This window comes from Neobacillus mesonae (genome assembly GCF_023715155.1).
GTDB classification, from domain to species: Bacteria; Bacillota; Bacilli; order Bacillales; family Cytobacillaceae; genus Neobacillus; species Neobacillus mesonae_A.
On record NZ_JAMBNQ010000017.1, the window covers coordinates 1 to 57,671 of the forward strand.

Below are 57,671 nucleotides of genomic sequence, written 5' to 3' on the forward strand. Positions count from 1 at the left end.
ATTCGCCAAAATCAAGGATCATTTTCATATATTTTATGGCCTCTTCATTTTTATCCTTCGACATGCCAGTAACTTTTCCTAATTGAACAAAGAAGCTATGAATCCATTTAATTCCCCTATAGTAACGGTTAAGATAAAACCGCAATAATTGACGGCTGCCTTTAGCCTTTTTCTGATCATGTATTTGTTTTAGTCTCTTAATAACAGTATGGATAGTATGCTGAAAATATGGGATGAGAAAATCCGGAAGGATAGATATATTTACTTCACAATTTAAACATTTTAGGCGACAAATAGGGATTCGTAAGGTGACCTCGTCAGTAATTCCATAACGCCAGTAATAACCATTTCTATGAAGGTTTCCATGTGCCGGTCGTTTGCAGCCTGGACAAACATCGAAGGAAGGAAAATCATTCATTTTTCCCCTCTGTTCATATTCCTCCAGTCCAATTCCAAAATCATGAAATTTGATCATAAAAAAACTCCCCCTTTTAATATGCAAAAAATTTAGCATATTGTTCCAGAGAAGTATATAGACAATTCCGAAGGAATTTGAAAATATTAGAGATATTCTTGAGGATATAAAGTGGCTGTTTACACCCATTCAGTCGCCAATCACTCTTATTGCATACCCTCTCTGCTTTCTTTTCACCCGTTCAGTCGCCAATCGCTCTTATTGGGTACCCACTCTGCTTTCTTTTCACCCACTCGGTCGCCTATCACTCTTATTGCATACCCACACTCTTCTCTTTTCACCCGTTCGGTCGCCTATCGCTCTTTTTGGATACCCACTCTGCTTTCTTTTCACCCGTTCAGTCGCCTATCGCTCTTATTGGTTACCCACTCTCTTCTCTTTTCACTCACTCGGTCGCCAATCGCTCTTATTGGATACCCACTCTCTTATCTTTTCACCCGCTCGGTCGCCAATCGTTCTTATTGGATACCCTCACTCCTAGCTTTTCACCCAATCGCTCTTATTGGATACCCTCACTGCCTTCTTTTCACCAGTTCAGTCGCCTATCGCTCTTATTGGTTACCCACTCTCTTCTCTTTTCACTCACTCGGTCGCCTATCGCTCTTATTGGTTACCCACTCTCTTCTCTTTTCACTCACTCGGTCGCCAATCGCTCTTATTGGATACCCACTCTCTTCTCTTTTCACCCGTTCAGTCGCCTATCACTCTTATTGAATACCCACACTCTTATCTTTTCACTCACTCGGTCGCCAATCACTCTTATTGGATACCCACTCTGCTTTCTTTTCACTCGTTCAGTCGCCTATCGTACTTGTCTGCTGCCCACATTTTTACGAACAGGAAATAACGTAAAACATTGAATATCTTTAAAAAAGGTCCCGAGCGGTTTCATTTATTGTAAAACAAGCAATCTTATGTTCCACTCTCTTACCAGAATATAAAATTGCTTATTTTATAGGTTAGACTTTACAAAGAACATTAACACAAAATCCATTCTAACTCCTCTGCTCTATTCGACATCCTTTTTGATGAATCTCAAAAAATAGTTAATTCGTCGGATTTTTCATTTTTTTGAAGGAATCCGAGAGGTTTTGTCGTATTATTAGAAAATTGAATAAAATCGAGAAATTGGGGGAAAATTCACATGTTTAAAAAATGGAAAAAAGTACTACTAGCCGGGATCATCAGCTTATCCTTGGTAGGTACAGGTTATGTCGGCCACGATCTGCTCTCCACAACAAGTGCTGCAGCAGAATCTGCAACGGCCGATGCACCAGGACATCAGAAGAAGGCAGCGGCTTCCCAGTTGGATGATATTATCAAGAGAGGATATATTCGGGTAGGTACGACTGGGGACTACAAGCCTTTTACATATCTGAACCCTAAAACGAATGAATATGAAGGTTATGATGTGGATGCTGCAAAAGAACTTGCCAAAGACCTTGGCGTTGAAGTCCGTTTTGTTTCAACTACATGGCCTGACATGATGAAAGACCTGCAAGCAGACAAGTTTGATATCGCTGTCGGCGGCGTAACCCGTAATACTGCCAGACAAAAAACAGCTTATGTATCACAAGGCTATATCACATTCGGCAAGGTGCCTTTAATACGTGCAGAAGACAAAGACAAATACCTCACCATTGAAGACATCAACAAACCAAGCGTCCGCGTTGGCGTCAATCCAGGCGGAACAAACGAAACATTTGTCCGTCAATATCTGAAGAATGCCAACGTAACCGTTGTTGAAAACAACCTCGATATTCCACATCTGGTTGCAGACGGAACATATGACGTTATGATAACAGACACTGTGGAAGCAATGGAGTATGCCAAAGCCGACCCAAGGCTTTATGCGGCACTGACCGACAAACCTTTCACCAAAAATGAAAAAGGTTATATGATTCCGCGCGGTGACTTCATCTATTCCAGCTATCTAGAAATGTGGATGGATGAAATGAAGCTTCAGGGGAAATTTGACGCACTCTACAAAAAGTGGATTGAATAAAACATTTCAGAGTCTACGGAAAATACGGGTGGCACCCATACAAAACAGCAACTTTACAGATCCAGCCTTCCCCATGCCCTAAATGACATGGAGAAGGCTGATGATGAAAATAGTTATGAATCGTTTCTATCCTGAAAGGGTACTCTTTATTTATTCCCTATGACAAAATTCTGCAGAATTTTCGTTCACCCCTACTAAACAAACGTTTCGTTAAAAACACCCAAAATGCACATTTTCCAAGGATTCCACCCGCTTTAGAGTTAAAAATTTTGTCATTCAAACAAACGTTTATTTGATATTGGTTTTCATCCATCCAAATCAACGTTTCTTCCCTAAATCAGCATAGAATTTTGACGAACATTGTTGTTCAAGGACTTTCTCCCACACAGCTTTTGACACCCCTCTACAAGATCCTCCATCTCAAAACAAAACAAACGTTTATTTAGTTTTGATGAAATGACCGTTAATAAAGGCTTTTACTCAAATTTCAGCCAAGAATTTTGTCATTCAAACAAACGTTTATTTGGAAACAGCTCACCCCCCCATTAACACTGACTTCCTATGTTCCAAGCCCATAGAAAAAGGTCGACACTTGTCCCCCATTAAATCAAAAAAGCTGACCAAACATGATCAGCTTTACCTTTTATTTTTTCCCTATTCCAGCAGCTTTCGGTCCTCTTAATATCTTTTGTGCTTCTTCCAATGGTATATTTTTAAAAAGACCTTTTCTAGTATGGGTATCGAAAACTTTCCATTCAGTATCATTCCATATTTGAAGATCTATGTAGTAATGATGGTGATTTTCCCCTGCCGGCCTGATTTTCAATGCGTCCGTTCTCCCCGGTATATTTCTTAGAAAAAGCATACTAAAGTCCGACCAATATTCATAGGATTTATCAGTATAGTTTGTCGTGAGCAGCTCACCATCAAATTTATCACTAAATTCTTTTGGAATTTCCATACTTCTAGCGGCTTCTTCTTTATAGTTCATTTCTAGATGAACATCCTTAATGGTATCTCCATCAACAACTGAAATGATTAACGTGTAAAAATCCATTCCTTCGTGTAATGTATTGGCAGGAATATAATAAAAATGATTATTGCCCCCTTCAATCACACCCGTTTTATCCGGCTCGCCTAACAGACCTTTTACATAGTCAAAAGAATATCCAACACATATGCCTAGTAAAGAGAATTCTCCGGTAGGTTTAATTTTTAATAGAGGTTCTTTTTTGATCGCATCGATTCTTTTGTTCACTGTTTCTTTTGCTATTTTAATAGGCTCAAATGTTCCAGGACCATCAATGGTTACGTAATCATCTTCTTGATTCCCGCTTTTCGCTAGTTTTTTCTCTTCTTTTAATTTCCAATCTAATTTATAACCATCCTGGATTTCAGCATTATTAACGTAAAACTCGGCATAATCACCTACTGTTTGGACGGAGCTGGGTATTTGCGTATTTGTATCATTAATCAATGATAAGATCCAATTAGCTAAATCATCTGTATAACCCAAATTATTTACTAACGGAACCATGTATTCCTTTTGCTCTTTTTCGTTTAATTGTCTAAATTCCTCAAAACTATATTTTTGGGAATCTACCTTTTTTACGCTCATCTTTTCTGGCACATTTTCCACGCTCTTTTTATTTTCATTAGCTGATACTTTTTTACCTTCACCATTTTGTTCAACTTTCGCAGTTTCACTTGAACAGGCTGCCAATGCAAACAATAGCATGAGTGTAACAATGATGTTTCCCTTCTTCACTTTCTAACCCCCGAGTTTTTGAAAAATTACAGCCGCTTCTTTTCATAAGGCTGTGTTAAGCTTGGCTGTTGATTTGCGTCTCAGGCACTCCGTTCCAACCAACATAGTAAAAAAAACATCAATAACCTTAACACAGCCTTTATTGAAAACAGACGCTGAAGTCTTTCAACATTTCTTCATTTATTTATTCAGCATTGCTTTTTTGTGCTTTAAAGTCCTCATAAGACATATCTGTTTTGGTTAATTCCGGATCACCCATGATTGATAATTTAGTTTTATCATCTGAAAGTCGAAAAGCTGCTCCTGAACCTAGATATAAATCATCGTCTACGTTTGCAAATTTTTCAGGAAGTATTTTCGTTACTTTTCCAAATATAAAATGATCTAATACATCTGTAACTTCTACTGAAACTTCCAGTTGTTCCTGTTCTTCTTGAAAACTAAATGTAACAACATCATTGTCCTTTGTGATCGTAAAATAGTCTTTATCATCCATCCAGCTGCCGACTAAATCTAATGGATCCACTGTTTTTGATCCTTCTATTCTAGTCAATTCGGTTGTGTCCCCATTTGCTTCTAAAGTAAAGGTATTATCATCCTTTATTTTTAATGTGGCTTTGTCCCCCGGCTTAAGATAATTTTCTATTCCATTTAATACAGTTGCCTCTATTTCTTTATTATTAATGTTTGGTATATCTAATTGAATCGTTTTTTGAACTAGTAATGATGTTAAAGAGTATGTATCATCATCTTTGGTGAGAGAATAATAATCACCTTCTGAAGAACCTTTCCAATAACCGGTTAAATCGAATGAAGCTTTGTTTGCCTTTTCTTTTGTTTCAGAGGCTTGTTCTTTATTTTTCTCATCTGAACTTTTGTTGGCTGCTGTATCATTACTACAGGCAGCTAAAGATAATAATAAAATGGCGGCTAAAAAGAACCGTATAGTAAACTTCAACTTCTAAATCCCCCTATTGCTTTATTTTTCCAAAAGGTATTATAACATTAATTTGAGTTTACAATAGGAAAATAGTAGAAACTTTTAATAGGACTTTTGGCAGCTAACTGTTTTCATTGTTCGCAAACTCAAATAAAAAAACGGAAGCAATCTGCCTCCGTCTTCATCATGCCTTACCGCTTTAACTAAGTGGGGCCTCATGCTTTACCGCTTTAACTTAGCGGGGGTCTGACCCCTAATCTTGGACCCCTAATCTGACCCCTATACCATCGGAAGGTTAATTTCGACCAATGTCCCTTCATTCAGCTTACTTTTATAGGTAATGGTTCCTTTGTGCTGTTTTATGATTTTATGACAGATCATGAGTCCAAGCCCTGTCCCCTTTTCTTTTAGACTATAAAAAGGTTCACCTAAACGCGGAAGCATTTCCTCTGGAATTCCCCGTCCATGATCCTGTATGAACACGGTGCCTATGTCATCCGCTGTTTTCCGCAGCTGTATTTCGATCATTCCGCCTTTGGGCATTGCCTCCATCGCATTTTTAAACAAATTCAGAAATACCTGCTTTAATTGGTTTTTTCCACATGTAATAGTAATCGGTGAATCATCATACTCCAACGTAAATTGGATATTATTCATATGAGCCTGGGGTGCTAGAAAATCGATTGTGTTTTCCAGCAACTCTCTTAAATCGGCTTGAACCAACTGTACAGCTTGCGGTTTTCCAAGAGAAAGCATCTCACTTGTGATCCGTTCAATCCGTTCAAGTTCTTCCAGCAGCAAATCACTGTATGCTAAAGAACTATTTTCTGCTTTGTAAAGTTGAACAAATCCTTTAATGGTGGTAAGTGGATTTCGGATTTCATGGGCAACTCCTGCTGCCAGTTCTCCGACAATCGAGAGCTTCTCAGATTGGAGCAGCATCTCTTCAGATTTTTTCCGTTCTGTGATGTCCCTGCTAATCATGACAATCTGTTCAAACGTATGGCCATCACCCTTCACAGGCATGCACCGCGATTCAAATTCAATCCAGCCGCCAAGTTTATGCTGAAGCCTAAATTCCATCGATTGGGATTTTCCATGTTGGAACATTTCACCAATGTTTTTTCTGAACATGTCTGTATCATCTGGATGTATCATGCTGCATACTTGCATGTTGAACAAGTCGCAGCTATCATACCCTAAGAGCTGCTCATAAGACGGGGAAAAGTAACTGCCAGATAGTTCCTTATTAATAACCAGTATTAAATCTGAGGTATTTTCAGCAATTAGACGATATTTCGCTTCACTTTCCTCCACCATTTTAACCATCTGGCTTAAACGATTGTTTAACCGATAAAGCTTTAAATAAGATTCAATCAGTAATACGCCCATGATCAAACCAACTAAGACAAATACGATGTACTGAAAATGAAAAAGCGGTTTATCCCTGAAAACATGAAATACAATGGGCACGGTTAGGATATAGATTACTACATATGCAGCAAAGAAAAGGAAACTCTTTCGAATAGAAGACCACTTAGAATAGAGCAAGTGAAGCCCCCATAGACCAAGCATGATCACCAACCAGCCTGTAATGGCGGGCATCCATTGAGCACTAGTAAACAGCCTGGTTATTAATGCCATACTGCCGGTAATAATTCCTGCCGCTGGGCCAAAATAAGCAAAAGATAATATTATTGCAGCATAACGAATATCGTAAGAATAGCCTTCCGATTGAAAAGATAAGTTGACAAGAATAATAGAAACGATTCCCCCATATAATCCTCCCAAAAGCCGGCCATGTTTGATCGGCTTAAAATTGGCAAAGGATGCAATCACCAGGGGTATTCCAATTAATAAGGAAAAAATGGAGGTATTAATGATGTAGTCTAGTAAAAGCAAGCGAATTCCACCTCATCTAGTATATTTCTATATCATAAACCAGATTCTGAATTTTGGGAATACCTTCATTATTCACTATACAAAATATATTAATTTGGAAAAATAATCCTGTTAAAAGAGGTTACTTTCTTGAGTTTTTCCTTAAGGAAAAATAGATGCCCGGCAGCATGATGTCCCTGTTTTATAGTTCTCACAGTTTGCGGGTCAGATAGAATTTTATCATCATATGGAGATGTGGCTGCTGGGCTATAATAAGGATTTTTTAAAAGGGGAATTGATTGGGTTAAAGCGGCGGGTCCGGTTTGCGGCAAAAATCCCAGGCATGTGCATTTTCAAAAAGGCAGTTTACCGCCATAACAGCGAAATCGCAAACAGAAAGAGGTTTGCGGTTTCGCTAATGGCAAATTGTATCCAGCTAAGGCCGATTCTTTTTCTCGTTTTCTGGAAAAAGAAAATAGGAGATGACTCCTGAAAATAGTGCTGCTCCTATTGCAATGATGATCCTAATCCCTAATTGGACTTCTGTATGCTCTTGATTGAGCATCGAAATGGCAACAACCATCACGACAATCATAATTGGAATGACATATGTAAGTCTTTTCTTGCTCAAATTTTAACTCCCCCTTCTTTTTTACTTTACAAAAAAATACTATGAATTTGTTTCATTAAAATGGAATCAATTAGAAATTATATGGAAGAAGCATAAAAATGCGGCGGCATTACAATGAAGAATAGAGCATTTCTCCTCATAATTCAATGAGAAAATTTATAATATGAAGAGTGTTTATGCAGATTACCTTTAATCATTCTAAATGAATAATTCTCCTTTAAACTATTGATAAACATCCCCTCCTCCATTCCCTACCTATTAAACGGACAAGCCATCCATCTTCGGCAAAATCTGCGTGGTGACACAAGTAAAAAAACAAGACGTTTATCCGGGATAAACGTCTCGTTCATTTTTCTTGATTATTTTAGTTTTTCAACCTGAATATTGACGTGATGAATGGCGTTTGCTACTTCTTCTGCTTCTTTTGATTGGGTTTCAATACCAACATATAATTCTTCCGTTTGCTTAAGCACATTACTTACTTCGTTAGCAATTTGTTGGCCATAGTTTGCTTGTTCACTTGTTGCTGCCGTCATTTCCAGGATCATTTCTTTCATATGGGTAATATTTTGAACAATTTCATCAGCAGTGAGCGCCTGCTCTTTCGTTGCATTTTTTATGGAACTCGATTGGTTTGTTAGATTTTCCACAGCCTCTACAATAGCTGCACCGCCTATTGCCTGTTGACCGGTGGCAATAGAAATTTGTCCCACTTGTTCCTTTATATTAAAGATGCCTTTGACGATTTCTTCTGCCGTGATTTTTTCCTCTTTTGTAGAAGACGTCATTTCCATCGCTTGTTTTTTAGCATTTTCTACTGACTGGGTGATAAATTCACTTTTATCAGTTTGTTCCTCCGTTGCTTTCGCAATCTGATTCATTTCTACTGTTACTTTGGCAATGCCCTCTGTAATCTTCTTAATAGCCTGCTCGGTTTTCTCAGCCAATTGATTACCTTCTTTTACTTTCACAGATCCTTCTTGGATAGATGTAATGGCCGCAGCCGTTTCATTTTGAATTCCGATGATTAGGCCTGAGATTTCTTTTGTTGCTTGAGCCGATTGTTCTGCTAATTTCCGTACTTCTTCTGCAACCACCGCAAATCCTTTTCCATGCTCCCCAGCCCGAGCAGCCTCAATGGCTGCATTTAAGGCTAATAGATTGGTTTGTTCCGCAATATGATCGATCACTTCGATAATATTCCCAATTTCCCTTGAACTCTTTCCCAGTGTTTCCATTACATCGCTTGTTTGGTTAATGACCTGGGAGATTTCTTTCATTCCATTTAATGTTGCGTTAAGCGAACTGGTTCCTTCCGCCGCATCATGTTTCACAGAATGGCTTAGCTGGTTAACCGTTTGTGCGCTGGCTGCCACATTTTTTATAGAAACCACCATTTCTTCTACTGTTTCAGATGTTTGCGTTGCAGCTTCTGCTAAATGGATGGAATGGTTATTTACACCTGTAATGGAATTGCTCATTTCCTCAATTGCAGCCGAGATTTCATCTACACTTGCTCCTGCGTTACCAACATTAACAGCGACTTGTTCAATGGATGCAGACATTTCTTGAATAGCTGAAGAGGTTTCTTCCGCAGCTGCTGCTAAACTATCACCGTTTCCCGCTACTAAATTAATAGAAGCACTCATTTGTTCGATAGCGGCAGAGATTTCTTCAATTCCCGAAGCCGTTACACTTGTATTACCCGCAACTTGCTGAATAGAAGCGACGATTTCACTAACGGAATGATTGGCATTATTCATAGAACTTTCTAACTCATGTGCATTTTCAGCTGTATGATCAATCGACTTTTTAATTTCCTCCACAGAGCTTGTCGTGATCTCCACATTTTGTATGACACCTTTAACAGAACGACGAATCAGCTTGGTGATGTGTAATACAATTAAGATACTTAGTAGTAAAGCAATACTTGATAGAATAACCGTGATCATGATGGATTGGGCTGTATTGTCTTCAGCATTTTTAATATAAGCACCCGTTGTTTCATTGGCGGTTTTTGTGAATTCATCAAGAGATTGAATGGCCGCCTCACCCTTTGTTCCCAGCTGGTCAATTAATACATACTTTTCATTATCCTTATGATTTCTCGACTTTTCTAAAAAGGATGGAAGAATGCCAACATAGTCTTCAAAATCACGGCTAAATTTAGCTAATAATTGTTTATTTTTTGGGGGTAAGTATAGTTTATTAATTTCTTTTATGTTATCTCTTACAGCTTTCACATTTTCGTTAATCTTTTTCTCAGCATTTTCCTTATCGCTGACACTTTGACCATCTGAATGCTTTGACGCGTTGAGTCTTACTCTCGTAAATCCTTCTCTCACCTGCCCTATTAATTGAGCCTTTTTCACCTGTGTATTCCCAAGAAAATCGATATTGTCCGCTAATTTATTCATAACCATATAAGAATTAAAAGATATATATGCTAAAAATAGAAGAATAATAGCAAAACTTCCTGCTAATTTAACGTTCATTGATACGTTTCTAAACATTTTTTGATTCCTCTCCAATAAAAATTCCAACCATCACTTTATTGATAGCAAGTTATTCTTTTTCCAATGTCCATTCAATACAACACCTAAAAATCATTTCCCTTTTCCAATTGGCAATATGACATCAACCATTGTTCCCTTGTTTACTTTACTTTTTATTTCCATTTTCCCATTATGAGTCTGGATAATCTTTTGGCAAATCATGAAACCTAATCCGGTTCCCTTTTCCTTTGTGCTATAAAAGAGTTCGCCAATTTTTTTCAATCGCTCTTCAGACATGCCATAGCCATTATCAATGAATCTTATTTTAATATGATGTCCATCCTGTCCAAGCAGCTGGACTTTCACTATTCCTCCATTGGGCAGTGCTTCTAAAGCATTTTGCAAAATATGACTAAACACTTGTTTTATTTGACTTTCATTACAATAAATAGCAGGAATTTCAAAGTCATTTCTCATTATCATTTTTATATTGTTTAGCAAGGCCTTCGCATGAAATTTTTCCAAAACTTGATGGATTAAAACTGTCACATCCACTTCTTTGAATGGATCGTTTTGTGGTTCTGCAAGCAGTAAAAAGTCTGACACAATTCCTTCTAATCTTTTCACCTCGTTCAATACGGTCTCAATATAGAAAGGCGTTTCGGATCCCTTTTTCATCAACTGAACAAAACCCTTTATAGTAGTAAGTGGATTCCTTATTTCATGTGCCACACTCAATGCCATTTGGTGGATTGCCGTTAGCCTTTCTGATTTCTGTTTTAACTCTTCATCCTTCTTTCGTTTGGTAATATTTCTACCTACCACAATTAAATATTCCAGCTCTCCCTTTTCATCAAAGACTGGAGATATTTGAGCTTCAACCGTAATCCACTCACCACGGACGTGCCGATAACGGTATTCAATCTGACATGATGCTTTGGATTCAATGATAGAGTAATATACAGTCCGAAGATTCGCGATATCCTCCGGGTGAACCAGATCACTTCCCAAATATCCCTCATATATTTTAGGCGAATACCCTAATACTTTCTCATGAGAAGGAGAGATATAAAGAATCTTACCTTCCGCATCCAGGGTCACGACCAATTCCAGCATATTCTCGGTAATAATTCGATATTTCGATTCACTTAATGTTAAAGCCTCGTTTACTTTTTTCAGTTCTGTTACATCTACACATGAGCCGATAATTCCTTCCACTTGATTACCGTTTCGAATTGGGGATAGTGAAGTAATATAATAGACACCATTGAATTCCCCGACATAGGTGACATTCTCTTCTCCTTCCCATGCCCTATGGAAATACTTCGTCTTTTCCTCTACACCTTCAAGAGGCATAAAATCCTTCAATTCTTTCCCTATCACTTGGTCGGAAGTGAGCCCCATTCGCTGCATGAGGCGGCCGTCACATAATGTATAAATAAACCTTTCTTTTTCTTTTATAACCTTAAAAGTCATCCCTTGCTGCTGTTTCATGATGGTATGTAACTCTTGCCGGGTACTCTCTAATGCTTGCTGCATTAACATTTCATTATAGGTCTTTGGAGAAATTCCCTCTTGAGGGACAATTTGCTCAATCTGAACGAAATAAGGAATTAACTCCTCTGCCGGTAATGGCATACTAAAAAAGTACCCTTGACCCAGCTGGCATGAATGGTTCTGAAGAAAAATCAAATTGTCTTTTGTTTCAATGCCTTCAGCTACCACGATCATTTTTAAACCGCGGGCCATTGTAATAATAGACTTGACGATGGCTGCATTTTCAGGGTTCGCTGTACATTTTCGAATAAAAGATTGATCGATTTTAATTTTATCGATTGGGAATTCATGCAAATAATGAAGGGAGCTATAACCTGTTCCGAAGTCATCTAAACTAATTTGCACCCCTAACCTCTTTAAGCCTTTCAAAATATCAAGTGTATGTTCTTGATCCATCATCATACTTTCAGTGATCTCAAGCTCAAGATACTTTGGATCAAGCTCTGATTCTTTTAAAATTTGATTCACCCGTTCGACCAGATTGGGCTGATAAAGCTGACGGACCGATAGATTCACGGACATTACCATTGGAGATAAACCAGCTTTCAGCCATTTCTTAGTTTGCGAACAAGCCGTGCGTAACACCCATTCCCCCATCGGAATGATTAATCCAGTTTCCTCTGCAAATGAAATAAATTCTATAGGAGGGACTAACCCTTTATCCGGATGCTCCCATCGAATTAAAGCCTCCATCCCCTCTATCTTTCCAGTTCCCAAATTAACCTTTGGCTGGTAATAAAGACGAAATTCCTCTTGTTCTAGTGCCCTCTTCAGTTCCAATTCTAGCTGCATAGTTTCATATGTAAGTTCCAAGCCTCTTCTACCACCCTTTCTTTTGAAGAAAATCCCCAACACATGACCTTCAGCATATACAAAGATGTAAATATTTTATAAATTCAGGACTTACCTCCTATTCAAATCTACCTTATTTGACAATATTCTACAATATTTTTATTAATTATCCATCAGGGTATAATATTGGAATTGAGGATTCACCAAGATTTCTAATACCTATTTGTCTCACAAAATTGTGAAAGCACCTCTCTTTGGGATACAGGCAGATTAAACTTCAGAGGTGACAAATTTCTGCATACTTTTTGTCTATTCTGATAAACAAACGTTTAGTTAAAAACACCAAAAATGCATACTCTATAAGGATTACATCCACTTTTATGTTGAAAATTTTGTCATGTAAACAAACGTTTAGTTGATTTACGGCTTATCCGTATGAATTCAACGTTTCCCCTCGAAATGAGCATAGAATATTGACGGAACCTGCTGATCAAGAATATTTCCCCATGCAGCTTTTGACATTCCCCTACAAAATTCCGCAAATCAAAATGAAATAACGTTTAGTTAAATTTGCTGTCATTGCCGTTAATTAAAGCTTTTGTCCCAATTTCACCCAAGAATTTTGTCACTCAAACAAACGTTTATTTGAAACCAGTCTCCCTCCCCGCTAACACTGACTTTTTACCATCAGAACCAAGAGAAAAGTGTCGATACATGGCGGTTATGAAATCCTGCTAAAAAACACTCCAAATGGCAAAAATTAGCTTCAAAAATACAATTTGAAGGCCAAAAACGCGATTTGACCCCCAAAATGGGCTCCAAATCTGCTGAGGAGAAGTTCGATAGAAAAAGCCAAACCCGCTATCTTAAAGGAAAAATAGTGTTCCGAAAGGGTGGCTTACGATGAAAAATTTGAAATCCGGCAATATTGATAGGTTTGAACAGTTCTCACAGTTTGCGAGCCTGACAGAATTTAATCATCATATGGAGATGTGGATGCTGGACCATAAGAGAGATTTTTCGAAAGGAGAATTGATCGGGTTAAGGCGTCTGATCCGGTTTGCGGCAAAAATCCCCGGTGTGTGCAATGCCAAAATTGGAACGGTGCTGAAGGCGATTCACGAGGAGTACCATAACAATGGCATCTCCCGCTCTACTTTCAAACGCATGATTGTGAAAGCCAGGAAAATTGGAATCTTTACTGTCTATGAAACCGAACGAAAAAATGGATCACAATCCAGCAATTTGTATGTATTTAATCGTTTTCCAACAAGTGAACCACCTCAGCAGGAAGGAATGAACCAGCCATTAGAAACCAGTATTCTTTTAAAAACTGAAAAAGCTCAAAAGAATACTAAACGTAAAGAAGAACCGTCTCCATTGGACCATACATTTGTGAGTCATCGTGTTCCACAGCCATTTGTCCAGCTGGTGAACTATTATTTTCCAGAAGCGAAGACAATTGAAGAGTATTGGCATATGACAACAATAGCAGCCTACCGCCATAACAGCGAAAACCAAACAGAAACAGTACTGGAGGTTGCTATCGATTCCTTTAAACAGCTAATCCGTAAACTGAAGTTCACCCGTGCTGTCAAAAAGCCGATTGCTTATTTTTACGGTATTTTAAACAATCAATTCTTCAAGCGATATTATCAGGAAATGTATGAAGAACACGGGGTTTCTCAAGAAAATGACGGCGATTACGACAGCCTTCTGTACTCTTCCTTACAGCATGTTTTGTAGGTTTACAATTACTCCAAAAATAAGATTGGGCAAATTCCCTCGAATTTTGTCGCTTTTGTTTACTTTAGTCCGTGGTTATTTGACGATAGCTGTTATTTAATGGATATGGGGATAAAAGTCTAAAACTTTAGAGTTTTACAAAAAATACCCGTGAAGGAAGTGATGTCTAGAGAGACAACCAATGGGCATGTGTAAAAAAAATTAGGGGGATACAAAGGGGAGGATTTTAGGATGTTGATTCACAAAAGCTACTCTATTGAAAATACGATGATTATGTTAATGAAGGAATATGATCAAAATGGAAAGCGTTGTTCACGTGTAGTCGAAGGAAGGACAGCCTTTCTGGTCGACCTGTCGCCTATACAGCTGTTAGATGCGAATTTAAGGGCGATTGGCTATGATTTAAAAGGGGCTGTCAACGGCTCCAAATTCATTCTGGGGCAGACCATGATGTGCCCTATTATCGTCAATCCCTATTTAAAAATTTGCCTGTTTCCAACCAAATCGCCAAAAAGCGAGGATTGCATTTGGTTTAATCCTGACCATATTGTCAAGCCGACAGCCATTGGCAGCAAAACCCAAGTAGAACTAAGCAATGGATATTGCCTGACAGTCAACTTAAGGCTGCCCAGCTTTAAAGCCAAAATGCATACAGCCGAAAAATTAATGCGGCTTTCGGAGGAAAGAGGCACTCATCCAGGCACAACCTATTTCTACCTCAAACCGCCAAAAGACCACCAGCTCATCAAGGAGAAGTCAGGAAAATATAATTTTAAGGCCTTAGAAAAAGAAGAAAAATAACGCTGTACATAATCGGACGGGGGTTGTTGTCAATGGATATGGAACGAGCACCACATATTGGTAAGGTACTAAAACAATTAAGAAAATCCCATAAACTAACACAAGAAAAGCTAGCACAACGCAGCTCACTCGATCGCTCCTACATCGGTCAATTAGAATGTGAACGAAAGAAACCCAGCTTCCAAACCATTGTGGCTTTGGCCAAAGGGTTTGAGATGCAGGCCTCCGAGCTGGTCAAAGCAATTGAAGAACTGCCGGAAAATGAATGGCTGTGGAATAGTATTTATACCTCGGGGTTAGATAAGTAAACTGTTAAAATATTAGGGGACGGTCTTTTTGCTTTATATTCATAATGGCAGCAAAAGAACCGCCTCCCATTTTCCCTTTAATACGTTAAACCTTTAGCTGAGCGGGGGTCAGACCCCTCTGATGGATTCAGCTGATAGATAGTCGATATGCTTTCACAATAATTCCGTCGTCAGCAGGTTGAAAGTCAAATTCCGTCATCCGTATAAAGCCCATACGTTCATACAGCCGTATAGCAGCTTCCATAAAATCTGCTGTATGTAAACCAATATACTTTGTACCGCTTACTTTTGCTCGCAGAATACATTCTTTTATTAATGCCTCAGCAATACCCTTGCGCCGTGCCTGTGGTGCGACGGCCAGCATTCTTATTTCAGGATAATCTACCATATCGGAAAGACCTTTATAGGCATCTGACTTGGAAGGAAACAAAGCAACACTGCCTACCACTTCCCCCTCCAATTCAGCAACTAGAAGTTCAACCCCCATTTGTTCATCAGCATCTGACAAAATCGATTTCCTAAGCGCCTCCCAATGCCCTTCAGGAACTTTTTGTGCATGCTCTTCATATGCCATCACTCGTTGTTCTCGAATCATTTCTATTTCATTACCTGAAGCCTTTCGAATTTTTACCATTTAATCAACGCTCCCACTTATTTCTTTGTATTTTTCATAGTAACTCTGTAGAATAATTGAAACACAATTAACAACTATTTCTATATTTCTTTAACATTACCTTATAAAGGATAAAAACAGAAGCAGGCCGCCTCCGTCTTAATTCATTACCGCGGTAAACTTTAACTGAGTGGGGGTCTGACCCCCTGAATTTTCATTGCCAATTAGAGGAAGTTAACCAAGTCTAGTTCTTTTATCATGTTATTCTGGTAAAATTAGACTGACATCATATGAAAATACTTTAAGGGGAGTTATAAATTGAAAGTAGTTCTAGACTTTTTAAAAAATAGATGGAAGTATGTGATTACAGCATTGATTGCTCTTGCTATTGGAGCTTCATTTGGTCCTTCACAGGGGCAGGTTGATAGTGCGAATGCGAAGATAGATGATTTTAAGAAACAACTGTCTGCTAAAACAGAAACTGCCGCAAGCCTTGAAACAAAAAATAGAGAGTTACAAGCGAAGGTAAATGAGGCAGCACCGTGGTTTAAAATGCAAGAAGAGCAGAAACAAAAGGAAGCTAAAGCTAAGGCCGCTGAAGAGAAACGGTTAGCGGAAGAAAAGGCAAAACAAGAAGAAGAGGCAGCGGCTAAAGCTAAAGCGGACGCAGAAGCCAAACAATCAAACCAGCAAATGACAGTTGATAAAGTGAAAGAAATTATTAGGGATTATTCACTTGGTGAAAATGACGAATTGAATAACGTTTCCTTTGAAAATGGCGAAATAAAAGCAACTATTCAATTAGCACCAATGGAGCAATTTTCCCCTGAGGATTTGGCCGTTAATGGTTACAGTCAATTATCAGATGAATTATTAAACTATGAAGGCTGGAAAATACTAACAGTTACCTATCCTGGTGCAGGAACTATTAGTATGAATCGGAATGAAAAGGAAACAAATAATTTTGGTGACTATTTCCCGACACTAAAAATTGAAGAAAGATTAAAATGATAACTAAGCGGCTTAAGGTGCTTGACGGAAAAATTGAAGCAGCAATCAAAAATGGCTGATACAGATACGTAAACCACAAATAATCCCCACCTGGATTCTAGGTGGGGATTATTTTACGCCTGGCCTGTTCCATTCATCCCTTATGAGTAGTAAAACGTACCTTTTCCATTTTTTATGTTGTACTTTAATGCGTTAAGCCTTTAGCTTAATGGGGGTCTGACCCCAAATTAAGTAGTAGAACGTACCTTTTCCTCTGTCCAGAAATGTGAGGTATTTTTGATCCAGTTCATATAATCGTGAAACGCCTCTTTTAGTCCATATTTTGGAGTGTAGCCTCCGTCTTGCTGCAGACGCTCAATTACTAATCTGCTGGCATCCTTTGGAGCGAAGTAGTCGATAGTGGCTTCGTCTGGATGGTCCACTAAACGATAGCGGAAACCCGGAATCTCCTTTTCCAGCAGTTTGCACCAATCCTCCACGCTCCACGACTGACCCGGGCCGATATTATATAAGTCGAAGTGTAAATCGTCATTTTGCATCAAATGCAAAATGGCATTTGCCACATCACGGCTGTAGACCCAATCTCTCATACCAGGCCATGGCAGGAGTGCCTCTTGGTTCAATACCGCAAGTCTCGTTGCCTGAAACGGGCCTGAAAGTGTGTGCCGAATACCCGTATACCGCTCCCACGGTCCAAAGACTTGACCGAGTCGTACGACTAATACAGGTAAACCAAATAATTCTTTATACCTTAGGACGGTTCTCTCCGCAGCATACTTCGTAATCTCATACAAAGACCTTGGCAAAGGAATGGAGTCAGATTCAGACAGTCTGTGATCTGTATAAGCAGTGTCACCATACACAGATACGGAACTTAAATAGACAAATTTTTCAATCCCGTGTCTGAGGGCCGCTTCCAGTACTTCAACTGTCCCCATATAATTGACATTCGTGACATCCTTACTCGATTGCTGTTCCCTTTTAAAATCAGGCGTCATCACGGCAGCGTGAATGATGGTCTTAATATGATATTTTTTGATGACGGCATCTAATCGTTCACGGTCCAGTACATTTCCTTCCACATATTCATAATTTCCGCGCCGGCCCTCTAAAGACGGGATTGCTTCATCCGGCACAGGAAGAGTTGCATAATTGACTACATCTATATTCTCATCTAGGAGCCGTTCCGTAATATTGATCCCCACAAAACCGGAACCTCCTGTTAGTAAAACCGTCATTTCAACCATCCTTTCCATTTCAAAAAATTTAGTCTAGTAAATTAGGAACGTAGGATACTGCCTATCTTCCTTCTTCCACTAAGTTAAGCAGTGCGGTTAAATCAGCCGAAGCCGCTTCGATTAATCGTTCCGGGCAATGTTGATAGGCTGGCGGCGTAGAGATGAGATATCCTCCTGCTTCAGCTTCATGTAAAGCATTCATAATCCCCGGCCAGTCTGCATCACCGCTAAGAGGAGCGGCAAAATCACCTGATTCATATCGATAATCTTTTACATGGACGGCTGCAATTTGATTCCCTATAGCCTCGATAAAATGCTCCGGATGGCCTGTTACCATTGCATTTCCAGTATCAAAATAGGCTTTCACTGCGGGATGATTGATTTCGTTAAGAAAACGCGCAAATTCCAATGGACTAGGCAGGAATTTATTACATACATTTTCGACTGCAATGGTCACACCAGCGGCAGATGCTTCTGAGGCCAGTAAACTAAGGGATTCCTGTGACCTTTCATAGGCCCGTTCATAGGAAGTATCACGACTGACGGTACCCGGAACAATCTGAATGACTGAGGCTCCTAATTCAGCAGCGAATTCAATCATCTGAAAAGCAATTTCTTCCCCGCGTTTCCGCAAATCCGAATTTTCTGATGTCAGGGCATAATGATTATGCAAGCCTGTTGACAATGTGGGCACTTCTAAACCGACACCTTTTACTTCTTCCGCTATCGCTCTCACTTCAACAAGCGATGAATGGACAGTAAGATAGCCTTCCTTCTCCTGCAGATTCAGTTCTATACCTTCCAGTCCAGCAATAGCAGCTCTCTCCAGGAATTGACTGATCGACCATTTCGTAAGAAAAGGTACATCATGTATCCCTTTTTTCATCATTCACTCCCACCACCCTAAAAATTTAGAAAAACATCTGGATTCATAAACCATTTTTTTGCCTATTCTGGATAGCAATCGATTTATTGGCCGTATATTCAAGATGCTCATACATTGCATGATAAGCTGCGTCAGGATCCTGATCACGAATCGCATGATAGATTTTGATATGGTAATTTGCTGAGATTTCATTTTCTCCCTGCTCCGTAAAGAGAATTTTTCTTGTCTTCCGAATCCCATGTTTCATCAATTCTTGTACGAGAGTGATAAAGCTGGTAAGAGCAGGATTTTTGGCAGCCTTTAACACACTGTCATGAAAATGAATATCCGCTTGAATGACTTTTTCTAAATCACTGGTTTCCCTTATTTCACGGGCATACCTGCCAATGGCCTCCAAGTCCTCTTCTGTTCTCCTTAGAGCAGCCAGCCTGGCAATTCCAGATTCCAGCAATGTTCTTGTTTCAAAAAGATTACTGTGACTATCCGTATCTTCCTGTAAAAACATCAGCAAAGGGGGCAATGATTCCATTCATAGTCGGCTTTTTAAGAAAGGTGCCTTCCCCCGGCTTAACGAACACCACATCAAGGGCTTCTAAAATACGTAAGGCTTCACGAACCGAGGTCCTGCTTACATTTAGCTGTTCGGCCAGCTTGCGCTCAGGCAAAATTAAGTCCCCTGGTTTGATTTTCTCTTCGGCAATTAACAAATGCAGCTGTTCAATGACAAGTTCATAGTTTCGTTTACCCTTTTCAACTGGCTTATACAATCGGATCCCCCTACATCGTGAAATTAGTCTGATATTTTCAGATTGTTTGGCTGATTACTTTCTTTCCTGCCTTTTAATTCTCCAATAATGATGAGGACTGGCAAAACAAAGACGAATAACAAACAACCCCCAACAGCGTATACTAAAAATAGATATAAAAATTCAACTGGAATCACTAAGGAGCTGCCCTCAGATGCTTTTGCCAAGAAAAAGATCACGATATAGATGATGACAGATATCATGGAGCCAATAACTACTTTAGGCAACACCATCACCCCCCTTTGAGACATTCCTAGTCGATAAAGAGAGTAAATCCGTCTCTTTATTCGTTAATAGGAAACTACCAATAACTAAAATAAGAATAGAAGTAACGATTCCAGCAAAGTTTGTATAAATAGATTGATGGAAACCAAAGTAAAGAACGATTACGGAAGTGATGCCTATAATCATTGACCAAAATGCCGCAGTAGGATGGGTCCTTTTCCAATATAATCCTAGAACAATGGTAAAGATGAAAGGAATATTGACGGTTCCGTTTAAAACTAACAAGGCGAGCACTCCATCCCCAAAGTTAAGGGCGCCAATGATGCCAATCACGCCCAAAGAAATTTGGGTCGTCATACTTAAAATAGAGGCTTTTTTAGGAGTCATCTCTTTCTTGCTATGCTTTTGGTAGACATCAAAGATCACGATGGAAGCTAAATTATTAATGGCTCCATCTGCGGTAGAAAAAACCAATGCTAAAGCTCCAAGAAAGAATAAAACAGCGGCCCATTCCGGAAATAAATTGGCAACCAATGTCATCGCTGCTTCCTGACCAGTGATCCCAGGGTATAACAAGAAGGCAACCATTCCCATAATAGCCGTACCAACAGCAAACGGAGCCCATGCAAGCGGGAACAATCGAAACGCACGAGTCACGACTTTATCATTTTTACCAGAAAAAGCAATTTGGTAGAGAATAGGAGAGCCAAAAACAAAACCAACACTTGCGATACAGAAGTCAAGCATTTCAGTTGGTCCCCATTTAATGCTATTTAACATTTCACCACGATTGGCAGATACTTGATGGATTAACTCAGGCAGGGAAAATGCGTTAACAGACAAGATAATTGCCACTGCAACCGCACCTCCGGCTAAAGCCAGCTGAAAGATACGTCCATATATTAAAGCATCGAAACCACTTAAAGCTGTATAGACGATCATAACCCCGCCGCCAATAATAATGGCCGTTGATAAGTCAATATTCAACAATGATTTAAGAACAATTCCCGTCGCTAAAACGATCGATATGATAAACAAGATATTCGAAATAAATAAGATAGCCAGCGCTGCCAGTCTTGACTTTTCATCATACCTTTTTCCTATAATTTCAATAAATGTAAGACCTTTAGGATGCAGTTCGCGTATTCGCTTCGGTATATTTAACGGCCAGGAAAAAAGGAATAATGGAATAACAATCCCCATACCGTACCAGATGACACCCGATATACCACTAGTAAATCCCGATTCTGCCGCTGCGATTAAGGTATAATTGGAACCCCAAATGGCTACTAATGATGCCAATAATGGACCTGTCGTATAGGAGCGGTCCCCAATAAATTGTTCCTCAAGCGAGTTCTGCCCTGACTTCTGCTTTTTTATAAAATTATAAAAGCCCCATCCAATCAGCAGCATAAAGTATATGGTTACCAAAATGGCTGTTGTACTCAACCTATTTCCCCCTTTTTCAATGAAGCTTGTATACCATCAAAATCTGCCTTTCCCATAATAGAATGTTATTGAATCGTTTCTCTGGTTTGGCCGTTCTTTTGGGCGTGAAGGCTGCTGTCTCGATTTTGCCTTTTGCGGTGCAGATATTTTCCACGGCCTGGATCGCCCGTAAAATGACCATCCTTCACAATCACTTCTCCACGAGATAGAACATTTGTAATGATTCCCTGCACTTCTAATCCTTCATAAACATTGTAATCAACATTTTGGTATTGGCTTTCCGAGGTAATGACCCTTGATCCATTAGGGTCCAAAATAACGAGATCGGCATCATACCCAATCGAGATATCTCCTTTTTTAGGAATCCCAAATATCTTGGCAGGATTGGTACTGATAATTTCAACAAATTGGTTTAATGAAATCCGCCCTTCGTGAACACCAAAATGATAGAGGATGGAGAAAATGTCCTCCAAGCCAGGTAACCCATTTGGGATTTTTGAAAAATTGTTTCTGCCCATTGCTTTTTGATCTTTAAATCGGAAAGGACAATGGTCAGAACCTGCAACAGAGATCATGCCCGTTTGCAGCCCCCTCCATAAAACATCCTGGTTCCACTTTTCTCTAAGCGGCGGGGAACATACATATTTACCGCCTTCAAAATTGGGCTGGTCCAAATAGCTGATATCAAGAACCAAATACTGTGGACAGGTTTCGGCAAAAGCCTGCACACCACGCTTTTTCGCTTCCACTACTTTTTCCAATGCTTCCGAACAGCTGACATGGACAATATAGATGGGGGCATTTGCCGCTTCCGCAATAGCCAAAGCTCTCCCCGTCGCCTCTGCCTCCAAAAGGGTTGGCCGGGTATATCCATGGTAGATGGGGTCTGTTTTTCCTTCCGCTAATGCCTGCGCAATCATTTCGTCAATAATATCGCCATTCTCCGCATGGACATTGGTGATAACCCCCAGCTCCCCTGCCTTTTTCATGATCTTGTACATTTCGAGATCATTGACCATCATTTCCCCTTTATAGGCCATAAAAAGCTTGATTGAACCAACGCCATAGGTTTCTGCTAAAATAGGCAATTCCTCTAGTACTCTATCACTGTATTCATTAATAATGGCATGGAGACCATAGTCGATAACTGACTTTTTCCCCTTCTCAATCCATTCCTCCTGAGTGGCAATCAGGGATGCCCCTTTTTTGGGTTTTGTGAAATTGATAATACTAGTAATACCACCGACTGCTGCTGCTCTAGTTCCGCTGACAAAATCATCCGCAGTTTCTGTATCCATAAGCGGCCATTCCAGATGGGTATGAACATCAATTCCACCCGGCAAAACATATTGCCCCTCCGCATCAATGAGTTTGTCTCCAGATCTTGTTGCAATATCGTTTGAAATGGATGTAATGGATTCCCCTTCAATCAAAATATCTGCTTTAAAGGTACTCCCTGAAGTGACGACCATCCCATTCTTAATAATTGTTCTCATCCAAGCCCTTCTTTCCTTTGTGATATCGCGGTATAGAGGTATAGCGGTCTAACCAATAATAATCTTATGAATATTCTGTAATTTAAATACATCTTTTTATAAAAAAAGGGACATTCTTCCGAACATCTATGTGGAAAAGCAATCTATTACCGCCTTTTCAGAGCCAGATAATATGGTGAAACCTCTATGGATTAAGCAGAACTGGCAGGAAAACATTGATGGTCTATTGGGATGGATGTGGGAAAATAATGATGATGGACGATGGTGCCAAACATTTGAACTTTAACTTGGGACGGGGTGCACATATTTATTTAAAACTTTATTTTAAACGAAAAAAAAACGGAAGCATGCCGCCTCCGTCTTAATTCATTACACGCTAAACTTTAGCTGAATGGTGGTCCTTTTTAATTCATTACCGCATTAAACTTTAGCCGAGTGGGGGTCTGATCCCTTAATGAGTCAGCCACTCGGCAATCATTCCAGCTTCATCTTCTGATACTAGATTACCAGGCATGTTTCCACGGCCATTTAGAATAATCTCTTTTATTTCATCTTGTGAATACTTTGAGCCAATATTAGTCAAGGCAGGTCCTATCCCGCCCTCAAGATTTCCACCATGGCAGCTGATACAAACCTGTTGAACAATATCCTCGGCAGTCAATCCAACTGAAGGTGTGGTTTCATTTTCGGGAGCAGCGGTGGTATCTGTGGTTGTACCTGTGTCTGTATTTGCAGTTGTATCCGGCGCTCCTTCATCATCCAGATAGTGGATATCCTCCGCTACACTGTTAAAAATCTTCCACTTTCCATCTTGCCGCTTTAACGTATGGACCATGACAGATTGATTATCGCGGAATCCCTCTCCTTCAACCAGGGTAGTCGTTTGGGTAACGCGAACCTTCACCTCTGTCGGTGTGACCGATAGAAATTCAATATCACGGATACTATAATCCAGATCATAATGGTCAAATAAAGTTCCTAACATTTCTTTTGTTTGGTCGTATTGATCTGTACCATCAACAATCATGGACATATACTCATCTAGATTTTCGTCTTCAAGGGCTTGGACATTTCTTTGAAGAAGGTCTTTAACATCTTTCTCAATATCACCTTTCGAATTCGTCTTTTCAACAGACGTCTGCACAGTATTAGCTGGCTCTGCGGCCTTATTTATGGCCGGAACATAGGTGAAAATAAGAATCGATAATGCCGTATACCCGGCTATAATCCCGATTGATTTTAAAACTCCTAACCAGCTTGTCCCCCCTCGCAACCTTACTTCGTTCTTCACCGACTCCATATCACTGTAAGAGCCTTTAACATTTTTGATCACCTTTTCAGCATGCCGGCGGTAAAGATGATTTCCCCAAAAGCCGAACGACATTCCCATAGCAATGCCAATAGCGTTATTAAGCTTCGTACTATCTATACCCAATAAGGCGATGACAAGATCCAGCAGTATATAGGCGCCCATCACCCAAAGGATGGGTTTGTAAATTTTCCGATATCCCAGCCAAAAGTAGGACAAGAAAAAAGCAGCCCAGTTCCAGGAGCGGTCTCCTTTAGCCCACTTTTTTAGATAGTAATTTTCTTTTTTCTCCCCCACAAACCATCTTAATGCCTGTTCATCCCCAGCAGGCTCGGATGGGATATTTCCCTCTGCCAAATGTGTTGTCTCCTGTTTTATCTCTTCAAAGACATCACCATTTGTCAGCACTTTTTGCCCGCACTGATGGCAAAACTTTGCTTCATTTTCTAATTTAGAACCACAATGACTGCAGAACACTCCACTTCCCCCTAGAAAAATAAACATTTTTTTCCTTTATAATACCACTTTATTCCTATTATTAGAAGTTCGTATAGTAAAAATCGACTAGTATCTAGGGTGAAAGAATTAAAAGATTAATATTATCATTATGTAATTGCCCAACCTTTTATTAAAGGGGTTATTGGAGGAAGAATCAAAAATCCATCATTTACATAGTTAGGAGGAGCAGGAGATTCGTGTGGGAAAACAGGGTCTCCTACTGTAGTGGATTTTGCCGGTACAAACGCCATCAAAACAATTAAATCCTCTCTTGTTGCTTTTACTTTTGAGATTGAAGCCAAAGAACCGCGCCATGCTTCATTATTTACTTGCAAATAATTGATCTTAAAATACATACCAAGGGACATTCAATTTCCGACAAAACCCTCCATGATCAAAACCAAACAAACGTTTAGTTAAAATCAGCCGCAAACCTCTTCCAACAATGTTTCTTCACATTTACTGCTGAATTTTTTGTCAGTCAAACAAACGTTTATTTGGTTTGGGGATTATCCCTTTGTAATCAAGGTTTCTCATCTCCAGGTGCCTGGAATATTGACGAATAATGGCAGGCGGGGAATTGGTTTACGTTTCTTCTCAAATGCCAACTCCAGATTCAAAAATCCCCGCCCCATATCCAAACAAACGTTTAATTAAATCTGCTAAAACCTGCAATTCAACCACAACAGTCATATTAAAATTATGACCAATAAACCTCCAACGCAATTACCTTTTCCTCTTCACCATCTTTTTCAATCTTACATGATTCAATAAATGGATAATAATACGGAAGTTCCTGAGTGGGAGAAACTTGACGAAAGTCCCTGCACATTCTCCCGTAAAATGTTACCTTTCCTCCCGCCACCAGATATTCAGATTTAAAGTCAAATTCATCTGTTATTCCGTTCGACATACCTAATTCTTCAGCTTCTGCCTGATAGTCGGCTTCAATACCATAAATGACATTGTATCCATCTACCTCGATGCCTTCTTTTTTTAACTTCTGTTCGATTATTTTTGCTGGAATATTTGCCATAGTTAAGACCTCCTCATGAATGTAAGTCAACTATGCCATCTCCAAAAGAAGTAAGTCCAAGAAAAATACAAATTACTATTTTACTGATTAAATTCCCTGAGTATATCCCATTTGTCTTTCTCCATGGCCTTCTCTATAAAGTCCATGATTTCGCGGGATTCTTTCATTGACACATAGGGGGTCACTAAATAAATTTTAAGTAAATGAATCAGGCTGTTATAAATCAGTCCTTCAAATGGATCCTCCATATTTAGGATTTGTTTCGCTTTTTCCTCGATCAACTTGAACCGCTCCGATGAGGTTATGTTTTCATCTATATCTTTTAGTTCACTTTCAATAACATCTTTATTCGTTAAATCATATAACAAGTCGGTTAAATAAATGGCCGGATAGCCAATGATAGATTCCTCGTCCGCTTCTTCCACACTCTCTTTCCCGTGAACCTTATCTGCTAAACACATCATGATATAATCCTCTAACGAATCGGATTGAATCTTTTCTTTTAAAAGCTTAGCATTTTCATCGTGTTCATCTGCAGCTATTTTTGCGCCGAACATCAACTTTCCAGTAAATATCCTGGTATCCGTTTCGGTTATCCACTTCCGAGTCTCACTGATATTTTCAATGACATATTTCATCATTCGATACCGCACCGTGGAATCAGCATGGTATAGCTCCCGGAATAATAAAGCCAATTCACTCGACAATCTTTCCGTCAATTTACCTTCAAGTTCAGCATTGGTGTAGGAGGGATGATCCATGATTTCACGCTTATCCTCATCATTCAAATAGACCTTCACATTATCAACCAAAGAGGAATACAGCTCTCCCCTTGTGCTTAGTCTGCGTTTGTTTTTCCTTCCATCAAAATAATTGCTGTCAAGCAGCGTTAGAAGGAGTCCGTGAAACCTTGGGTCAATCTTATAGACCCCATTCCATTGAAAGTCCTCTTTTGTCAAAAGACCGTTACTGTCTTCCACTATTTTAGCTATGTGATTTTCTATTGTCCGCTTGGTAATACTCTTTTTCTTGGGTCTTGTATGATAGGTACCATAATGTTCAAGATATATGGCTATCTCTTCCGTTGATATGGGTTCTCTATTTATTTTTTGTTTGACCTCTTCTGGGTCGATATCCTGATAGCTTTTGCCTAAATAATCTGATTGCCTCACCATGTTTGAATTCTCCATCCATGCAAAATTTTTAAAGCCTTCCTACTAATTTACGTGAACGATAAATAGCCCCATCCTCAAGAAGGGAATGGAATACCACTCTCTTACATTACAGTACTATCCATTTTCCCACCACTAGGACAGCCGCAACCAATATGTAATGCCCTATCTTTTCCCCATCACTATTTTCCAACAATGGTTTCTATAGTTAAAAAACTTAGAAAATACCACCTGCTCTGTTTCGATACTGCTCATGACTTTACCTGTCATTTCAAAATCATGCCTTAAAGTTTTCTTGACTTCTGACTCTTTTGAACACGTTAATTTTGTTATTCATTTACCAACCCCCTCGAACTTACGGCTATCATCCTTCAGTTATTTCCTTTTTTACATCATGACATTTTAAGTGCCTTTACCGAAAAAATTGACCTTACTAACTGAGCAAATGAACAAGAAAAAACATGCGATGAGCCAATTTTTCAAAAAAAATATCCAAAATAACCATTTTGCGGATTATAGTCCGTGGAGCAATCTTCTCAGTAATTATCTAATGGTCTTAAAAAGGAGAATTTCCCTTGGCAAATGATAAGAATATTTTCGTAGGAGAAGGCTTAAGGAGATTGCGTAAATCAATAGGAAAGACGCAAGACAAACTTGCGCATGATAGTAAATTGGATCGGTCATATGTAGGCAGACTCGAAAATGATAAGGCCGATCCATCCCTTTTTACCATCTTTAAACTTTCAAAAGGATTAGAGATGGAGCCACATGAAGTGGTAAAGGAGATCCAAAAAGACATTGACTTTGATAGCATTTTTGAAGCCGAGCCAGACCGGGAACCATAAAGATAATAAGGAACCTTGATCCTCAAAGAGTGAATCAAGGAAGCAGATATAGCCGTCCTCTATATCAAAGAAAGGACACAATCATTTGTTTGTTTTTTGCGAATTACATAGTTGGAGCGCTCTTCTTTAGGAAGGGAGCGATTAACTCAACTAAGGAGACCCTATGAAAAATGGAGTCTCCTTTATTTAAGTCTATTGTAAATATTTAAATTCTTCCCACTAGATTATCCACCCATGATCACTCATTAAAATTGGTGCTGATAGATCCGCTCAAGCGGGGTGCAAAGTACCAGGATTTTGTTATTCAATCTTCAGCGTACTGGAATACCGTCCACATAATCCGATAATCAGTATCGCAGTTCCAATCCCAATACTGTCAATCCCTACATCAAATAGTCTTCCATCTCTCATGAAAAACAACTGCAATAACTCTGTTACCCACGTATACAGAAATGATAATATCCCATAGAAATAAAAAGAAGGAAATGCTGTATATAGCGCAATAGTAAATATAAAAAAAGCCAACGCATGACCCATCTTTTGATGCATAAAATCTTCTGTTATTACATCTGGCAGCGGATTGAAAAATTGGGAAAAGTCAGGTTCACTCATCCATATAAAACTAGGGTTCATGGTATCTATAAAGTTTTCTATACTTGAAGTACAGGTTAAAATGAAAATGATGACAGCCGGGCAAAGTATAAACATTAATTTCAGCATAACAAGGGAACACTCCTATTAAAAATGGGGTTAGGTACAGGTTATCCAAAAAGTTACCTGCTCAACCAAGTAATGGAGCCCTCTCATTGATTCATTTTTTGGGGGGATTTTTCCTGTTTCCCTTTGGAAACCAATTTTTCGGGTGAATAAGCCTATATGATAATTTAATAGATTATTGGAACGGCTGTTTGCTTACTATCATACTGCAGACCATGCAAAAAAATATCCCTTTGAAAAGATTGTCTTTGAGTTCAGAAACCGCACTTCAGAAAATTGGACGCTTGCAGGTGGTGCCAGACACCAAATTTTACGATTACCATCCTTTGATTGCTGGGGCGCCTCGCTCAAATGCAGCTAGTCATCAGGACCTTAATAGGTGATAAATTACAGAAATGCGTCTGCCGTAGGATTACATACTAACATTTATGGGGGGAATTCAGGTGACTGCTGCCACTCGCAAAAGAATAATTTATACCTTTATGATAATAGTCACTATTATATTGGGCCTAAGTTCAAGGAAATATGATGATGCACTTCCATTATTTGTGGCGGAAAACGCTGGGGATATGCTGTGGGCCATGATGGTTTATTTTGGCTTCCGTTTTTTGCTCGTTAGGAGTGACCTCCGCACCGCCATTATTCTGAGTCTGTTATTTAGTTTCGGAATTGAATTCAGCCAGCTCTACCAGGCCGATTGGATTAATCAATTGCGCGGAACCGTACTTGGGGCGCTGATTCTCGGTCACGGATTTTTAGCTGCCGATTTAATACGATATTGTTTTGGTGTAATGGCAGCTGCTGTCTTGGATCATATGATAATTATATTGAAACGATAGAGATAGAATCTTGAAATGCTGGCGCTCTTGTTTACTGACTTCCATACAGTCATAGGAAATAGGGGAAGGGTTATGGTCCTTCTAAAAGGTACATTAGAAGCATAACCCCCCCAGTGATAACCATTCCTTGAATATGAGGCAAGGCCTGCCATTTTTCAGTTATTATCCGTGAATACTTTCGTATGAAAGGCTGCTCCCGGATCATTTTTTTGAAAAAGAAAGAGCAGAAACATACTGTCTCCACTCATACTTCCATGTGTTTTAGGCAATAGCTTTATTTTTTCTATGAGGGTGTTTAGCTTCCAAAACCCGGTGTACAAATGGCATTGCATATCGGTCTAAACCGAATTTGCCTGCATTAGCACCGGCAACTAGGACGAAGAAAGCTAATAGAATCATTTGCCCATTCGTGCTGACGGTACCGCTGAATAGGAAAGAGAAGTTCATCACCAATCCCATTAATGTTGCAAAGTTAGTAAATAGGCCCAGGATTAACGCGATTCCAACTAATACTTCGCCCCATTGCACTAAGAAAGAAAATAGCTCAGCATTTGGCAAGGCAATATGTTCTAGAAATGCTGCCCACCAGCCTTGGACCGCTGGGTGCTCACCGGCAGCCCCAGCAATTGCTCCTTTCAAGAATCCACTTGCATCAAATCCCCCGCCTGTTAATTTTTCAAAGCCAGCATGTAAAAATTGATAACCGATATAAATCCGAATGATCGCTAATACTCCTGCAGCCATTTGATTTTTTCTTAAAAATTGTAACATCATAATCTAACTCCTTTTGGATGATAGTATAAAATGAGTTTGTTCACTATTTCACATAATGATTTACAAGATCTTGTTTGTTTCTTACTACACTTATATACTATCACCATTCCACTATTTTAAAAGGTATTTGTGAATCTATTCACAAATCAGTAACAATCCTTTGAACTAATTGTGAACTCGTGACACGATCGGCTTTCTCAGATGCTTGTTTCATTACTTTGTCTTTAAGCGTCGTCTGGGGGCGAGCTCAAGACGATGCTGCACGTAAAAAAATAGCAGAGAAAGTTGCAGAGACATGTTTTGACTTAGGATTAGTTGTTTATCCAGGGTCAGGAAATGTTAATGGAAAAAATGGGGATACCCTTTTAATTGCTCCACCATTTATTATTACAGAAGATGAAATCCAAGAGTTAACTGAGAAGTTTAAACAAGCAATAGAAATGGTTGAGTCTTCTATTAACAAATACAGGTAAAATAAAAAACAAAGAGAACCTTCTAATCATGTCGACGGTTCTTTTATCTCTATATTTAAAAAGTACAAAACAGAAGACTCAATACCAACTTCCGTTTTGTACTTTAATTTTTTCACCATAAAACCATAAAGACCATTCCCAGTAAATCTACTTATAATAAAATTCAGGTCTCCGATTTTCAATACATGGCAGTTTTGCCCGGACCCGTTTAATGCGTTCTAGATCCACCTCGGCAATAATTAAAATCTCTTCTTCTCCCGCGCTGGCAATTTCTACTCCCATTGGGTCAATAGTTGTGCTGCTGCCAGAATATATGTTGCCAATTTGGTTTGCCCCCACGACAAAGACTGTATTTTCAATTGCCCTTGCCTTTAATAAGGTCTTCCAATGGAATTCCTTCATATCCCCTGTAACCCAGGCAGTTGGGATAATTAATATGTCAGCCCCTTGTAACACAAGACTTCTTGCTATTTCAGGGAATCGTAATTCATAACAGATCATTAATCCAATGGTGCCAAAATCAGTTTCTACTACACCAAAGGATGCATCTCCTGGTATCACTCTATTGGACTCTTTTGTTGTAAAGGCATCATACAAATGTGTTTTTTGATAACTTTTCACCAAGTTTCCGGACCGGTCTAGAAAGACAATTGTATTGTATGCGCGTTCCTTTTCTCCAGGCTTTGTTTCATACATTCCAAAGATAATGTTGATCTGATGTTTGCGTGCTGCCTCTTTCATTCGGGTTACAAAATTTCCATCGAGCGGCTCCGCAACATCGGCAAGATACGTAGTAGCTCTTGCTGGTACAAACGCCATAAAGATCTCAGGAAACACAATGAGGTCTGCTCCTGATTCCTTTGCTTTTGCAATATATTTTACAGCCTTAGCCAAATTAACGTCTTTGTTCCTGTCAGCTGTTAATTGCGCCGTTGCAATTTTCACTTTCTCCACCCGCCTATAAGAAAATTTTCATGCTGTCGGTAATCCTATTTCTCTTTTCTTAGCGCCTGAATTTCCTCATATACTCCGTCCCCAAACGCTTCAGGGGCAATATCCTTCCATACGTCTTTCGTAGCCTCCTTGAATGCTTGAATATCCGGTTTAATAAACTTCATTCCATGCTCTTTTAATGTTTGAATATATTTTGCCTCTTCCTCTTTATATTTCTTTTCAATGGCTTTAGAGGCTGTTGCCCAATCCTTTTCTATCGTATCTTTTTCCTCTTTTGAAAGAGAATCGTAAGTTTTTTTGTTCATAATTAAATAACGGACAGGCATGGCGTGATACGTTTCTATCACGGTATCTTGGACTTCATAAAGGCTGCTGCTTGCAATTAGTTCATAAGGATTTTCCTGCCCATCAATTACCCCCTGCTGTAAGCCTGAAAAAACTTCAGTAAAAGCCATTGGAGTAGGTGAAGCTCCTAGTGCTTTCCATGTCGCTATAGAAATTTGGTTGTTTGGCACTCTGATTTTTAAACCTTTTAAATCCTCCGGAGTCTTAATATTCTTACCCTTCACCGTTAGAACACGGGGAGCAAAATATACATATCCTATGACTTTAACCCCTGCTTTTTCCTCGATTCGCTTTCCTAGTTTTTTCCCAATTTCCCCATCCAACACCCGATGCATATGATCACTGTCTTCGAATAAATAAGGAAGACTCATGGCTTGAGTTGCCGGGACATCAGGGATACTACCAGTTAAAGCGAAACCAAGGGTACCTAATTTTACTCCTTCAATAATTTCTGCCTCATTCCCAAGCTGTCCGGCAGGAAAATGCTTTACATCAATTTTTCCGTTTGTATCTTTCTTTAGATTGGAAAAAAACTCATCCATGCCAGTTGAATAAGGACTTTTAGCTGAAACAACGTCTGCTGATTTCATTTTCAATACTTTTGATTTTTCTTTCGATCCGCCATTTGCTGAATTACTCCCACAAGCTGTCAAAAGCAGTAACATAACACTAGCAATAAAGATACTTATCGTTTTAAAACTTTTCATCTTCATATTACTCACCCTTTTATTTAATTTAATAGATTAGGTATAAATAATGTTAATGAAGGAACTAAGGTTATTAAGATAATAACGCCTAATATTAACAGCCAGAATGGGATTGCCGCCCTGGCAACTGACATAATGGGAACATCAGCAATGGCAGATGTGATAAATAGATGTAAGCCTATTGGAGGTGTCAACAGACCTATCATCAGTGAAACCACCATAATCGTTCCAAATTGAATAGGATCGACCCCTAGACTTAAAACTATTGGAAATAAAATAGGTGTAACTAATAATATGATAGGTGTTACTTCCAGCACACATCCAAGGAGCAGAAGCATAAAAATAATGATAAACATAACAATAGTTGGATTGGTGCTTATATTCAGAATGAAATCACCAAATAGGTCCCCAATATTATTAAAGGTTGCTGTCCAGCCGAAGAGTCTTCCTGCTGCGATCATAAGCATAATCATTCCGCTGGCAAGTCCAGCCTGTAAAAAAATATCATATAAAACTTTAAAGGTTAGCGTTCGATAAATAAGCCCGCAAACGATTAAAGCATACAATACTCCCAAAACCGCTGATTCAGTAGGACTGGCCAATCCTGTTATGATGCTGCCTAAAATTAATACAGGCATTCCAAGCGGCAGAATTGCATTTTTTGTGGCACTCATTTTTTCCTTAAATGAAGATTTCGGCATCCTCGATAAGCCATTTGATTTAGCATAAAAATACAGATAAACCATCATCGAAGCAGCCATCAGTACACCAGGGATTACACCCGCCAAAAACAATTTGCCAACAGATATTTCTGCCAGCCCGCCTAGTACTATAAAAGGGATACTTGGCGGAATAATGGGGCCAATGGTAGAAGCACTCGCAATAATGGCTGCACTTTTTTCCGCAGAATAGCCTTGACTTTTCATAGCCGGAATGAGTACAGACCCTGTTGCTGAACAATCCGCTACCGCTGATCCGGATATACCCGCCATCACCGTATTGAGCGCTACGCTAGATTGAGCAAGACCACCATGCCAGTGGCCGACAATTTTATTTGAAAACTCTACTAACCTACCGGTAATTCCCCCTCTATTCATAATTTCCCCAGCTAAAATAAATAATGGAATAGCAGTAAAAGCAAACGAATCAACCCCGCCAAACATATATTGCGGCACCACTTCTATTGGAATCATAGCATCTTGAAAGAAATTAGCAGAACCAATGACAAATACACAGCTTAAAACTAAGACCAACATTAGATCCATTCCTAAGAAGATTAAGATGAACATGGAAATAAACAATATTGATAGCATACGAACTACCTCTCTTTATGGATTCCCATTGAATAGATTCTCCACTTTTTTTCTAAGGCCACAACAGATTAATTCGGCTGATTAAGACTTTTGAAATCTTTTAAAAGGCGTATGATAATTAGGAAATAACCAACCGGCATAGAGATTAAGAGAATACCTTTTGACAAATGCATGAGAGGTGTGACACTATCCCATAATTGGTTAATCAGTAAGAAGCTGGTATACACCACAAAGGTGAGCAGGCAAATACTTGCTATTAATACTACTCTATCAAGCACTTTTCTAACTTTTTGTGGAAATTTATCTGTTACCAACGTAATTTTAAATCCTTTGCCCTTATAATAGGCAAGTGCACCTCCCAGGAATGATGCGTAAATCAAAATAGCCCTTGAAAGCTCCTCTGTCCAGGTAAATGGACTTCCCAACATCCTAGAGAATATCTGAATACTTACCACAATGGTTAAGAGTAAAAGGATAGCAGCAACAAGGACTTCAAACAGTTTTTCAATCCACTTCATATATCCCCCAACTTTCTTTTAAGAAATGAAGAATACGGTCAACGGAGCGTTCTACTAATACTTTCCCTTTCTCCACTGTTCCTAAAGTGGCATCGCCAATGGTGCCGGAATTTGTTTTATGGGAAAATGCAATATACTTTATAATATCTGGAAAAGCATCGCCGATTTTTGGAGGTTCATTAATTACCTTTTCAAGATCACAAAGTCCCGGATAGAGATACATCATGACCGATGTTCCTGCTTCACTCGCATGGGCATGAGCCAATTCTCCCGATTCGATGACTCCATCACAGTGGTTTTTAATAAAACGCCAGTAATCAATCTGAGCACATTGAATATCATTACTTTCCTGTAAATCCCTTGCTATTTGAGTGATGATGGGAACATTACCTTGGTGAGTATTTACAAAAAGGAACTTTTTGAAGCCCCACTTTTCTAAGCTTTTGACGGAATCCCATAAATATTGTTTAAAATGCTCAGGTTTTATTATTATAGTTCCTGGAAATTCCCCTAATGCAGTAGAATCTCCGACCTCTAATGTTGGACCGATAATAGCATTTACGCGTTCAGCAAGAAGTTCGGAAATTTTCACGGAAACTAATGTATCCGTTCCTAATGGCAAATGCGGGCCGTATACTTCAAAAGCACCAGTTGAAAGAATAACAAAATCCGTCTTCTTCTTTCTTTCCTCGAACTCCATCCAGCTCATTTCTTTAAGGAAATTTGTTCTTTTTGGTGACATTCCAATACCTCCATACTTATTTTGGTTTGAAAATTCAGATAATTATATTTAAAAAAATAACTTAAAATATTAAATTCCTTTTCCCGCCATTCAAATGATTAGTCAATAAATCTATGGCGGACTCGATATCTTTCTTTTTCATATATGTTATTATTTTTTCATGCTCGGTAATCAATTTAAGCATTTCATCAGGCCCAATCACCCTTGATCCAGCTGTATATTGTAGTTCTTTTACATCCGAAAACATTTTGATAAAATAATGATTCCCGGTAACTGTCAATAAATAATAGTGAAAAGCAGCATCGTTTTCTCTAAATGTGATAAGGTCTTTTTCCTCATAAGAGCTCTTTTGCCTGTCAATGATTTCTTTGATATTTTTATAATCTTTATCTTTCATAAGTAAAATAGCTTGTTTTAATGAAAAGGTCTCAATAGCAACGCGCATATCTATTAAATCGTACAGCCGATTGACGGACATTTTGGAAACCAAAACCCCTTGATTTGAAATAATTTTTACAAACCCCTCATACTGCAGCCTCTGCAGTGCCTCCCTAATTGGTGTTCTACTCATTTGCAGCTCTTCAACTAAGCTATTTTCAGAGAGATGCTCCACATCACTGTTAATAATTTTTTGTTTAATCTTCTCATAAGCAATATCTTTTAATAAAAGTCTTTTAGTGGACAATAAATTTCACCTGCAGTACCCATTTATTTTTATAAACCCCCTTATTTATTTAAGAAAATACAATTTCACGTACAGGGTTGTATACAACCTATATTTAAAACATATACGGGGAATTTGAAATATATTCTGGAAAGTTGAAAATATTTTTAGGGGGAATTACCTAGGAACAATTATTTGATGCTTAACTGTTTACGGCAATAGTGGATAATGGAGAATACGACTTTATAGAAGATTTAAATCAAATGAGGATAATCAAGAGGATATTGCTTTTGGATTAGGTAGAAAAACAACGGTCGATATGGAATCGGATAGAGTCTGCAAATCTTTCGGGGCGTGACTAGGCACCCATATGAATGGCCCATTTCCTGCCATGGCAGGACCTTGTAGATTATGTAGAAGTTTCCTTTTCAAGCGCCATCAGTTACCTTCTATTTTTCCAACGGATGTTGTAAGCACACTCATAACAACATCCGTTGGAGTGATTAAATGTTAATACTATTTACATAGATTGAATGAAAGCACAGGGAAAGCTTGCCCCATTTTACGCAGCAAAGGGATTGCTCACAAGCTTTCCCTCTGCTTCAAAGTATTGTTCATTTTAATTTATCCAAAGTTTGCTGTGCAAGAATTAGTGCCCCCACAACCCCAGAATTGTCCCCTAACCCTGGACCTACAATATAAGAAGGAAGATCAGGCAATATAATGTAGTTGTTCATTAACTCCGGCAAATGTTTATAAATGGATGCAAATACCTGCTTTTGTTTCATGACTCCTCCTCCAAGAATGATCTTTTTGGGGGATAGAATCAAAATGTATTGCATAAGGGCTTGAGCAAGATAGTATCCCTCTAAATCCCAAACTTCCGAGTGTTCCACTAGGTTAATGCCTTGATCACCCCATCGTTTTTCGATTGCAGGACCTGACGAAAGCCCCTCAAGGCAATCTTGGTGGTAGGGGCATTTCCCTTCAAACTTGTCATCTGGGTGGCGTCTCACTAGAATATGACCCATCTCTGGATGAGAAAGCCCTTGTAAAATTTGTCCATTTACAATAGCTCCTGAACCGATTCCTGTCCCAACAGTAATATATAAACAACTATCCAGTCCCTTTGCACCGCCAAGAGTAATCTCCCCTAATGTAGCTGTATTTACATCTGTAGTAAAACCAATCGGAACATCAAAAGCTTCTTTTAATGTTTGGACAAACGGATAGTTTCTCCAACCTTCCTTTGGTGTGGTAGTAATATAACCAAATGTAAGGCTTTCCATATTTACATCAATCGGTCCAAATGAACCTATCCCTATGGCATCCAGTGAAAACCGATTAAAGAACTCATTAACCTGTTTCATCGTAGTACCAGGTAAGGTTGTCGGTATTTGAATTCGCTCCACTATATTTCCTAACTCATCCCCAACTGCACAAACAAACTTCGTTCCCCCTGCTTCAATTCCACCTAACATCGCCGATCCCCCTTTCATAATTCTTATAGGCAACACATCGAAGCAATTAACCTTCTAGCACAAAAAGACCCTAGGACCTAGGGCCTTTACAATTTTTATTCATGGGATACTATAAGCTCCGCTTGTCCTTCCAGCTTATACTCACGAACACCATAAGGAAGAATAAAATGACTGCCCTTTCTTAACTCAAAAGACTGTCCATTAATTGTAAGAGCAGCTTGTCCGTCAATTACGCTTGCTTGTAAATAGTCTACGGTCATTTCACAAGCAGCCTGGCCGTTTAATTGCCAATGATATACAGTAAAATACTGTTCCTCTACTAATTTCTTTTCCACTAAATCGCCGTTCACTAATTCTGTCTGATCAACTTTAGCGTCCTGATGTGGAACAGTTGTTACCTGTTTGGCGCGTTCCAAATGCAATTGGCGTTTGTTTCCTGCTGCATCTGTCCGGTCATAGTCATAGACACGGTAGGTGATATCAGAGCTTTGCTGTGTTTCAAGGATGACAATACCTTTTCCGATAGCATGAATGGTACCACTTGGAACATAAACAAAGTCCCCGGCCTTCACCTTCACATGTCGTAAAAGTTTGTCCCATTCACCTTGATCGACCATTTGTTCCAATTCTTCTTTCGTGTTGGCAAGATGGCCTAACACTAATTCCGACCCTTCTTCAGCACTTAACACGTACCAGCATTCCGTTTTGCCATAAGGAACGCCCTCTAATTCACGGGCAAATTGGTCATTTGGATGCACTTGAACAGATAAATCATCAGCCGCATCCAGGATTTTCACAAGCAATGGATACTCCCCCTGCTCGTCTGGTTTCTTATGAAAGAGCTCCTTATTCTCATTCCATGCATCGGCCAAAGTTTTTCCGGCAAGCGGGCCATTGGTAATAATACTAGGGCCATGAGGATGAGCTGAAATCACCCAAGCTTCCCCTGTCTTATCATTTGGAATCTCATAATTGAATTCTGTTCTTAACTTTTGCCCGCCCCAAATTCTCTCTTGGAAAACTGGCTTTAAAAAAATCGGTTCATTATTATACATGATTAACCTCCATTAGATGTCCAGGACGGGTCTTCTGCTTCTATCAACAGAAGGAAGCAAGAGAACCGTCCCCTTGCTTGGCTGCTTTTTTATTGAATACTCTCTAGTAGTTTATAGGCTTCTTCTTTAGAAGACACCTTTAATAATTGCTCTCGGAAACTGTCATCCATGAGTTTACGTGACAGCATTTGGAATATTTTCAAATGGGCATCCCCTGCTGCTTTTTCCGGTACGGCAATCACAAAAATCAACTTTGCAGGTGTACCAACTAAGCTGTTCCAGTCAACACCGTCACGCTTAATTCCGAAGGCCACAGCAGGACGGTTTACCTCATTTGACTTACCGTGTGGTATAGCAATGTTCATGCCAAGCCCTGTTGAACTTTCCGTTTCACGGTTTAAAATGGCTTGTTTAAACTCCTGCTTAGAATTTACTATACCATTTTTATCAAATTTGGCAATAATTTCATCGATCACGTCATCGCGAGTAATTCCTGTTCGGCTTGAGAATAAAGCTTGCACTGGGATACTCACTTAGATAATACTCCAACCGGTCCAAATCATTCCTTACGGTCTTCTCCGAATAAGCAAGTCGTGCCGCCAAATCCTTACTATTTAATGTCCTTTCATTCTGAACGAGCAATATTCTCAATAGTTCCTTCTGTCTGTTATTCATCGGATGACCTGTTCAAAATCAGATATATCAAAATTTAACTTTAATTGGAATCTGAATCAAATGGAGAAAATTAAAGTCCTTACTTACTGGGGAGAATATTAATTGGTAGTAGAGTTGTAAGTAAGTGAAAATATATTAAACTAGAGGATTCGGGGAGAAATCAAAATCCTAAGAATAAGTACCCCTCCTCACTCGACAAATCCCTCCAAATTCCAACAGATTGATATTGAAACCTGTATCCAAAAATAGTAAAATTAGTCCATAATTTTAATACTATAAAATTAGCAAAAGGAATTTTGCAACGGAGGATACGATGAAAAAGAAAAAGATTAGTAAGTGGAAGATAATTGGTCTGTCCATTTTAGGTGTTCTTATTTTAGGCATTGCTGGTTTCGCATATGAATACTACCAGTTACAGCCTAAAAATCACTTTAAAACTGTTCCGGTTGTCAGCAATGGAAAAAACGATAGTAAAGACCTACCAGAGACAGCAAATGTTAATGATCCTGTATTCAACGTCTTATTGATCGGTTCCGATGAAAGAAAGGGCCAAAATATTGGCCATTCCGATTCCATGATGCTTGTTCACGTTGATTTAAAACAACAAAAATACAATGCGATTAGTATCCCTCGTGATACCCGTGTCCATTTAGATGGTTACGGATATACCAAACTAACGAGTGTTCAATATATTATTCAAGCTACACAGGGGCCTAAAAAAGGTGTTGAGGCAGCTGTTACAGCCGTTAGCGAATTAACCGGTGTCCCTATCAATTACTATGTAGAAACCAATTATGGCGGATTTCAATCAATGGTTGAAGCCGTTGGCGGTATTGATATGAATGTACCATTTGAAGTGAAATTAACACATCCATGGTATGGTGAAAATAAAAATAAAGTGATAAGCCCTGGTGTACATTCTTTCGATGGAAAAATGGTGACAGAAATTGTCCATGAACGCTATTCATTAAAAAATGGAGAATTTGGCCGCCAAAAGCTGCAAGAAGAGGCATTGAAAGGCGTTGCAAAAAAGGCACTCAGCCCAAGTAATATTACTAATTTACCTTCATTAGTCAAATCAATTGATGATTTTGTTATTGCAACGAATATGTCAACATCTGATATGTTAAGCCTAGGCTTATCGGCAAAAAATTTCAATCCAGATAAACAACTTACCTATTATCAGATTCCTGGCGAAGGAAAAAGAATGTATGATGATATTTTAAAAAATACAAACTACCAATTAGTTGTTGATCAACAAAAAATTGATGAAATTGTTTCGACGAACTTTCAATAAAAATTGCTAGTCCTATAAAAAATGCTATCCCTAACTTATATCAGTTTTTGGGGTAGCATTTTTTAAATTCCACTGTACTATGGCTATGTCGAAAACTTTTTCCTCTTCACTGCCAAGCTTCTCTTTTTTCCGCAACACTAGTTTGATATATTAAAGCAAATAAAAAGTAATTCCTTTCCTTATTTACAAGTAATACTCCTCAATCAACCCATAAGTTGAAAACGCTCCCATATAAGGATAAATTAATTGCCAATTGGAAATCCTTAAGCTACATAACTAGTTAGGAGTGAGTTCTTTGGAAGAACAGGAAAATTTCTTGGTCGGTCTTTTATGGGGGACATCTCTTAGTGTTCCATTATGGCTTGCGTTTTTCGGCTGGGTTAAAATTATGGCCCATTTTCTTCTATAAACCTTACCTTCAACAAAATAGTAAAAGGCAGAGGATCCCCTCCGCCTTTTAATTAGAATTCAATCCAATATGTTCAGCAGCTTCTTCATATTCTCAACAACATCATTTACTGTAAAATGAATCCATTCAACTAAATCATTTGCATGACCCGATGCGCCGTATTTATCAACACTCATCACCATACCGTCGGATCCTACATATTGTTCCCATCCATACTTTGAACCCATTTCTACAGATAACCGCTTAGTAAGCCTTTTTGGCAGGACTTCCTCCTTATACTCGGAATCCTGCTTCTCAAACAATTCCCAGCTTGGCATACTAACGACGTTAATCTCGATTCCATCCTCATGTAAAATAGCTTGAGCCTTTAATGCTAGTTCAACTTCAGAACCAGTCGCTATAATAATTCCTTCAGCTTCTCCTATAGCAGGTGAAATCATATAGGCACCTTTTTGAACACCTTCTAAAGAGGCATTCTCCAAAACAGGTACATCATGACGCCCCAACGCAATTACGACAGGTGTTTTCTTGGATTCAATGGCAACTTTCCAAGCTCCAATGGTTTCAATTGCATCAGCCGGTCGAATGACAGTTAAATTAGGCATTGCACGCAGCGATATTAAATGCTCAATCGGCTGATGGGTCGGCCCATCAGGACCAAGCAAAAAGCTATCATGGGTAAAAACATATGTCACCGGAATCTCCATTAATGCAGAATGCCGTATGGCAGATCTCATATAATCGGAAAACACAAGGAAGGTGCCGCAATAACCTTTTACCCCGCCATGAAGTGTTAAACCACTGGTGATGGATGCCATTGCAAATTCACGTACACCAAAATGAATATTGGGCCCAGAATAGTCTCCCTTTTTCATAAAACGCTGATTATTAATCGTTGTTTTATTGGAAGAAGCAAGGTCAGCAGACCCTCCTACAAGTGTCGGAAAATCATTGTACAAACGATTTAAGACTTCACCAGAAGCAGAACGGGTTGCCATTTTCTTCGTATTGAATTTCCTTAAGGTTTCTTCACCAAGAGTAAATCCATCATTAATTGTCTTTTCCAGCTCTGCCGCCAACTCGGGATATAACTTTTTATAATTCTTGAACAGCAGGTTCCATTTTTCCTCTTCCTGTTTCCCTTTTTCCTCTATTTCTAAAAATGATTCTTTTACTTCCTTCGGGATATAGAATGGTTCTTTATATTCCCAGCCGTAAGCCTGCTTGATTAATTTGGATTCCTGCTCCCCTACCGGATTACTATGAATCTTTGCTGTTCCTTGAAGATTAGGCGAGCCAAATCCAATTACATTTTTCACTTCAATAAGTGTCGGCTTGTCATGACAAGATTTAGCCTCATCAATGGCATCAGAAATCGATTCTAAGTCATTTCCATTCTGCACTTGTAATACCTGCCAGCCCATTGCTTGGAATTTCCCTTGAACATCCTCTACATTTGAAATATCAACTGGTCCATCTGAAGTAACATCATTTGAATCATACAATACAATTAACCGGCCAAGACCAAGCTGCCCTGCAAGTGAGGCTGCTTCCTGAGCAACCCCCTCCATCAAGTCTCCGTCACCGCAAATAGTAAATGTATAATGATCAATAACATTAAAATCCTCTCGATTAAACTTTGCAGCCAGGTGGGCTTCTGCGAGTGCCATCCCGACAGTAAGCGCCAGTCCCTGCCCAAGAGGTCCCGTTGTGGCTTCAACTCCAGGTGTTACATGTACTTCAGGATGTCCGGGAGTCCGGCTATTTAACTTTCTAAAACCCTTTAAGTCCTCTATAGTCATATCATATCCTGATAAATGTAATAGGGTATACAGCAGAATGGAACCGTGCCCGGAGGTAAGAACAAATCGGTCTCGGTTAAACCAATCTGGATTTTTTGGATTGTGCTTCATTTTATTCTTCCAAAGTACGTAAGCCATTGGTGCAGATCCCAGCGGCATTCCCAAATGTCCGTTTTTTGCATTTTCCACACTATCTAAACACAACGTTCTAATTGTATTCACCGATAATTCGGCAATACTACTCCTTGTTGAATCGGCAGTGTTCTTCAAATTTGAAACCCCCAATTAACTTTTCGTCCATAGGCATTATTCTCATCAGTATTCTGCAAATAAGGAACTACCAAACTAGAAAATGAATTGGATTAACTTACCAATATAATAAACTAGTAAACCAACGATATTAAAGTCCGTTTCTGGAAAGGCTGTCCCTTTCAAACCAATGTTCTCCATAATCGGATAAATGGTAGAAGGCCCAATAGCTATTAAAACGCCAACAACAAATGAACCTGCAACTGCTCCTTTCCAGCCTCCAGTAGCGTTACCAAATACACCGGCAGTAGCACCAATAAAGAAGTATGGAACTGCTACAGGAATAATAACAGCCATATTTAACACTCCGAAGGCAAACATACACAGCAGGCCGCCGACATAGGAACTTAGGAAACCAATAACCGTTGCTGTCGGGGCAAACGGGAATACAATTGGACAGTCTAGAGCTGGCTTAGCATTAGGGATTAAACGTTCAGAAATACCTACAAACGCATTCACAATTTCCCCTAAGAGCATACGGACCCCTGTAATAATGACATAAAGCGATGCCGCAAAGCCAAGTCCCTGGAACAAAGGATATACTAACCAATTCACACCTTTAGACAATGTCTCAACTTCCGTTTTACCGGCAGCAAAAGCTGCAATATAAAAGAAAACAATGATAGTAATACTTACTCCAACGACGTAATCCTTAAAGATGGATAACCAGCCTGGAAGTTTCAAGTTTTCTGTGCTGTCTTCCGGCTTTCCAACTTTTGACCCAATCCAGCCCGATAAGGCATACCCTACTGTCACATAATGGCCAAGTGCCAATTCATCGTCACCGGTAACCTTCCGCATATATGGCTGGCAGATCGCCGGAAACAATGCAGCACATATCCCTAAGAGAATACCGCCAACCACTACAATGGTTGTATTACTAACACCCAAAGCTTTCATCATAACGGTTAGCAGGGCAGCTAAATAAAGATTATGTTGTCCTGTTAAAAAGATATATTTTAACGGTGTAAATCTTGCTACAACTAGATTCATAGCAAAACCCAGCACCATTACTAACGATACCGTAGTACCAAATTTTTGTTGTGCTAGAGCGGTGACCGCCTCAGCTAGAGGCAGGACTCCTTTAAGTCCAAAACCTGCCGCAAATAAATCTTGGAAACTTGATAAAGCTACAACCGCGGCCCCGGAGCCAACACCAAATACTAGGAATCCAACAATGGTTTTTAAAGTTCCAGAAATAACATTATCAATGGATTGCTTTTGTAAAATTAACCCTATAAAAGCCATAAGGCCAACTAAAATGGCAGCAGAGCTTAGTAAATCAAACACAATCACCTTAATCAGTTCCATTTGGATATTCTCCCCTCAGTGCCAATTATTTGTATAAAACTAGACTCAAAACTGCTGTATGTGAAAGATTATTAGGAAACCTGGCTTGTTTCCTCTAGAAACTTCTCAAGTTTTTCTTTAATTTCTTTTTTATCCATTAGATTTTGAATCCCAATAATGTATTTTACTTTTCCTTTTAAATCTGGAACCAAATCTGCCATTGTAATCAGTAGATCTCCCCTAAATTGGCTAACGGCATCAATTGAATTATGTTCTGCTTTAATCGGAAATTTATTTTCTCTGATTACTTGATCCACTTTAATCTTTAACATCATACTTGAACCCATTCCTGTCCTACATGCTATTAAGGCTGTTTTCATATTTTTTTCTCTCCTTTTTCATATGCTAAAATAAATTCATAAACTTCATGAGATTCTTTTGCACTATCAAGTTTTTGAAAAAACTCAGGACGTTCTAATAGTTCCACTAATTCTGCCATTGCCGTTAAGTGTGTTTCATTGTCAATCGCACTTAAACAGAAAATATATTGAACCGGATCATTGTCTTCGTTTCCAAAATGAATAGGATCTTTTAATCTATTTATACTGATGGCAATCTCTTTTGATCCGCACTCGGGTCTTGCATGGGGCAGAGCAACATGTTCCGCAATGACAATGTACGGGCCAGACTCACTTGCTGAATCGATCATGGCTTGAATATATTCAGATGAAACTTTCGCCTCATCCACAAGGGGCTGCCCTGCCTTTCGGATTGCATCCTGCCAATCATCTGCTTCCACATTTAATTGAATTAAATTTTCACTGATAATATCACTTAGCATGGGCTCCTTCACTTCCTGTGGACCTTTTTTATTATTGGTAAACAGCTCATATAAACTAGTTTCTAATCCTGCTCTATCCTTTATTTCTGCATAGTTATCTATGATTTTCATCATATGCTGAATAGAAGGCTGATTGAAAACTGGCTTTCCTATGAGTGTATATACATTTTGGATAAACTTGAATTTTTCCAAGCTGCTCATAATTGGATTCACGATAATAAGCGGGATTCTTGATGTGGTTAATTTTGCAGAAGGTACTGTGGAAAACATGATGTCGGCTTTTACTTTAATGGAATCCAATTGTTCAATCTCCAGCGGGGGATGAAATTCAAATTCTGGAAACATTTCTCGAAGTTCTTTATACAAAATAGCAGATGTTCCTACCCCGCTCGGACACACGATCAGTGCATTCTTTTTCCCTGTAAATTCTTCATTCATGTTGGTGATAATAGAAGCAAAATGAATAATGAGATACGCAACTTCCTCATCCGGAATGTCATTTTTAAAAATGGCGCTAAAGGGTCTCAAAGTCTCCCTTACTAATTTATAGAGTTCCTTATATTCTTGTTGAATTTTCAATAATAAAGGATTTACAATGGGCAGCCTGAATAAAAGACGATAGTACGCTGGCCGAAAGTGCATAAACAGTTGGGTAACGACCTTTTCATATTCAAAGAAACGTACACCCGATAAACTTTCAAAACGATTGACGATTCCTTTGACCAGTTCTAATATAACAGTTCGATCCCTGGTGTATTTAGTTATATCACCAACCGATAAGCCTAATATCCATGCACCCAAATATTCCTCTTCTTCTTGGGATTGAACGTGAAAACTCTTTAATAAACTCTTGGCAAAGTGAAACTCATTCGTATTTTTAAGAATCGATTTGTTTCTTCCTTTAGAAGGAATTTGGCCGCTGTTCTTTATCCTGGATAGAATAAAGATAAAGCTATAAATAAATTCCAGCATCCTATTTTCAACAAAATTAATAGACCAACTTTCGGAGTTTTTTTGTACAATGGGCTGAACATCTTGTAATAGCATCAATTGATTCTTATTCGTATACCAATCTAACAGTTTTGAACCATTCGGATAGGATAAGATGTTAATGACAAACCCCATCATGCAGTAGCGAAGATTCCTTTCATCTCCTTTTAAGGAATATCCCCTTATACGATCATAAATTATCTGTACATGATAGTCTTTAAGATGGTTGTTTAAATGTTTCATATCCTTTAAAGCGGTTGTTTTACCAATATCAAATAAGGAGATCAAATGATTTATAGAAAGATAATCTTGATGATTAAAAAGAAAAAGATAAATGAATGCCATTCTCTCTTTATCTCCAAACATGTATGCAGCTGCTGCTTTCTCAACTCCTTTCTCAGATAATTGCTTTATAACATATTGCTTTGTTTCAGGTGGTACAATAATCCCTTTTCTCTTTAATTTTTCTACTTTAGGATACTTACACTCCGATAACCAATCATTAATCTTTAACAGGTCATAATCAATCTGTCGTCTTGTTAACCCCGTCCTTTTCTGGATTTCTTCAAAACTGATTAAATCGTACCTTATTAACAAATCTAATAATTGAAGACTTCTTTGTTCAAGCACCATTGGTTACCTCCTAATCTCATCATACGTTGGAAACGCATTCATAATAACGTCTATTGGGGTTATAAAATGTAAATACTATTTACATAGATTGTATTGAAGAACTGGGATGGTTTGTCCGTCCTTAAAACAACTAAGGAATAAAAAAACAGAGCTGCCTATGCTTCCAAGGATTGAAGGATCATTTTGATTCATCAAAAGCTTGTTGGGCTAGAATAAGTGCCCCAGAAGTTCCGGCGTTATCACCTAAATCAGGACCTACAATATACGGAGTAAAATCTGGTAAAGTAATGTAGTTGTTTATTACCTTAGGCAAATGTTTATAAATGGATGCAAATACTTTCTGTTGTTTCATGACTACTCCGCCAAGAATAAGCTTTCTTGGAGATAGAATTAAAATGTATAGCATAAGGGCCTGAACAAGATAGTACCCTTCCAAGTCCCAAACCTTCGAGTGCTCCACCAAGTTAATCCCTACATCACCCCAGCGATTTTTTATAGCAGGTCCTAACGCAAGACCCTCCAGACAATCTTGGTGTTAGGGGCATTTTCCTTGATATTGGTCGTCGGAATGACGCCTAACTAGAATATGGCCCATTTCCGGATGGGATATCCCTGCTCAATTTAACCGTTTACAACAGCTCCTGCCCCCAATACCTGTACCAACAGTAATATATATACAACTATCCAATCCTTTTGCAGCGCCAAGAGAAATTTCTCCTAATGCAGCAGCATTTACATCCGTTGTAAAACCGATTGGAACCCCAAAGGCATCTTTCAACGCTTGGACAAATGACATAAAGGGGGATATAGTTGATCAGATTCAAATTCCGACCCCATTTAGATAACCAATTCCAATATCCATTAAATAAATGATAATGTTATAATAGCAGAAGGCACAAAAAGAGTTATAAGAAATTGAGGTATTGGCTTCAAAAATAGAAGAATAATTTTTAGAAAAAGGTAATTTGATTTAAGTGGTGAATTCTGTGAAATCTCTTAATAAAACTTCTATAATCATTTTTTTAGTCTGCTTATCAATTATATTTCTTAACAAGGGAAATTTGGAATCAAATTCAAATGACTGGATTATTTATCAAGCAGAAGACAGTTCATTAAATGGTGTTAATGTTGCTAAGAACACCTCAAATTATTTAGGAAAAGGTTATGTGACGGACTTCAATAATCCAAAGGACTTTATAAATTTTAAGGTGAATGTTCCTAATAAAGGATTATATGTACTAAAAGTTCGTTATTCAGTTCCCACCGGTCGGGGAGATAAGCGTACAAGAGTTATTTTAAATGGAAAGGATATAGGGGAAATCGTTTTACTCGAATCTGAATCAAATAAATTTACTGAAAGTACCGGTAAAATTATAAAATTACAAAAGGGAATAAACACGATTAAATTTTTGTCGGATTGGGGATATTATAATTTCGATAGTATTAAAGTAAAACTTGCTTCCTCTAAAGATATTAATAGTATTAGAAATAACCTTGTTAACCATAACGCTTCAAAAGAGGCAAGGAGACTTATGGCTTTCTTAGTAGATAATAATGGAAAAAGTATAATTTCCGGTCAACAGGGTCTATCTTATGTTGATTGGATTTATAAAGCCACTGGAAAAAAGCCTGCTATTGTTGGATTCGATTTTAAGAATTACTCTCCATCTCTAACTAGTCACGGTATAGCATCAAACCAAGTGCAACAGGCAATTGAATGGAGTAGAGCAGGCGGAATCGTCCAATTTCAATGGCATTGGAATGCTCCGAAAGATCTTAAAGAGTGGGATAAAGGATTTTATACAAAATTTACATCCTTTGATATTGAATATGCATTAGACCATCCTAAATCAGAAGAATATAAGTTAATTATGCGTGATATTGATGCTATTGCTGTACAATTAAAAACACTTCAAATTGCGAAAGTACCAGTTTTATTTCGACCGTTACACGAAGCAGAGGGTGGCTGGTTTTGGTGGGGAGCTAAGGGTCCCGAAACTGCAAAAAAACTTTATAAAATAATGTTTAACCGTCTCACTTATCACCATAAGATTAATAATCTTATATGGATTTGGAATTCATTATCTCCAAACTGGTATCCAGGGGATAATTATGTAGATATAGTTAGTTATGATTCCTATCCTAATGTAGGCAATTACGGATCGGCTAAAAATAAATACGAGCGTTTAATATCGCTTGTACGGAACAAAAAATTAGTTACCATGTCAGAAAATGGATCTATACCGGATCCTGAGAATTTAATAAAAGATAAAGTAAGTTGGAGTTGGTTTATGACGTGGTCTGATTTTATTAAAACTAAAAACAGTTTAGAACATGTGCGAAAAGTTTATAATAGTAAAAATGTAATAACTTTGGACAAATTACCTGAATTTAAAAAATACTAGGTTACCCAATAAATGCTTTAAATACTTTGCTATTTATATCCCTTACCATCATAAATTTCCAAAAAATTTTACGTAAGTTTGAGTTAAATACACTTATTAATATTAAAAAGCTCCCGGGCTGAAATAAATCCAACCCGAGAGCTTTTTACGCAACTATTTTCACCTTTTTATTTTTTTTCTTTACTAGTTGTTTATTTAATTTTAATCTAAATCTATTTTTATTTGGTACTAAAGTTAATAATATAAAAATCAAATAGATTTTATGCGGTTGTAACAAGTTTCCTCCTAGAAACAAGTACATAAATAACAACGCAGTGGAAATCAATAATGAAATCTTATTTCTATAAATATTCCACAAAAAGAAGATAATAAAGATAAAGCAACCAATAAAACCGTATTCAATAATTAGTTTTGGTATAGGTGTAAAATTAGCTGTAAAATCTAAGGAAAGATTATCGGCTTTTCCTGGTCCAATACCAAATAAATAGGCAAAAATAGAACCATCAGCATATTGAGATAGAGCTTTAAAAGGAGCAAAGAATCTAATGTATCCACTATTAGTTGTGCTTGAGCCTGTAAGTTCATAAGTTCTGCTAAGAATAACACGTCCCAAATCAGTATTAAAAAACCATATTGCAAGTGGTATAAGGACAGTAGAAAAGCCTAATACCTTTTTTTTACCCAATTTCAAAAATGCAAAAATGCCAAATATAGCTACGACTAATAATCCTGTTCCTGATAATGAAATTAATATTGCCGAAAAATATAAGAGCAAATATTTAAATCGTTTAAAATAAACAAATTCAATTAAGATTGCAACTGATAAGAATTGTGAAAAGGTAGAAGGCTCTAACATGAACATACCATTTGTTTTCATAATTTGCGAACCATAAAAAATAGGATAGGTCGTGTTATAACCTGATGCCACAAATTTTTCCGGCAAAAAGGCTAATAAATCAATATATGGTGCCCCTATGAATTGAATTAATAATTGTATGATTCCAATAAAAGCAATTATACTGGTACATGATTGGAGGTAGAGAAGAATTTTTTCGAAAAAAACAGAGTCTTTACTCTCCAATTGAAAAATCAATGGCAAGTACAAAATAAGTAAATAAAAAATAGAAAATGCAGAATAGCTATCTTGAAATAAAGTAATTAAAAGTAAACTAACTGAAGCGGTTAGATACAATCCAAAACTTAGATTGTTTATTCTAATTTTATTTGATATAGATAAAAGGAGGATTCCTAATAAAGTTATAGGGAGTATAATCGGCACCTGAAACCCACCTACCGAAATAACGATCCTTTCGGCAAAAATCATTGAAAAAATTATAAATGCTACCATTCTGTATTCGAATGTTTTATTACTTAAAAAGGGTGTTTGAATCATGATACGCTCCTTATAAATAAAATAAGAACCATATTAAAGTGTACAATAACTTGCATTATTTTAACAGGTTAAAACAAAATATTATTTTGGTAAATGCTTATTTACATTTAGATGATTTTTGTACTATTTTTTAAAGTATTCTTTGGCTTACTTCTTTCGGATAAAATAGTGGTGGTTTGTTCCTTTATTTTTTAAGTAAAATTCCCCCTCGTCTAACCCAGCAGCAACAAGGAGGAAATTAAATTCTTTATACCAATGACACCTCTAAAGTATTAACTGTTTCTCTTCCAATAGAATCATATATAATCTTCGACTCTCGGACATTTAAAAGATCATAGCAATTCCGACCATCAAGTATGATAGGGTTTCTCATTAATTCGTTATACTTTGATAAGTCAAAATCCTTTACTTCATCCCATTCAGTAAAGATAAAGCAAATATCTGTATCCTTAAGAGTTTCCTCAATCGAATGGCAGTAACTTACGCCATTTGGATGTAATCTTTGGAAGTTTTCAATGCCAACGGGATCCCAGGCTTTTACATTAGCACCGTCCTCAAGCATAATTGGTATATTAACTAACGACGGTGCTTCTCTTAAATCATCAGTTCCTGGCTTAAATGTTAAACCTAAGACAGCCACACTTAAGCCTTTCAGACTATCAAAATACTTACGGGATTTCTTAATTAACTTTAGTTTTTGATTTTCATTTACATCTATGGCTGCCTTAATCGTTTTCAACTCGTAATCGTGAAAATTAGCTAGCCAGTGTAATGCCTTTGTATCTTTAGGAAAACAAGAACCGCCATAACCAATTCCAGAATTTAAGAATCGATTGCCAATTCTGCTATCATACCCCATTCCAAGGGCTACATCCTCAACATTTGCTCCAATAATTTCGCATAGGTTCGCGATTTCATTAATAAATGAAATCTTCAGAGCTAGGAAGTCATTAGAAGCGTATTTAATCATTTCTGCACTCTTCCTATTGGTAAGAACAACCGGTGCATCAAATTTATTGTATACTTCCTTAAGAACTTTACCTGGGTCTTGATCTTCTACTCCGATAACAATTCTAGCAGGATGTAAAGTATCTCTTACAGCAGTACCCTGTGCTAAAAACTCCGGATTAGATGCAATATGAACATTAACATTGTGGACAAGCTTTGTTTTAATTAAATCCTCAATTTTATCATTTGTACCAATTGGTACAGTCGATTTCACTACGACAACGCAATCCTTTTCAATACTTTCTGCTATCTGTTCAGCTACTTCATAGACATAAGTTAGATTGGCTGATCCATCATGTTTTTCAGGAGTCCCAACACCAATAAAAATTACATCCGCATCTTTATAAGCTTCTCTGTAATGTGTTGTGAAGTTCAATCTATTCAAGTTTTTAACCATCAATTCATCTAGCCCTGGTTCGTAAATAGGAGAAATTCCTGAGCTCATTAAGGCTACTTTTCGTTCATCTATATCCACACAAGAAACAATATGTCCCTTTTCTGCAAGACAAACACCCGTTACCAAGCCGACATATCCAGTTCCCGCCACGGCTATTTTCATTTATATTCCACCTTTATTATTTTATAAAAAAGAATATTTTATCTATAAAAGTTATATTAATTAAAAAGAAGAAACCAAAATTATTATAAACCTATATTCTTTTTAAGTATATATAAGTCTCTATACAAGAAACCCAATTTTAGGAAAGGTAACCCACCTTTATCCTTACACTTCTAATATCTCATTTACTTTTGTCATAACAACACTTTGAATAAGAGATAATTTCTCCTTACTTCCTTCCATTGAATCACTTTTAACACCAAAATAAAATTTCACCTTTGGTTCTGTACCGGACGGACGTAAACAGAACCATGCTCCATCTGCTAACAAAAATTTCAATACATTTGAACGTGGGAGATCAATTACGGTATCTAATCCATTGGCAAGTCTTTTGGAGGTTAAATAATCCTCAACAGCAGTAACCTTAATCCCAGCAATTTCTGTAATTTTTGCGTTTCTAAATGTATCCATTAAGCTTGAAATCCTTTTAGCTCCTTCTTTTCCTTTTAGAGTAATTGACTTAAGCGATTCTTGATAAAACCCAAACTTCTCAAAAATGGCCATAAGCCCATCATACATAGACATACCTTTTGTCTTGTAATATGCGGCAACTTCAGCTGCAAAAACTGCAGATTGGACGGCATCCTTGTCACGAACAAAGTCGCCAATCAAATACCCATAACTTTCCTCGTAACCAAATAAAAAGATATGCTCTCCTGTATGCAAAAATTCGTTAATCTTTTCACCAATGTATTTAAATCCAGTTAGTGTATTTATTGTCTGAATCCCATAGTACTCGGCAATTGCCTGGCCAATTTCTGACGTTACAATTGTTTTAACCATAGCCCCATTTTTAGGCAAGATTCCTTTAGATTGTTTTTGTGATAATAAATATTCAAGCATTAAAGCTCCCATTTGATTACCCGTCAATACAGTATACTCTCGATCATTATTTTTAACAGCCACTCCTAAACGATCAGCATCAGGATCAGTCGCCATTAAGATATCTGCTGCAATTCGTTTCCCATATTGAATTGCTAATTCAAACGCGGCATGTTCCTCTGGATTGGGTGATTTAACAGTGGGAAAGTTAGCATCCGGAAGCTCCTGTTCTTTCACAACACTTATATTTTCAAATCCAAATGCCTTTAATCCTGCTTGAACCGATTTATTCCCAGTACCATGAAGCGGAGTATAAACAATTTTTAAATCCTTTGCAACTTTTGCCACAATACCTGGATTTAATTGAAGAGACTTCAAATGTTTAACATATTCTAAATCAATTTCTTTTCCTATATAGGTCAACAAACCATTTGAAAGAAGTTCCTGCTCTTCTGCCACTTCTACCCTAAGCTCATTTTCAACAGCATTAACGTAACGAATAATACTATCCGCTGCTTTGGGAGGTATCTGCCCACCATCCTCCCCATACACTTTAAAACCATTGTATTCAGGGGGATTATGGCTGGCAGTTATTACAACACCGGAAAAGGCATTTAAATAACGAACAGCGAAAGATAGAACAGGCGTTGGGTGAAGTTCATCAAACAAATAAGCCTTAATGCCATGTTTTCCGACCGTTTTAGCTACTTCCAATGCAAATTCAGAAGATTTATGTCGGGAATCGTAGGCAATTACGATACCACGTTGCTTGGCATTTTTACCTTCTTCATCAATATAACACGCAAGGCCTTCTGCCGCTCTGCGGATTGTATAAATATTTAAACGATTAATGCCTGGACCTAGCTCTCCCCGCATGCCGCCCGTCCCAAATTCAAGGTGTTTATAAAAACTTTCCTCTAGGGTTCTTTTAATAGTACCAAATTCTAGTAACTTTTCCTTTAAGCCTTCATCCAATTTATCGAATGCAAACCATCTTTCTGCGTTATCTAACCAATTCAAAATAAGCCTCCCCTTTTCATTGATGTAGTATAAACTGTTAATCTGACGCTTTGTATAAATTAGCAATGATTTTATTTTTTTTATATTTAATACTCTTTAAATTATGCAATACTCTTTATATTCGTCGATTTTGATTTTCTCTTGTTATTTAAGGATTTTCCGTTAAAAAGGAAATTCAAGATTGAGAACTTTTTAATTAACCATCCAATTACTAAAGATATACTAATTCCACCAACAATATAAACAACCCAATTAAACTTCAAAAAACTTAGGAGAAAATCATTTATACCCGTAATAATAACAAATCCTATTCCGGCATGGAAAATTAGTATAGTTAGAGATTCCCTACCAAAGTAAGAAAATAACTTAACAATTAGCTGAAACCGAGATAACAATTTAGTTAATTTAAATATTAATAAACTACCGGAGAATCCCCCAAGATAGAAGAAAAAAAGATTCCCATAATCCCTATCATTCATATCAACATGTTTATTTATATAAAAAGAAATTACAAAAATAGCAACTAAGATTATTGTATAATAATCGAAGAACTTCATTCTTTCTAATACCCTGTACTCCTTCAACTTATTACCTACAAGTAGAAATATCTGCGAAACAAGAGCGATATCGAGCCCCCATGGTAAATGGAGTATTTTACTAATCAAAAAGCCAACTACACCTATTAACATAAAAGCTACAACCTGAATAAATATATTATATTTTAATAGGTGCTTTAAAACTAAACAAAAAACTAATTGACAACAAAATAAGCAAACTAGAAACCAAATGGGCTGATTTAATAAACTTGACCCGTTCCCATAAAAAAAACCTAGAATGGGTTTATACCAAATAAAATCTTCATTACTATTTTTAATAGACCTAATACCAATCCACACAAAATAAGATAAAACACAAGCAGAAAAGTATGGTACTAATAAGCTTTGCATACGTAGTTTAAATAAGCCCTTAAAGTTAGATAAATATTTTGAAGTACTAAATAAATAACCAGAAACAATAAAAAATAAAGGCATTCTAAAAGTTTTTAGCACTTCATTAATAAATGATGGCATATCTGTATGCGCTGCTACAACCAAAAAAATAGTTATTCCCCTAATTAAATCTATTTCTACCAGTCTTTTTTTCATTATTTCACCTTACTTTTTAAATTAAAGTGCACTTAATGCCATTGGATACAATTTCTAACCACTTTTATAAGAGCCCTTTACCAAATAAAACTAAATTATGGCTGTTCTTTAGAGTATATAAGATTTTTAGCTCTGCTTGCACTTACTGATTTACCACTAAATAGGGGCTTTGGGAGTATTGAAATTACAAAAGTATAAATGTATAAATATCAAAGTATTCATATAAAACTTTATACTCTTTTAATTAATATCCTGTAAATAAAAGCATTTGTGAAACATGTTACTTATTAAATAACAATTATCCCTAACACAGGAGAAAAAATACGGCATTAACAAGCTACCGATATCTAGGTTCAATCGCATTGGTAAAATTTAACTCCGGTTGATTTACAAAATGGTAAACTTTTATCTTTGAAAAGTTCATTCATTACACTTTTAATACCAATGCAACTTTATAAAAAAATGCATTTTTAATGTATATTTACGTTTGAATGAATATGAAAAATAGAAGTTCTTTTCATTTCAGTCATTTGATCGGATTCCTATAAACTTTAAATCATAATAAATCCCTATTGTAATTAACAAAATAATATGGTGAATTTATTTATTTATTTAATACGTATGCCATTTCTTCAATTTCATCCCATGATAATAATAATCGATGATTATCTTCTTCCACTAATTGAGTCCCCGTTTGCACTTCAATGAATTCCAGGTCTGTAACAGCCTTTACAGCGTGCTTATTACTAATTGGAATATCTACCATGTCACCTGGTCTTATTACCCTGAACTCATCATTTAAAAGAAGAACACCCTCGCCCTTTACAATCGTCCATACTTCTCGACGGTAGTTATGATATTGATAGCTTAAATTCTTTCCTGCAGAAATTTTGATTCGTTTTGTAAGAACTTCTGTATTATCTTCATATACAGTATGCTCAAGAACTCGGTACCATCCCCAACGGCGTTCCTCATACATCGGTCTTTGCTCTAAATTTCCTATCAATTCCTTCACACGTGGACTGGCATCTTTGTCAGTAACTAGGATCCCATCAGGACTGGCTGCAACCAGTATATTAGATAATCCAAGTACTGAAATCGGAATATCTAATTCATTAATAACATGTACATTTTTCGAATCCTTGCTTATATTCGCTTTTCCTAAGATATTAGACCCCATTTCTTCGGTCAAGGTATTCCAGGTACCTAAGTCTTTCCATTCTCCATTATATTGGATTGCAATTATATGTTCTGTCTTCTCAACTACCTCGTAATCAAAACTTATTGTAGGTAGTAAAGAATAATTGGCAGAAAGTTCATCGTAACTTGTTGGTAAACCTTTTTTCTCTAGTAATGAAATTATCTTATTCAATTTAAATGCAAAAACACCACAATTCCATAAAGCTTTTTGTTCTAATAATAATTTTGCTTCTTCTGTTTGTGGTTTTTCTTTAAAGTGACTTACCTTAACAAGGTCTTCAGTTGATTTTTCTACATCGGGAACAATATAACCGTATTTTTCAGATGGAAATGTTGGCTTTACGCCCATTAATGCCAATTCTGCGTTTGAGGACTTTAATGCATCCTCTAAATCTAGTAGTCTAGCAAAAAATTTATCTTCTACATACGGATCAACAGGCAATACCCCGACTATTTCGTCTCGTGATGTATTCCCATAAGTGTATAAATAAGTTGCTGCCAAAGCTATAGCAGGAAAGGTATCCCTTCTCTCCGGTTCTACAACTATAGAAACATTTTGACCAATTTGACTTTGAATCATTTCTACCTGGGTTTTACTTGTAGCAATTACGGCTGATTGGGTTAAACCTAACTTGTACAATTGATTCCAAACTCTTTGGACCATCGATTGTAATTCATTCTCATCATTTCTTAATACTTTCAAGAATTGCTTAGACCTTGCATCATTTGATAATGGCCAAAGGCGTTTACCTGATCCGCCGGATAGTAACACTAGTTTCATAGAAATATTTGCCCCCCAAAAGAATATCTATAAAAGCCTTATTAATATTTGTCATAGGATAATTAAACTGTTTTCTTATTTTTTAAATTCTAATTGATTCATAAAAATCGCAGGTACCTGCGAAGAATCGATGACCTGTGGTATACGCTTTGTTAAATGGTTGACTAAGGAATGACGATTTTCCCAACATTTTTTTGACATTTTCACAAGAATGTCCGGAGTAACATCATTTATATCAACAACATAATCGTTTAACTCCAGCATTTCCATAATCCCTTTTGTCTTATGTTCATAATTAATTGCAACAGTAGGGATATTACTAGCTAAAGCAAAGATATTGGAATGCATTCTTGTACCAATAAACATATCCATTCTTGAATAAAAGTATTTTAATTCCCGAGGGTGAAAATCAAAATCAATAAGTTGTGCATTATTTGAGTTAATACCATCTAAAATCTCTCGACTAA

Annotated in this window: 51 protein-coding genes and 2 pseudogenes (1 of these 53 running past the window's edge); 10 read left to right on the forward strand and 43 right to left on the reverse strand. The window is 37.8% G+C overall.

The features are described from left to right. The coding region (locus tag M3183_RS14650) for a DUF6431 domain-containing protein (protein ID WP_251470835.1) at positions 1–475 on the reverse strand (475 nt) is incomplete at its 3' end. A 1,144-nt stretch (positions 476–1,619) separates the two neighbouring features. Here M3183_RS14650 and M3183_RS14655 point away from each other — a divergent pair. Next, entirely contained in the window at positions 1,620–2,480 is an 861-nt protein-coding gene (locus M3183_RS14655) for a transporter substrate-binding domain-containing protein (RefSeq protein WP_251470837.1), read from the forward strand. Positions 2,481–3,123: 643 nt separating this feature from the next. On the opposite strand, the gene M3183_RS14660 is transcribed toward M3183_RS14655, so the two are convergent. The 6 genes from M3183_RS14660 to M3183_RS14685 form a co-directional block, all read right to left on the reverse strand. Then, positions 3,124–4,248, reverse strand: coding sequence for a hypothetical protein (locus M3183_RS14660; RefSeq protein ID WP_251470838.1), 1,125 nt, complete (start codon positions 4,246–4,248; stop codon positions 3,124–3,126). A 184-nt stretch (positions 4,249–4,432) separates the two neighbouring features. After that, entirely contained in the window at positions 4,433–5,206 is a 774-nt protein-coding gene (locus M3183_RS14665) for a hypothetical protein (protein ID WP_251470839.1), read from the reverse strand. A 261-nt stretch (positions 5,207–5,467) separates the two neighbouring features. Next, the gene (locus M3183_RS14670) at positions 5,468–7,090 is read right to left on the reverse strand and encodes an ATP-binding protein (protein WP_251470840.1); all 1,623 of its coding nucleotides are present in this window, start codon (positions 7,088–7,090) and stop codon (positions 5,468–5,470) included. A gap of 415 nt (positions 7,091–7,505) precedes the next feature. Beyond that, positions 7,506–7,700: a histidine kinase gene (locus tag M3183_RS14675; RefSeq protein ID WP_251470841.1), complete on the reverse strand. Its 195-nt coding sequence runs from the start codon at positions 7,698–7,700 to the stop codon at positions 7,506–7,508. A gap of 359 nt (positions 7,701–8,059) precedes the next feature. Next, positions 8,060–10,213, reverse strand: a complete 2,154-nt coding sequence (locus tag M3183_RS14680; protein ID WP_251470843.1) for a HAMP domain-containing methyl-accepting chemotaxis protein — start codon at positions 10,211–10,213, stop codon at positions 8,060–8,062. 93 nt (positions 10,214–10,306) lie between these two features. After that, on the reverse strand, positions 10,307–12,565 hold the full coding sequence (locus M3183_RS14685; RefSeq protein WP_251470844.1) for an EAL domain-containing protein: 2,259 nt from the start codon (positions 12,563–12,565) through the stop codon (positions 10,307–10,309). A gap of 882 nt (positions 12,566–13,447) precedes the next feature. Here M3183_RS14685 and M3183_RS14690 point away from each other — a divergent pair. From M3183_RS14690 to M3183_RS14700, 3 genes are all read left to right on the forward strand, one after another. Beyond that, a complete protein-coding gene (locus M3183_RS14690) occupies positions 13,448–14,290 on the forward strand; it encodes a hypothetical protein (protein ID WP_251470846.1) in 843 nt (280 codons plus the stop codon). 231 nt (positions 14,291–14,521) lie between these two features. Continuing rightward, on the forward strand, positions 14,522–15,091 hold the full coding sequence (locus M3183_RS14695) for a competence protein ComK (protein ID WP_251470848.1): 570 nt from the start codon (positions 14,522–14,524) through the stop codon (positions 15,089–15,091). A 32-nt stretch (positions 15,092–15,123) separates the two neighbouring features. Beyond that, the gene (locus tag M3183_RS14700) at positions 15,124–15,399 is read left to right on the forward strand and encodes a helix-turn-helix domain-containing protein (RefSeq protein WP_251470849.1); all 276 of its coding nucleotides are present in this window, start codon (positions 15,124–15,126) and stop codon (positions 15,397–15,399) included. 127 nt (positions 15,400–15,526) lie between these two features. Here M3183_RS14700 and M3183_RS14705 read toward each other — a convergent pair whose 3' ends face one another. Next, complete coding sequence (locus M3183_RS14705) at positions 15,527–16,033, reverse strand: GNAT family N-acetyltransferase (protein WP_251470851.1); 507 nt, start codon at positions 16,031–16,033, stop codon at positions 15,527–15,529. Positions 16,034–16,330: 297 nt separating this feature from the next. Here M3183_RS14705 and M3183_RS14710 point away from each other — a divergent pair, with 297 nt between their 5' ends. After that, on the forward strand, positions 16,331–17,023 hold the full coding sequence (locus M3183_RS14710; protein WP_251470853.1) for a hypothetical protein: 693 nt from the start codon (positions 16,331–16,333) through the stop codon (positions 17,021–17,023). A gap of 227 nt (positions 17,024–17,250) precedes the next feature. On the opposite strand, the gene M3183_RS14715 is transcribed toward M3183_RS14710, so the two are convergent. From M3183_RS14715 to M3183_RS14765, 12 genes are all read right to left on the reverse strand, one after another. Then, positions 17,251–18,261 carry an NAD-dependent epimerase/dehydratase family protein gene (locus M3183_RS14715; protein ID WP_251470854.1) on the reverse strand — a complete coding sequence of 337 codons (1,011 nt, stop codon included), beginning with the start codon at positions 18,259–18,261 and terminating at the stop codon, positions 17,251–17,253. A 61-nt stretch (positions 18,262–18,322) separates the two neighbouring features. Beyond that, positions 18,323–19,150, reverse strand: a complete 828-nt coding sequence (locus tag M3183_RS14720) for a sugar phosphate isomerase/epimerase family protein (RefSeq protein ID WP_251470856.1) — start codon at positions 19,148–19,150, stop codon at positions 18,323–18,325. 40 nt (positions 19,151–19,190) lie between these two features. Then, positions 19,191–19,676 carry a FadR/GntR family transcriptional regulator gene (locus tag M3183_RS14725; protein WP_251470857.1) on the reverse strand — a complete coding sequence of 162 codons (486 nt, stop codon included), beginning with the start codon at positions 19,674–19,676 and terminating at the stop codon, positions 19,191–19,193. After that, positions 19,627–19,914 (reverse strand): FadR/GntR family transcriptional regulator, encoded by a 288-nt coding sequence (locus M3183_RS14730; protein ID WP_251470858.1) that lies wholly within the window; start codon positions 19,912–19,914, stop codon positions 19,627–19,629. Before M3183_RS14730 ends, M3183_RS14725 begins: the two co-directional genes overlap by 50 nt. A gap of 23 nt (positions 19,915–19,937) precedes the next feature. Next, complete coding sequence (locus tag M3183_RS14735) at positions 19,938–20,180, reverse strand: hypothetical protein (RefSeq protein WP_251470859.1); 243 nt, start codon at positions 20,178–20,180, stop codon at positions 19,938–19,940. Then, positions 20,173–21,627, reverse strand: coding sequence for a sodium:solute symporter family protein (locus tag M3183_RS14740; protein WP_251470860.1), 1,455 nt, complete (start codon positions 21,625–21,627; stop codon positions 20,173–20,175). Before M3183_RS14740 ends, M3183_RS14735 begins: the two co-directional genes overlap by 8 nt. A gap of 65 nt (positions 21,628–21,692) precedes the next feature. Continuing rightward, positions 21,693–23,123 (reverse strand): dihydropyrimidinase, encoded by a 1,431-nt coding sequence (gene hydA / locus M3183_RS14745; RefSeq protein ID WP_251470861.1) that lies wholly within the window; start codon positions 23,121–23,123, stop codon positions 21,693–21,695. A gap of 451 nt (positions 23,124–23,574) precedes the next feature. Further along, the gene (locus M3183_RS14750) at positions 23,575–24,909 is read right to left on the reverse strand and encodes a DUF2628 domain-containing protein (RefSeq protein WP_251470862.1); all 1,335 of its coding nucleotides are present in this window, start codon (positions 24,907–24,909) and stop codon (positions 23,575–23,577) included. 128 nt (positions 24,910–25,037) lie between these two features. Beyond that, positions 25,038–25,286: a hypothetical protein gene (locus M3183_RS14755; RefSeq protein WP_251470863.1), complete on the reverse strand. Its 249-nt coding sequence runs from the start codon at positions 25,284–25,286 to the stop codon at positions 25,038–25,040. A 241-nt stretch (positions 25,287–25,527) separates the two neighbouring features. Next, a complete protein-coding gene (locus M3183_RS27145; protein ID WP_285879888.1) occupies positions 25,528–25,656 on the reverse strand; it encodes a hypothetical protein in 129 nt (42 codons plus the stop codon). Then, complete coding sequence (locus tag M3183_RS14760) at positions 25,631–25,966, reverse strand: hypothetical protein (RefSeq protein WP_251470864.1); 336 nt, start codon at positions 25,964–25,966, stop codon at positions 25,631–25,633. Before M3183_RS14760 ends, M3183_RS27145 begins: the two co-directional genes overlap by 26 nt. An 80-nt stretch (positions 25,967–26,046) precedes the next feature. Further along, positions 26,047–27,141, reverse strand: coding sequence for a hypothetical protein (locus M3183_RS14765; protein WP_251470865.1), 1,095 nt, complete (start codon positions 27,139–27,141; stop codon positions 26,047–26,049). 572 nt (positions 27,142–27,713) lie between these two features. On the opposite strand from M3183_RS14765, the gene M3183_RS14770 reads away from it, so the two are divergent. Continuing rightward, positions 27,714–27,983, forward strand: coding sequence for a helix-turn-helix domain-containing protein (locus tag M3183_RS14770; protein WP_251470866.1), 270 nt, complete (start codon positions 27,714–27,716; stop codon positions 27,981–27,983). A gap of 300 nt (positions 27,984–28,283) precedes the next feature. Here M3183_RS14770 and M3183_RS14775 read toward each other — a convergent pair whose 3' ends face one another. Beyond that, positions 28,284–28,703, reverse strand: coding sequence for a VanZ family protein (locus M3183_RS14775; RefSeq protein ID WP_251470867.1), 420 nt, complete (start codon positions 28,701–28,703; stop codon positions 28,284–28,286). 425 nt (positions 28,704–29,128) lie between these two features. On the opposite strand from M3183_RS14775, the gene M3183_RS14780 reads away from it, so the two are divergent. Then, positions 29,129–29,539 carry a ribosomal maturation YjgA family protein gene (locus M3183_RS14780; RefSeq protein WP_251470868.1) on the forward strand — a complete coding sequence of 137 codons (411 nt, stop codon included), beginning with the start codon at positions 29,129–29,131 and terminating at the stop codon, positions 29,537–29,539. A 261-nt stretch (positions 29,540–29,800) separates the two neighbouring features. On the opposite strand, the gene M3183_RS14785 is transcribed toward M3183_RS14780, so the two are convergent. After that, the gene (locus M3183_RS14785; RefSeq protein ID WP_251470946.1) at positions 29,801–30,310 is read right to left on the reverse strand and encodes a DoxX family protein; all 510 of its coding nucleotides are present in this window, start codon (positions 30,308–30,310) and stop codon (positions 29,801–29,803) included. Between the two features lie 182 nt (positions 30,311–30,492). Between M3183_RS14785 and M3183_RS14790 the strand changes: the two genes are divergently transcribed. Continuing rightward, positions 30,493–30,786, forward strand: a complete 294-nt coding sequence (locus M3183_RS14790; protein WP_251470869.1) for a hypothetical protein — start codon at positions 30,493–30,495, stop codon at positions 30,784–30,786. Between the two features lie 147 nt (positions 30,787–30,933). Here the strand turns inward: M3183_RS14790 and M3183_RS14795 are convergent, their stop codons facing one another. The 10 genes and pseudogenes from M3183_RS14795 to M3183_RS27460 form a co-directional block, all read right to left on the reverse strand. Next, positions 30,934–31,731 carry a carbon-nitrogen hydrolase family protein gene (locus tag M3183_RS14795; RefSeq protein ID WP_251470870.1) on the reverse strand — a complete coding sequence of 266 codons (798 nt, stop codon included), beginning with the start codon at positions 31,729–31,731 and terminating at the stop codon, positions 30,934–30,936. A gap of 44 nt (positions 31,732–31,775) precedes the next feature. Next, the gene (locus tag M3183_RS14800) at positions 31,776–32,798 is read right to left on the reverse strand and encodes a TRAP transporter substrate-binding protein (protein WP_251470871.1); all 1,023 of its coding nucleotides are present in this window, start codon (positions 32,796–32,798) and stop codon (positions 31,776–31,778) included. A gap of 17 nt (positions 32,799–32,815) precedes the next feature. Further along, on the reverse strand, positions 32,816–34,105 hold the full coding sequence (locus M3183_RS14805) for a TRAP transporter large permease (protein WP_251470872.1): 1,290 nt from the start codon (positions 34,103–34,105) through the stop codon (positions 32,816–32,818). Positions 34,106–34,173: 68 nt separating this feature from the next. Then, entirely contained in the window at positions 34,174–34,623 is a 450-nt protein-coding gene (locus M3183_RS14810) for a TRAP transporter small permease (RefSeq protein WP_251470873.1), read from the reverse strand. Then, on the reverse strand, positions 34,610–35,365 hold the full coding sequence (locus tag M3183_RS14815) for a creatininase family protein (protein WP_251470874.1): 756 nt from the start codon (positions 35,363–35,365) through the stop codon (positions 34,610–34,612). The genes M3183_RS14810 and M3183_RS14815 overlap by 14 nt, the downstream gene beginning before the upstream one ends. 61 nt (positions 35,366–35,426) lie before the next feature. Further along, entirely contained in the window at positions 35,427–36,050 is a 624-nt protein-coding gene (locus M3183_RS14820) for a GntR family transcriptional regulator (RefSeq protein WP_251470875.1), read from the reverse strand. 593 nt (positions 36,051–36,643) lie between these two features. After that, the gene (locus M3183_RS14825) at positions 36,644–37,510 is read right to left on the reverse strand and encodes an ROK family protein (protein WP_251470876.1); all 867 of its coding nucleotides are present in this window, start codon (positions 37,508–37,510) and stop codon (positions 36,644–36,646) included. Between the two features lie 95 nt (positions 37,511–37,605). Next, positions 37,606–38,565 (reverse strand): mannose-6-phosphate isomerase, class I, encoded by a 960-nt coding sequence (manA, locus tag M3183_RS14830; protein WP_251470877.1) that lies wholly within the window; start codon positions 38,563–38,565, stop codon positions 37,606–37,608. An 89-nt stretch (positions 38,566–38,654) separates the two neighbouring features. Next, positions 38,655–39,062 (reverse strand): annotated as a pseudogene (locus tag M3183_RS14835) (PTS sugar transporter subunit IIA); the annotation flags it as partial. Further along, positions 39,043–39,240, reverse strand: a complete 198-nt coding sequence (locus M3183_RS27460; protein WP_396953726.1) for an HTH domain-containing protein — start codon at positions 39,238–39,240, stop codon at positions 39,043–39,045. The gene M3183_RS27460 and the pseudogene M3183_RS14835, both read right to left, overlap by 20 nt. Positions 39,241–39,553: 313 nt before the next feature. Here M3183_RS27460 and M3183_RS14840 point away from each other — a divergent pair, with 313 nt between their 5' ends. Then, positions 39,554–40,537, forward strand: coding sequence for an LCP family protein (locus M3183_RS14840; protein ID WP_251470879.1), 984 nt, complete (start codon positions 39,554–39,556; stop codon positions 40,535–40,537). Positions 40,538–41,005: 468 nt separating this feature from the next. On the opposite strand, the gene tkt is transcribed toward M3183_RS14840, so the two are convergent. The 5 genes and pseudogenes from tkt to M3183_RS14865 all read right to left on the reverse strand — a co-directional run bounded on the left by tkt (position 41,006) and on the right by M3183_RS14865 (position 47,607). Next, a complete protein-coding gene (tkt, locus tag M3183_RS14845) occupies positions 41,006–43,018 on the reverse strand; it encodes a transketolase (RefSeq protein ID WP_251470881.1) in 2,013 nt (670 codons plus the stop codon). 75 nt (positions 43,019–43,093) lie between these two features. Continuing rightward, positions 43,094–44,368, reverse strand: a complete 1,275-nt coding sequence (locus M3183_RS14850) for a PTS ascorbate transporter subunit IIC (RefSeq protein WP_251470882.1) — start codon at positions 44,366–44,368, stop codon at positions 43,094–43,096. Positions 44,369–44,439: 71 nt separating this feature from the next. After that, complete coding sequence (locus tag M3183_RS14855; RefSeq protein ID WP_251470883.1) at positions 44,440–44,727, reverse strand: PTS sugar transporter subunit IIB; 288 nt, start codon at positions 44,725–44,727, stop codon at positions 44,440–44,442. After that, positions 44,724–46,811 (reverse strand): BglG family transcription antiterminator, encoded by a 2,088-nt coding sequence (locus tag M3183_RS14860; protein WP_251470884.1) that lies wholly within the window; start codon positions 46,809–46,811, stop codon positions 44,724–44,726. The genes M3183_RS14855 and M3183_RS14860 overlap by 4 nt, the downstream gene beginning before the upstream one ends. Positions 46,812–46,989: 178 nt before the next feature. Beyond that, positions 46,990–47,607, reverse strand: a pseudogene (locus M3183_RS14865) (ROK family protein). 190 nt (positions 47,608–47,797) lie between these two features. On the opposite strand from M3183_RS14865, the gene M3183_RS14870 reads away from it, so the two are divergent. Beyond that, positions 47,798–49,216 (forward strand): glycosyl hydrolase, encoded by a 1,419-nt coding sequence (locus M3183_RS14870; RefSeq protein ID WP_251470885.1) that lies wholly within the window; start codon positions 47,798–47,800, stop codon positions 49,214–49,216. Positions 49,217–49,361: 145 nt separating this feature from the next. Here the strand turns inward: M3183_RS14870 and M3183_RS14875 are convergent, their stop codons facing one another. The 6 genes from M3183_RS14875 to M3183_RS14900 all read right to left on the reverse strand — a co-directional run. After that, positions 49,362–50,609: a hypothetical protein gene (locus tag M3183_RS14875; protein WP_251470886.1), complete on the reverse strand. Its 1,248-nt coding sequence runs from the start codon at positions 50,607–50,609 to the stop codon at positions 49,362–49,364. A 247-nt stretch (positions 50,610–50,856) separates the two neighbouring features. Continuing rightward, the gene (locus M3183_RS14880) at positions 50,857–52,176 is read right to left on the reverse strand and encodes a UDP-glucose dehydrogenase family protein (protein ID WP_251470887.1); all 1,320 of its coding nucleotides are present in this window, start codon (positions 52,174–52,176) and stop codon (positions 50,857–50,859) included. A 165-nt stretch (positions 52,177–52,341) separates the two neighbouring features. Beyond that, positions 52,342–54,078: a phospho-sugar mutase gene (locus M3183_RS14885; protein ID WP_251470888.1), complete on the reverse strand. Its 1,737-nt coding sequence runs from the start codon at positions 54,076–54,078 to the stop codon at positions 52,342–52,344. A 101-nt stretch (positions 54,079–54,179) separates the two neighbouring features. Further along, the gene (locus M3183_RS14890) at positions 54,180–55,223 is read right to left on the reverse strand and encodes an acyltransferase family protein (RefSeq protein WP_251470889.1); all 1,044 of its coding nucleotides are present in this window, start codon (positions 55,221–55,223) and stop codon (positions 54,180–54,182) included. A 604-nt stretch (positions 55,224–55,827) separates the two neighbouring features. Then, positions 55,828–57,204, reverse strand: coding sequence for a sugar phosphate nucleotidyltransferase (locus M3183_RS14895; RefSeq protein ID WP_251470890.1), 1,377 nt, complete (start codon positions 57,202–57,204; stop codon positions 55,828–55,830). 75 nt (positions 57,205–57,279) lie between these two features. Beyond that, positions 57,280–57,671: the 3' end of a polysaccharide pyruvyl transferase family protein gene (locus M3183_RS14900; protein ID WP_251470891.1), read on the reverse strand. The gene runs 835 nt beyond the window's last position; only the last 392 of its 1,227 coding nucleotides appear in the window; the start codon falls outside the window, past its right edge — the gene reads right to left on this strand; it ends in the stop codon at positions 57,280–57,282.

Excerpts from the sequence above, each read along its gene's own strand:
- M3183_RS14860 (WP_251470884.1), bottom strand. The coding sequence starts at position 46,811 with ATGGTGCTTGAACAAAGAAGTCTTCAATTATTAGATTTGTTAATAAGG.
- M3183_RS14815 (WP_251470874.1), bottom strand. The coding sequence starts at position 35,365 with ATGTCACCAAAAAGAACAAATTTCCTTAAAGAAATGAGCTGGATGGAG.
- M3183_RS14695 (WP_251470848.1), top strand. The coding sequence starts at position 14,522 with ATGTTGATTCACAAAAGCTACTCTATTGAAAATACGATGATTATGTTA.
- hydA (WP_251470861.1), bottom strand. The coding sequence starts at position 23,123 with ATGAGAACAATTATTAAGAATGGGATGGTCGTCACTTCAGGGAGTACC.
- M3183_RS14760 (WP_251470864.1), bottom strand. The coding sequence starts at position 25,966 with ATGGCAAATATTCCAGCAAAAATAATCGAACAGAAGTTAAAAAAAGAA.
- M3183_RS14725 (WP_251470857.1), bottom strand. The coding sequence starts at position 19,676 with ATGGAATCATTGCCCCCTTTGCTGATGTTTTTACAGGAAGATACGGAT.
- M3183_RS14775 (WP_251470867.1), bottom strand. The coding sequence starts at position 28,703 with ATGCTGAAATTAATGTTTATACTTTGCCCGGCTGTCATCATTTTCATT.
- M3183_RS14780 (WP_251470868.1), top strand. The coding sequence starts at position 29,129 with ATGGGGGGAATTCAGGTGACTGCTGCCACTCGCAAAAGAATAATTTAT.
- M3183_RS14720 (WP_251470856.1), bottom strand. The coding sequence starts at position 19,150 with ATGATGAAAAAAGGGATACATGATGTACCTTTTCTTACGAAATGGTCG.
- M3183_RS14765 (WP_251470865.1), bottom strand. The coding sequence starts at position 27,141 with ATGGTGAGGCAATCAGATTATTTAGGCAAAAGCTATCAGGATATCGAC.
- M3183_RS14690 (WP_251470846.1), top strand. The coding sequence starts at position 13,448 with ATGAAAAATTTGAAATCCGGCAATATTGATAGGTTTGAACAGTTCTCA.
- M3183_RS14855 (WP_251470883.1), bottom strand. The coding sequence starts at position 44,727 with ATGAAAACAGCCTTAATAGCATGTAGGACAGGAATGGGTTCAAGTATG.
- M3183_RS14805 (WP_251470872.1), bottom strand. The coding sequence starts at position 34,105 with ATGCTATCAATATTGTTTATTTCCATGTTCATCTTAATCTTCTTAGGA.
- M3183_RS14850 (WP_251470882.1), bottom strand. The coding sequence starts at position 44,368 with ATGGAACTGATTAAGGTGATTGTGTTTGATTTACTAAGCTCTGCTGCC.
- M3183_RS14715 (WP_251470854.1), bottom strand. The coding sequence starts at position 18,261 with ATGACGGTTTTACTAACAGGAGGTTCCGGTTTTGTGGGGATCAATATT.
- M3183_RS14895 (WP_251470890.1), bottom strand. The coding sequence starts at position 57,204 with ATGAAACTAGTGTTACTATCCGGCGGATCAGGTAAACGCCTTTGGCCA.
- M3183_RS27460 (WP_396953726.1), bottom strand. The coding sequence starts at position 39,240 with ATGAATAACAGACAGAAGGAACTATTGAGAATATTGCTCGTTCAGAAT.
- M3183_RS14755 (WP_251470863.1), bottom strand. The coding sequence starts at position 25,286 with ATGTATTTTAAGATCAATTATTTGCAAGTAAATAATGAAGCATGGCGC.
- M3183_RS14700 (WP_251470849.1), top strand. The coding sequence starts at position 15,124 with ATGGATATGGAACGAGCACCACATATTGGTAAGGTACTAAAACAATTA.
- M3183_RS14785 (WP_251470946.1), bottom strand. The coding sequence starts at position 30,310 with ATGTTACAATTTTTAAGAAAAAATCAAATGGCTGCAGGAGTATTAGCG.
- M3183_RS14825 (WP_251470876.1), bottom strand. The coding sequence starts at position 37,510 with ATGTTAGGTGGAATTGAAGCAGGGGGAACGAAGTTTGTTTGTGCAGTT.
- M3183_RS14705 (WP_251470851.1), bottom strand. The coding sequence starts at position 16,033 with ATGGTAAAAATTCGAAAGGCTTCAGGTAATGAAATAGAAATGATTCGA.
- manA (WP_251470877.1), bottom strand. The coding sequence starts at position 38,565 with ATGTATAATAATGAACCGATTTTTTTAAAGCCAGTTTTCCAAGAGAGA.
- M3183_RS14810 (WP_251470873.1), bottom strand. The coding sequence starts at position 34,623 with ATGAAGTGGATTGAAAAACTGTTTGAAGTCCTTGTTGCTGCTATCCTT.
- M3183_RS14680 (WP_251470843.1), bottom strand. The coding sequence starts at position 10,213 with ATGTTTAGAAACGTATCAATGAACGTTAAATTAGCAGGAAGTTTTGCT.
- M3183_RS14880 (WP_251470887.1), bottom strand. The coding sequence starts at position 52,176 with ATGAAAATAGCCGTGGCGGGAACTGGATATGTCGGCTTGGTAACGGGT.
- M3183_RS14655 (WP_251470837.1), top strand. The coding sequence starts at position 1,620 with ATGTTTAAAAAATGGAAAAAAGTACTACTAGCCGGGATCATCAGCTTA.
- M3183_RS14800 (WP_251470871.1), bottom strand. The coding sequence starts at position 32,798 with ATGAAGATGAAAAGTTTTAAAACGATAAGTATCTTTATTGCTAGTGTT.
- M3183_RS14875 (WP_251470886.1), bottom strand. The coding sequence starts at position 50,609 with ATGATTCAAACACCCTTTTTAAGTAATAAAACATTCGAATACAGAATG.
- M3183_RS14890 (WP_251470889.1), bottom strand. The coding sequence starts at position 55,223 with ATGAAAAAAAGACTGGTAGAAATAGATTTAATTAGGGGAATAACTATT.
- M3183_RS14840 (WP_251470879.1), top strand. The coding sequence starts at position 39,554 with ATGAAAAAGAAAAAGATTAGTAAGTGGAAGATAATTGGTCTGTCCATT.